The sequence below is a fragment of the Streptomyces sp. NPDC016845 genome (genome assembly GCF_044332585.1).
In the GTDB taxonomy this organism is placed as follows: Bacteria; Actinomycetota; Actinomycetes; order Streptomycetales; family Streptomycetaceae; genus Streptomyces.
In genome coordinates this window covers 395292-452962 of the sequence record NZ_JBIRPI010000005.1, presented here as the reverse complement: position 1 = coordinate 452962, position 57671 = coordinate 395292, and the positions used below count along the sequence as shown (strand labels likewise).

The following is a 57671-nucleotide window of genomic DNA, read 5'->3' as shown; positions in this document are numbered from 1 at the left end:
CCGTGCGCGACGCGGTGGAGGGGCAGGCGGCCTGAGCCAGTACGAGGGCTACGCACAACAGACGGCCCGAGCCTCCCCCCTCGTGGCTCGGACCGCCCCGGTTCTGCGCGCGAAGAACCGCGCTCACAAGGCTAGTTGACTCTCTGTCAGTGTCCAATCACCGTAGCGACAGAGACTCATCCGCATATTTATAGTTGAGCGCGTCCTCAAGGCCGGGAGGGAGGCGCGTAGCCATGGACCTCGCCTTGCTGCGCACCTTCGTCACGGTCCACCGCGCCGGTTCCTTCACCCGCGCTGCCGCCCTGCTCGGCCTCTCCCAGCCGGCGGTCACCTCGCAGATACGCACGCTGGAGCGGCAGTTGGGACGCCCGCTGTTCCTGCGCCAGGCGCGCGGCGTGACCCCCACGTCCATCGGCGACGAGCTGGCGCACAAGGCTGCCCCGCACCTCGACGCCCTCATGGAGATCACCGAGATCGGGCTCGACGAGGAGTCGGGCGTCCGCACGCTGCATGTCGCGGGCCCGCCCGAGTTCACCGCGGAGCGCGCCTTGCCCGCGCTCACGGCGCTGACCAGGGGCGACGGTCAGAGCATCGCCCTGCGCGCCTCATTCGGAACGGCCGAGGAGTCCGTGGAGGGGCTCGCCGCCGGACATCACGATCTGGCCATCACGACGGCGCGGCCACGCGGCGCTCTGCTCACGGCGACTCCGCTCTGTGACGAGGAGCACGTCCTGGTCGCCTCACCTCGCTGGGCCGCCCGGATCGGCTCCGGCACGCTGCACCGCGATGCGGCGCCTTCCCTCGAAAAGCTCCCCATGGTTGAGGTCCATGAGTCGCTGCCGCTGGTCGAGCGGTACTGGGCTGCCGTCTTCGACTCCCGCCCCGCCGCCTCCGGCACCGTCGTCGTACCCGATCTCCGCGCGGTCCTCGCGTGTGTGATCACCGGGGCCGGCCTCGCCGTCCTGCCGCGCTATCTGTGCGCCTCCGCCCTGGAGCACGGCGAGGTGGTGGCGCTGCTCGATCCGCCGGTGCCGCCGCTGCGCACCTACTTCCTCGTCGTACGCACCGGCACGCTCGCCTCGCCACACATCGCGCGGGCGCACGAATGGCTGCTGCGCGCTGCGGTCGACTGGTCCTGAGTCGTATCGACGCGATGCGGAATGTTTCACGTGGAACCGGCCGGGCCACATTTCTCCCATGACCGTCCGACCCGTGGTCAAGCGCACCGCACGCGCCGTCCTGCTGGATGGCGACGACCTCATCCTGATCAAGCGGACCAAGCCCGGCGTCGATCCGTACTGGGTGACCCCTGGCGGCGGCGTCGAACCGGAGGACACGACCGTCGTGGACGCCCTGCACCGCGAGGTGCACGAGGAGCTCGGCGCGAAGGTCACCGACGTGGTGCCGTGCTTCGTGGACACTGTCGAGCACATCGGCGAGGACGCCGCGACGACCGGCGTGAAGGTCCAGCACTTCTTCGTCTGCAGGCTGGAGTCGATGGACCTCTCCCAGCGCCACGGCCCCGAGATCGAGGAGCCGTGCGGCGAGTACGAGATCGTACGCATCCCGTTCACTCGCGTCGGCATCGCCTCGGTCCATCTGGTGCCGCTGTCCTTGCGTCACTACCTGGACGGCAACATCGAGGGCGTACGGGCGATGCACGCACCTGACCTGGGCTGATCTGCCGGTCGAGAAGGGCCGTACGCGGCTCAGTCCGCGCTCGCGACCAGTTCTTCCACCGAGTCGTGGCGGATGCGGTGGTGCGGGATGCCGAGCGCGCGCAGGGTGTCCACCCCTTTCCGGATCATGCCGGGCGGGCCGGAGAGATAGGCGTCGTACTCGTTCCACGGGCCGTATGCCCGCACGGCGTCCGGCAGTTGCAGATGGGCCCGCCGGTCGACGACCGGCCGGACGGCGAGCCACGGGTGACTCCGCTGGAGCTGCAGCATCGTGTCGATGTCGTACAAGTCGTGGTCGGTACGGGCGCCGTAGAACACCTCTACGGGCCGCCGTTCCCCGTGCTCGGCGACGTCCTCGACGAGCGCCTTGATCGGGGCTATGCCGGTGCCGCCGCCCAGGCAGAGCAGGCCGCTGTCGGTGCTGTGGTCGACGGTCATGGAGCCGGCGGGCGGGCCGAGCCGCAGCACGTCACCGGGGCGCGCACGGTGGACCAGGGCGTTGGAGACCCAGCCCGCCGGGACGGCCCTCACGTGGAACGGCAGCAGCCCGTCGGAACGGGGTGCCGACGCGAACGAATAGTTCCGCCAGATCCGTGGCCACCACGGCGTCTCGAGCGTCGTGTACTGACCGGCGAGAAAGGGGTACGGCTGGTCGGTCCTGACGGTGACGACCGCTATGTCGGAGGTGCGCAGCTCGTGCGCGACGACCTCGGCGAGCCACCATGCGGGCGCCTTCGCCTCGTCCTCGGCGGCCGCGTCGATCATGACCTGGGAGATCGTCGTGTACGTACGGACCCAGGCTGCCTCGGTCGCGGCGTCCCAGGTGGACGTGGCGTAACGGGCGAGCGCGGCGATGAGGCACTCGCCGACGGCCGGGTAGTGCTCGGCCCGCGTGCCGTACTTGCGGTGGCCTCGGCCCAGGTTCTTCAGGTACGGGACGAGGACGAGCTTGTTGTCGACGTGTTCCGCGGCGGTCAGCAACGCCTTGAGCAGGCGGTCCCGCTGGGTGTTCATCGCGACCGGGAAGAGCGGGCGCAGCTCCGGGTGGCGGACGAACAGCAGCGCGTAGAAGTACGAGGTGAGCCGGGAGGCGACGGGACCGACCTCGTCCATCGTGCGGCGCACGAGAACCGCGTCGGGCGATGCCCTCTCGACGAGCGCGCGAGGCGGCGGTGTCCGTTCCGCCGGGGTGGTGCCCGAAGCGAACCAGCCGTCCCCGCCGCCCGGACCGGAATCGGCCGGCGTAGTGGTCGGAGCGTCCATGCGGTGCCTCGCCTCGAACATCTCGGGTCGGTCTGCGTACGTCCGTCTCGCTGCACACTCCAGCACTGGCTCCACGCCGCTACGGAGAGGCCCACACCGCAGAGTGCCACTCCTTTCCCTCCCGTTGAAGGAAAACCGAAAAGTACGGGTCTTTGATCTTTCCGCCTGGTTGGGCTGGGACGGCTAGCGAATGCGCCATGTCGGCCACCGTGGACGGCTGGGGCTCGATACCGGGTGGCCGAAAGTATCGGGCCACTGCACTCAAAGCGGTGGACGCCACCGTGCTCCGTCCGACAGCCTGACCAGCGTGTCGACACCTTCCCTCCCCGACCTGCCCATTCGCCGTCTCACCCGGCGTGACGTGCGCGCCTGCGCCGATCTCTCCGAGGACCGGGGCTGGCCCCGCGAGGAACACAAATGGGGGCTGCTGCTCACCGCCGGTACCGGCTACGGCATCGACGCCCCCGACGGCGGCCTCCTCACCGCCTGCGTCGTGACCGAGTACGGACCACGCGAGCGGCCCGAACTCGCCGCGGTCGGCATGGTCCTGGTCGCCGAGCGGTACGCGCGCAGAGGTGTCGGCCGGCATCTGATGCGTCACGTCGTCGAGCAGGCGGGCACGACACCGCTGACGCTGCACGCGACACCGTACGGGCGCCCGCTCTACGAGGAGCTGGGCTTCAAGGTGACCGGACGGGCCGAAATGGTGCGCGGCCGCTTCGTCTCCGGTGGCCCCGCGCCGACCGTGGCCACGCGCGCGGCCACCGCGGCGGACCTGTCCGCGATCCTGCGCCTCGACGCCGAGGTGTTCGGGCCCGACCGCACGCACTTCCTCGCGCGTCTTCCGGCCTTCGCGGACCAGTTGCGCGTGGCCGAGGAGGGCGGCCGGCTCATCGGGTACGCGGCTGCATGGCCGAACATGGACACGCATGTCGTCGGACCGCTGATCGCCCATGACACCGAGACGGCGAAGGCCCTGGTCGCCGCCCTCGCTTCCGGCACCGACCGGCCGCTGCGGACCGACGTCGATGTCCGCCACGAGGAGCTGCTGGTCTGGCTCAAGGAGCGCGGTCTGGCGGGCCAGAGCCTGAACGCCGTGATGAACTACGGCGCCCCGGACCTGCCGGGCGACTGGACCCGCCGCTTCGCACCGCTGACGGTGGCGGCGGGCTGACCAGCGCTGCGATGTACCGGGGCGGTGAAGAGCCGGGTCACTGGTGGACCGGCTCGGCCTTCCGCTGTTCGGAAAGGGTGACGACCACGCTCGGCGCGGGGGAGCGGCGCTCCAGCGCGGCCGATACGACGGCCAGGACCAGGGCGCTCGCGGCGAGCACCGCTCCGACCCAGTTCGGGGCGGTGTAGCCGAGGCCCGCGGAGATGACCATGCCGCCGAGCCAGGCGGAGAGGGCGTTGCCGAGGTTGAAGGCGCCGATGTTGACGGCCGAGGCGAGCGTGGGGGCGTCGGACGCCTGGTCGAGAACGCGCTTCTGCAGCGGCGGCACGGTGGCAAAGCCGAGCGCGCCGATCAGCACGATGGTGACCGCGGCGAGGAACTTGCTGTGTGCGGTCACCGTGAAGAGGCCGAGCACGAGCGCGAGGGCGCCCAGCGAGACGTACAGCAAGGGCATCAGGGCGCGGTCGGCGAACTTGCCGCCGACGAGGTTGCCGCCGACCATGCCGAGTCCGAACAGGACGAGGAGCCAGGTCACCGATTCGTCGGCGAAGCCGGCCACGTGCGTCATCATCGGGGCGATGTAGGTGATGGCCGCGAAGACGCCGCCGAAGCCGAGCACGGTCATCGCCATGGCGAGCACGACCTGGACGTTCTTGAAGGCCGCCACCTCGTGGCGCAGCCGCACGCCCTCCGGCTTGGACAGATCCGGTACAAGTTTGGCGATGCCGACGAGCCCGACGACCCCGAGCGCGGCCACGATCGTGAACGTGACGCGCCAGCCGGCGGCCTGGCCGATGAAGGTGCCGAGCGGTACGCCGACGACATTGGCTACGGTCAGCCCGGTGAACATCATGGCGATCGCACCGGCCTTCTTCTGCGGGGCGACCAGCTCGGCTGCGACGACCGAACCGATGCCGAAGAAGGCACCGTGCGCGAGCGAGGCCACCACACGGCCGATCAGCATCACGGTGAAGACAGGTGCGACGGCGGAGAGCAGGTTGCCGACGATGAACAGGCCCATCAGCAGCATCAGCATGCGTTTGCGCGGGATGCGCGTGCCCAGGACCGTCATGAGCGGGGCGCCGAACATGACGCCGAGGGCGTAGCCGGTCACCAGGAATCCGGCCGTGGGGATGGAGACGCCGAAGTCACCGGCGACCTCGGGCAGCAGACCCATGATCACGAATTCGGTGGTCCCGATCCCGAAGGCCCCGATCGCAAGGGCGAGAAGCGCGAGAGGCATGGGAGTTGCCCTTCCAGGTAGTTGTGGGTGCGCTTTACAAGCCTCCACAATAGTTGCAGACGCTTCCTATTATCAAGCGCGGGCAATTTCACACATCGACTACCCTGGTACGCAGTCGCTCCGGGACGGAGGATCCACGAGCCATGACCGCGACAGACCCCGCACTCACCGCCCTCTCCCAGGGCTGGTGCGCCCTCTCCCTGCTGCACGGGAGGATCGAGGCCCACATCGAGCGCGCCCTGCAGGCCGAGCACGACCTGAGCGTGCGCGAGTACTCCCTGCTCGACGTCCTCAGCCGTCAGCACGACGGAGAGGGCGGCCACCTGCAGATGAAGCAGGTCGCCGACGCCGTCGTCCTCAGCCAGAGCGCCACCACGCGTCTCGTGACCCGCCTCGAGGACCGCGGTCTGCTGCTGCGCTATCTGTGCCCCACCGACCGGCGCGGCATCTACACCAACGTCTCCGAGGCGGGCCTGGCTCTCTTGCGAGAAGCCCGCCCCACGAACGAGACGGCCCTGCGCGAAGCCCTGGACGCCGCGGCCGAGAACCCCGAACTCGCCCCTCTGGTCCGGGCCGTCGAGGGGTTGCGCGTCGCAGCGTGAGCCCGGGCCGGGGGCGGCGGCGGCTTAGGCTGCCGTCATGGGAGATCTTGAAATAAGAGGGGCCACGGCGGATGACGTCCCGGCGATCGTCGCGATGCTGGCCGACGACCCGCTCGGCGCCCAGCGCGAGTCCCCCGAGGACCTCACGCCGTACCTCGCCGCCCACGCACGCCTGTCCGCCGACCCGAACCAGCACCTCGTCGTGGCCGCCCGCGGTGACCGGGTCGTCGGCACACTGCAGCTCACCGTGGTTCCGGGCCTCTCCCGCAAGGGAGCGACCCGGTCCATCATCGAGGGCGTACGTATCCACGCCGAGGAGCGCGGCAGCGGTCTGGGCACGCAGCTCATCGAGTGGGCCGTCGACGCCTCCCGGCGCGAGGGCTGCCAGCTCGTCCAGCTGACGTCCGACGCGACCCGCGCCGATGCTCACCGTTTCTATGAACGGCTCGGCTTCACCGCCTCACATGTGGGGTTCAAGCTGCAGCTGTGACCGGGTCGGCTCCCGGTGGGGTGCAAAGCAGGCGTGACCGGCCGCGGCCGGTGGCTGCAAGGGAGCTGCGACCGGCCGCGGCCGATGTGGTTTCACGTGAAACGGGCCACTGCTACGAGAACGCCTCTTCTCGTAGGGCTTCCCTGGATAACTGCGGCGGCCTTACTGAGGCAGCCCTCGCCACCCCTCCGGATCCGCCCCTCCGGGTACAGGCGCGTCGGCACCGTATGGCTCCCGAGTGAAGACGAACGACCCGAGATCCAGGTGGCTCACCGAACCGTCCTGCCGCCGCGCCGCCTGAAGCACCTCCCCCGCGTAGTAACCGTCGAGGCCTGTCCAGGTGCCGTCACCGTTGGTCCGGAACCGGGAACGCCGCCCCGCGCCGGCCGCCGGGCCCAGATCCACGCTGCCGTCGGCGGTCATACGCAGAGCCACCACCTGGGTCCCCCAGTACCAGGGCCCCGTCAGCTCCAGAACCGCCGGGTCGACCTCCGGCAGCGGCCGCCACGGTTCGGGGATTCGCGGCTCGGCCTCGGCGACGATGTTCAGCAGCTCGGCGGCCACGGTGGCGGCGGGCACGCCCGACGTGCAGTTGGCCAAGGTGACAGCGGTGAGACCGTCCTCCTCGCTCAGCCATAGTCCCGCAACGAACCCCGGCAGCGAGCCGGTGTGCCCGGCCAGCGTCCGGCCGCCCCCGTGGACCATCTGCATCCCGAGCCCATAGGACGCCCGCGAGTCGCCGGGCAACGTCGGCGCCGCCGGAGTCCGCATCTCCCGTACGGACTCCGCGCTCAGCACGCGGTCGTCACCTGTGGCAAGGAAGCCCGCGAAGGTGATCAGGTCGCGGGTGGTGGACCACAACTGACCGGCGGGCGCCATCAGTCCGAGATCCTCGCTCGGCTCCGGCATGAGCACATCGGCGTAGGGATGCACGGCCCAGCCTCCCGCGTGCGGTGCCTGCGCCTCGACGCCGGTACGGCTCAGCCCGAGCGGCTCGAGGATCTCCCCGCGCAGAGCCTCCGCCCACGGCACTCCGCGCACCGCCTCCACCAGCGAGCCGAGCAGCGTGTAGCCGGGGTTGGAGTAGTGGTGGCGACGCCCGACCGGATGCCGGAACGGCTGCTCCCCCAGAACATCGGCGAGGGTCGGGCGGAGTGTGGCGGACGACCTCTCCCACCATTCACCCGGTGTCTCCGCCGCCAACCCGCCCGTGTGCGCCAGGAGTTCGACGACCGTGACGTCGCCCGCCCCGGTTCCGGGGAGATGCTTCTCCAACGGGTCACCCAGGTCGAGCAGGCCCTCGTCGCGCAGACGCAGCACCAGCACAGCGGTGAAGGTCTTCGTGATCGAGCCGATCCGGTACTGCACGTTCTCGTCGGGACCGTGCCCGTTCACCGAGGTGCGTGAGCCGGTCCACACCAACTCACCGTCACGGCCGACGGCCGCACAGAGAGACGGCGCACGCCCGTCCTTCTGCGCGACAGCGATGCGGTGCAGGAGAGCGCGGCGGGTGGCGGGCAACAATGCCGAGGGTGTTGTCATACGTCCAGTCCACCGTGGGCGCGGCCCGGCGTCGAGTCGATTTCACCGGGGGCTGATCAAGCCTCCGGTACCTCCGCTGCCGCGGTCCGCCACCGGATCAGGTCTGGGCCATGTCCACGAAGCGCGAGTAGTGCCCCTGGAAGGCGACCGTGATCGTGGCGGTCGGACCGTTACGGTGCTTGCCGACGATGATGTCGGCCTCGCCCGCGCGGGGCGACTCCTTCTCGTACGCGTCCTCTCGGTGGAGCAGGATGACCATGTCGGCGTCCTGCTCGATGGAGCCGGACTCACGGAGGTCGGACACCATCGGCTTCTTGTCCGTGCGCTGCTCGGGACCACGGTTCAGCTGGGAGAGCGCGATGACGGGAACTTCGAGCTCCTTGGCCAGCAGCTTGAGGTTACGAGACATGTCCGACACCTCCTGCTGACGACTCTCGGAGCGCTTGGACCCGCCGGCCTGCATCAGCTGCAAGTAGTCGATGATCACGAGCTTGATGTCCTGGCGCTGCTTGAGGCGGCGGCACTTCGCGCGGATCTCCATCATCGACAGGTTCGGGGAGTCGTCGATGTAAAGGGGCGCGGCCGAGACCTCGGGCATACGGCGCGCGAGCCGCGTCCAGTCCTCGTCCGTCATCGTGCCGGAGCGCATGTGGTGCAAGGCCACGCGCGCCTCGGCCGACAGCAGACGCATCGCGATCTCGTTGCGCCCCATCTCGAGGGAGAAGATGACGCTGGGCAGGTTGTGCTTGATCGACGCGGCGCGCGCGAAGTCGAGCGCGAGCGTCGACTTACCCATGGCGGGCCGGGCCGCGATGACGATCATCTGTCCCGGGTGCAGGCCGTTGGTCAACGAGTCGAAGTCGGTGAACCCCGTCGGCACACCGGTCATCTCGCCGCTGCGCGAGCCGATCGCCTCGATCTCGTCGAGCGCGCTCTCCATGATGTCGCCGAGCGGGAGGTAGTCCTCGCTGGTGCGCTGCTCGGTGACGGCGTAGATCTCGGCCTGCGCCCTGTTGACGATCTCGTCGACGTCGTCGTCGGCGGCGTATCCCATCTGCGTGATCCGCGTACCCGCCTCGACAAGGCGGCGCAGCACGGCCCGCTCGTGGACGATCTCCGCGTAGTACTCCGCGTTCGCCGCCGTGGGGACGGTCTGGACGAGGGTGTGCAGATACGATGCGCCGCCGACCTTGTTGATCTCGCCGCGCTTGGTCAGCTCGGCGGCGATGGTGATCGGGTCGGCCGGCTCGCCCTTGGCGTAGACGTCGAGGATCGCCTGGAAGATCATCTCGTGCGCCGGCTTGTAGAAGTCGGCGCCCTTGAGGACCTCGACGACGTCGGCGATCGCATCCTTCGACAGGAGCATGCCACCGAGCACAGACTGCTCGGCGTCCAGGTCCTGGGGCGGTACGCGCTCGAAGGTGGCCGGACCGTCGTCCCAGGCGCTGCCTTCCCGGCCCCGCTCGTGCTCACCATCTCGTCCGCGACCACCCTGACGGCTCTGCCGGGAAGGGGGCAGACGATCACTGGGACCGCTGTCGGCCCACGGGTCGTCCAAGGGCTCGGAGATACTCACCGGGCCACCTCCTCCCGTCCGCCGAGCGGACCTCGCCGTGCCTCTCATTCCTACGGCACGACACTGACAAATACGGCGCCCGATTCCGGTTGTGACGCGAGGTTCTCGCGAGGTTTCCGGGGCCGCAGGACACGGTGGGCGCCGCCCTACGTTAGGCGGGTCGGCACCGTCAGCCAATCTGGTTATCCACAGGCGTTGTGGATGACGGGCCTCTACCTGTGGAGAACTTGGCAAAAGCTGTGCACGGCTCGGTGGACAGCCCTGTGAACAAGCCCTCAGACCTCTCCGCACATAGGCTCTGACCTGGGCTTACCGCGTCCACTGGCTGTGCAGAAGAAAAACTTCTCCAGTCGGCCCAAGTTCTCTCGGAGCGCCGTCCCACCGCCCATATGAGCGGGGCTCCGGTAAGGGTTCTTATGCCATTGCATCTCTTACCTGTGGAAGATTAGATTGGTGCCCATGACACAGGCTTCCGTGACACCCAAGGCTGCCCGGCGACGCCACGACCGAGAGATCGTGGCCCTGGCCGTTCCCGCCTTCGGCGCGCTCGTCGCAGAGCCTCTCTTCCTCATGGCCGACAGCGCGATCGTCGGCCATCTCGGCACGGCCCAACTGGCCGGGCTCGCTGTCGCCTCGGCCCTCCTCACGACCGCGGTCAGCGTCTTCGTCTTCCTCGCCTACGCGACCACGGCGGCCGTCGCACGCCGGGTCGGCGCCGGCGATCTGCGGGCAGCGATCCAGCAGGGCATGGACGGCATCTGGCTCGCTCTTCTCCTGGGCGCCGCCGTCATCGCCGTCGTGCTGCCCGCCGCCCCCGCCATCGTCGAGCTCTTCGGCGCCTCCGACACGGCCGCACCCTACGCCGTCACCTATCTCCGCATCTCGGCACTGGGCATCCCCGCCATGCTCGTGGTCCTCGCCGCCACCGGCGTCCTGCGCGGCCTCCAGAACGCGAAGACCCCGCTGTACGTCGCCGTAGCCGGCTTCGTCGCCAATGCCGTACTCAACCTCGGCCTGGTCTACGGCGCCGGCCTCGGCATCGCCGGCTCCGCCTGGGGAACCGTCATCGCCCAAGTCGGCATGGCCGCGGTCTACCTGGTCGTCGTCGTCCGGGGAGCCCGGCGCCACGGCGCATCGCTGCGGCCCGACGTGGCAGGCATCCGTGCCTGCGCCCAAGCCGGCGTCCCCCTGCTCGTCCGCACGCTCTCGCTGCGCGCGATCCTGATGATCGCCACCGCGGTCGCGGCTCGACTGGGCGACGCGGACGTCGCCGCGCACCAGATCATCCTGTCCCTGTGGAGTTTGCTCGCCTTCGCCCTCGACGCCATCGCCATCGCCGGACAGGCCATCATCGGCCGCTACCTCGGCGCCGACGACGCCCAAGGCGCACGCGACGTCTGCCGGCGCATGGTCCAGTGGGGCATCGCCGCCGGAGTCATCCTCGGCATGCTGGTCATCGCGACCCGCCCTCTGTACGTCCCTCTGTTCACCAGCGACCAAGTCGTCCAGGACGCGGCGCTGCTCGCGCTGATCGTGGTGGCCGTCTCCCAGCCGGTCTGCGGCATCGTCTACGTGCTCGACGGCGTGCTGATGGGCGCGGGCGACGGCCCGTACCTGGCCGGCGCCATGCTGATCACCCTGGCGATCTTCACTCCGGTGGCTCTGCTGGTACCGGTGCTCGGCGGCGGCCTCACCGCCGTATGGGGAACGATGGCGCTGATGATGGCAGTGCGCATGGTCACGCTGTGGCTGCGCTACCGCTCCGGCCACTGGGCCGTCACGGGCGCCACCCGCTGACGACGGACGTCTACGACGCCGTTTCACGTGAAACGGCGCGACGGCCCGACAAAGCGGCGGAGCTACCGAAGAACTACCGAACAGGGGCGGCGACAGCGAAGCGCTGGCCCGCACCGACAAACGTTTGGGGCCGCACCCCGAAGGGTGCGGCCCCAAACGCGCTTCAGCTCTGCTCAGGGCAGGGCTCAGGCAGCGACGACCTCGACGTTGACCTTGGCGGCAACTTCGGGGTGCAGACGTACGGACGTCTCGTGGGCGCCCAGCGTCTTGATCGGCGAGCCCAGCTCGACACGACGCTTGTCGATCTTCGGGCCACCGGCAGCCTCGATCGCCGAAGCGACGTCGGCCGGGGTGACGGAACCGAAGAGACGACCGGCGTCGCCGGAGCGGACGGCCAGACGCACGTTCACGCCCTCGAGCTTGGCCTTGATCTCGTTGGCCTGCTCGATCGTGGCGATCTCGTGGATCTTGCGCGCACGACGGATCTGCGCGACGTCCTTCTCGCCACCCTTGGTCCAGCGGATCGCGAAGTTCCGCGGGATCAGGTAGTTACGGGCGTACCCGTCCTTGACGTCGACGACCTCGCCGGCGGCACCGAGGCCAGAGACCTCGTGGGTAAGGATGATCTTCATGATTCGGTCACCCTTTCCTTATCGCGCGGTGGACGTGTAGGGCAGCAGCGCCATCTCACGGCTGTTCTTCACGGCCGTGGCGACGTCACGCTGGTGCTGCGTGCAGTTGCCGGTCACGCGGCGGGCACGGATCTTGCCGCGGTCGGAAATGAACTTCCGCAGCATGTTCGTGTCCTTGTAGTCCACGTACGTGACCTTGTCCTTGCAGAAAGCGCAGACCTTCTTCTTCGGCTTGCGCACAGGCGGCTTCGCCATGGTGTATCTCCTGTGTGATCAAGAAGTGGGAATACGGCCCACCCTCGGCCCGAGGGCCTAGAAGGGGGGCTCGTCCGAGTAGCCGCCGCCGGAGCCGCCGGAGCTTCCGCCCCAGCCGCCACCGCCGCCGCCCTGCTGCTGGCCGCCGCCGCCGGCAGGCGCACTGGTCGCCCAGGGGTCGTCGGCGGGAGCACCGCCGCTACCCTGCTGCTGACCGCCGCCGGAGCCACCGCCCCAGCCGCCGCCCTGCTGGCCGCCACCGCCGCCGCCGTAACCACCCTGGCCACCGCGACCACTGGTCTTGGTGACCTTGGCCGTGGCGCTGCGCAGGCTGGCGCCGACCTCATCGACGTCCAGCTCGTAGACCGTGCGCTTGACGCCCTCACGGTCCTCGTAGGACCGCTGCTTCAGCCGGCCCTGCACGATGACGCGCATGCCTCGCTGAAGCGACTCCGCGACGTTCTCCGCCGCCTGACGCCAGACCGAGCAGGTCAGGAACAGGCTTTCGCCGTCCTTCCACTCATTGGTCTGCCGGTCGAAGGTGCGGGGAGTGGACGCGACGCGGAACTTCGCGACCGCCGCACCGGAGGGGGTGAAGCGCAGCTCGGGATCGTCGACAAGATTGCCGACGACCGTGATGACGGTCTCGCCTGCCATGGGGTACCTCTCGGCGGGTTTGCTGCGGACTGCTTGCTGCTACTCGGATCCCAAGTACCGCTGAACTAGGAAGTTCAGTGGGTCTCGGGACGGAGGACCTTGGTCCGGAGGACCGACTCGTTCAGGTTCATCTGCCGGTCGAGCTCCTTGACGACCGCGGGCTCTGCCTGCAGGTCGATGACCGAGTAGATGCCCTCGGGCTTCTTCTTGATCTCGTACGAGAGACGACGACGGCCCCAGGTGTCGACCTTCTCGACCTTTCCGTTGGCCTCACGGACCACGGAGAGGAAGTTCTCGATCAGCGGGGAGACAGCACGCTCCTCGAGATCGGGGTCGAGGATGACCATCACCTCGTAGTGACGCATGTGGAACCCACCTCCTTTGGACTCAGCGGCCACGGTCGTTCCGTGGCAGGAGGGTTGTTATGCGTGAGCAACGGTATCGGCCGCCACTGACAATCGGTCTTCGCGAAGGACGAACGATCAGGTCAGCGGGTTCCAGCCCCTTGCCGGGGCATGAGCAGACACCGATGCAGACGGTACAGACTACCCGCACTCCGGCTTCCGGTTGAAATCCGGCAGCGAAGGCCCCCACTCTGGATACCTCGGGTGTGTCCGGCGCTACCATGCGCCGCCTTCCGCAGGAGGTGCCCTCATGGCACAAGCAATGCGCACCAACAGCGCCAACGCCGGCGGTCTCTTCGCCTCGGACGGGAAGTCCCATCCGGTTCCCGACACCCTGGTCGCGGTGACAGCGGTGCTCGGGCTCATCGCGGTCATCACGTCGATCTGGCACAACCTCCATCTCCTGAGCTCCTGGACCGGCCTCGTCGGGATCCTGACCGGGGCCTACGGTCAGTTCGTCTCGGAGACGACGCGCGAGCGCTTCGCCCTGATCCTCGGGCTCGGCGCCTCGGCCATCGGCTTCTTCATCGGCATGGCCCATGGCGGCCTCTTCGGCGGCGTCATCGGGTGAGGCCGGCACCGCCGCGAGGCTCGACCTGCCATGCAGCCAGTCGGGGCGCTCACGGGGCGCAGTAGGCTTCGGCGCGAGAGCCGGAGCCCCTGTACCCAGGGAGCCACACCAGCCCGAGGAGCGCCCCGAATGAGCCTGACCCTGAGGACCATCAGCCGAGAGCAGCATCTGGCTTATATCCAGAGCCTGCCCGCGGCTAGCCACATGCAGGTCCCGGCCTGGGCTGACGTCAAGGCCGAATGGCGCTCCGAGAGCATGGGCTGGTTCGACGAGCGCAACGGCGAGATGGTCGGCGCGGGCCTTGTGCTGTACCGCCAGCTCCCGAAGATCAAGCGGTATCTCGCCTACCTTCCCGAGGGTCCGGTCATCAACTGGTACGCGCCCAACCTCGACGACTGGCTGCGCCCGATGCTCGCGCACCTGAAGCAGCAGGGCGCCTTCTCGGTGAAGATGGGCCCGCCGGTCATCATCCGGCGCTGGGAGGCCGCTTCGATCAAGAAGGGCATCCAGGACCCGGACGTCAAGCGTCTGCGCGACATCGAGGCGGACTTCATCGAGCCCCGTGCTTTCGAGGTCGCCGACAAACTGCGCCGTATGGGCTGGCAGCAGGGCGAGGACGGCGGCGCCGGTTTCGGTGACGTCCAGCCGCGCTACGTCTTCCAGGTGCCGCTCGCGAACCGCTCTCTGGAAGAGGTCCACAAGAACTTCAACCAGTTGTGGCGCCGCAACATCAAGAAGGCCGAGAAGGCTGGTGTCGAGGTCGTCCAGGGCGGCTACCAGGACCTCGCCGAGTGGCAGCGCCTGTACGAGATCACGGCTGTGCGTGACCACTTCCGGCCGCGCCCGCTCTCGTACTTCCAGCGCATGTGGACGGCTCTCAACTCCGAGGACCCCAACCGCATGCGGCTGTACTTCGCGCGCCACAACGGAGTGAACCTCTCGGCGGCGACGATGCTCGTCGTCGGCGGGCACGTCTGGTACTCCTACGGCGCCTCCGACAACATCGGGCGCGAGGTCCGGCCCTCGAACGCGATGCAGTGGCGGATGCTGCGTGACGCCTACGCGCTCGGCGCCACCGTCTACGACCTGCGCGGCATCAGCGACTCGCTCGACGAGACCGACCACCTCTTCGGCCTGATCCAGTTCAAGGTCGGCACGGGCGGCGAGGCCGCCGAATACCTCGGCGAGTGGGACTTCCCGCTCAACAAGCTGCTGCACAAGGCGCTCGACATCTACATGTCGCGGCGCTGACCGTGGGCCGGGAACGGCGCCCTCAGCGGCCCGCCCCGGCGCACCCCGCTCCGCTTTCGCAGCGGACCCGGCACAATTCACGTAGCTCCAAAGTTCTTTCATACCTCTGATACACCGCAGCCACGAGAAAGGTTCCGGGACCGGGCCATGGCGCTCACGCTCTACGTCGACACCGCGCGCTGGCGGGCACATCACAAGCACGTGTTCGATCAGTTTCCGGGGCTCGTACCCGTCTGCAAGGGAAACGGTTACGGCTTCGGCCACGAACGGCTGGCGGAGGAGGCCACCCGCCTCGGCTCCGACATCCTCGCCGTCGGGACCACCTACGAAGCCGCTCGCATCAAGGACTGGTTCAGCGGTGACCTGCTGGTCCTGACCCCGTTCCGGCGCGGTGAAGAACCGGTTCCGCTGCCTGACCGCGCCATTCGCTCGGTCTCCTCCGTCGACGGCGTCCACGGCCTCGTCGGCGCCCGCGTCGTCATCGAGGTCATGTCCTCGATGAAGCGGCACGGTGTGACGGAGCAGGACCTGCCGCAGCTCGCCCACGCCATCCAGGACGTGCGCCTGGAGGGGTTCGCGATCCACCTCCCCCTGGACCGCACCGACGGCTCGGACGCCGTCGAGGAGGTCATCGGCTGGATGGACCGGCTGCGCGCGGCCCGGCTGCCGCTGCACACCATGTTCGTGAGCCACCTCAAGGCCGAGGAGCTGGCGCGTCTGCAGCAGCAGTTCCCGCAGACCCGTTTCCGCGCACGGATCGGCACGCGGCTGTGGCTGGGCGATCACGAAGCGACCGAGTACCGCGGCGCGGTCCTGGACGTCACGCGCGTCGCCAAGGGCGACCGGTTCGGCTACCGCCAGCAGAAGGCGGCCTCCGACGGCTGGCTCGTGGTCGTCGCGGGCGGCACGTCGCACGGGGTGGGTCTGGAGGCCCCGAAGGCGCTGCACGGCGTCATGCCGCGCGCCAAGGGCGTCGCCCGCGCCGGCCTGGCGACGGTCAACCGGAACCTCGCACCGTTCGTCTGGTCCGGCAAGCAGCGCTGGTTCGCCGAGCCGCCGCACATGCAGGTGTCGATCCTCTTCGTGCCCTCGGACGCCGCCGAGCCGAAGGTGGGCGAGGAGTTGGTGGCCCACCTCCGGCACACGACCACGCAGTTCGACCGGCTCGTGGACCGCTGAGTCCACCTCCGACACAGGCCGACGTGAAGGGGCCGGGCGCCCAGCAGGTGCCCGGCCCCTTCACGTTGGCCTCAATGCCTTTGTTCGCTCAGAGCGAACCACCCGGGTCCTTGCCCCAGTGCACCGGTGGCGGCAGCTCTCCGCCATAACCGGCGTGCTGCGGGGGATGGGTCGCGTAGCCGAACACGAAGACGTCCTCCGCGCCGTCGAGCACACCGCCCGAAGGGTCGTCCTCACCACCACGGCGCACCATGTCCCGCTCGGGCATCCAGATGTCGCGCACGATGACGGCGCACAGGTACAGCGTGCCCAGGAGGTGGGCGGCGATCGCCAGCTGATAGCCCTCCGTCGGCAAGCCCTGATGCTTGTCGCCGCTGGTCGTATAGGCGAGGTACAGCCAGATCCCGAGGAAGTACGCGACCTCGCACGCCTGCCAGATGAGGAAGTCGCGCCACTTGGGCCGCGCCAGAGCGGCGAGCGGGATCAGCCACAGTACGTACTGCGGCGAGTAGACCTTATTGGTGAGGATGAAGGCGGCGACGACGAGGAAAGCCAGCTGTGCGAAGCGCGGGCGGCGCGGCGCGGTCAGCGTGAGCCCCGCGACGCCGAGACACGCCAGCACCATCAGGGCGGTGGCCAGGGTGTTCACGACCTCGGTGTTGAGCGGCGTGTCCATGTGCTGGGAGATGATCAGCCAGAAGGAGCCGAAGTCGACGCCGCGTTCCTGGCTGAACGTGTAGAACTTCGACCAGCCCTCGGGCGCGAGCAGCATCACCGGAACGTTCACGACGAGCCAGGCCAGGACCGCGCCACCCGTCGCCACGCCGAACGCCCGCCACTTCCCGGCCCGCCAGCACAGCACGAGCAGCGGACCGAGCAGCAGGACGGGGTAGAGCTTGGCGGCGGTGGCGAGCCCGAGCAGCACCCCGAAGGCGAGGGAGCGCCCGCGGGACCACATCAGCATCGCGGCCGCTGTGAGCGCCACTGCGAAGAGATCCCAGTTGATGGTGGCGGTCAGCGCGAACGCGGGCGCCAGAGCGACCAGGAGCCCGTCCCAGGGCCGTCGGCGGTGGGTCCGGGTGACGCTGACGGCGATGAACGCGGCGCAGACCATCAACATCCCGGCATTGACCATCCAGTACACCTGCTCCTGGTGCTGGATGCTGCCGCTGCCGGGTGTCAGCCACGCGGCGACCTCCATGAAGACGCCGGTGAGGACCGGGTATTCGAGGTAGTCCATGTCTCCGGGCAGCTTGTCGAAGTACGGCACGAGTCCGTCGGCGAATCCGCGGCCCTGGTACAGGTGCGGGATGTCCGAGTAGCAGGCGTGCGTGTACTGGGAGCTCGCCCCGAAGAACCACGATCCGTCGTAGCACGGGAACTTCTGGATCATCCCGAGCGCGAACATGCCGAGCATCACCAACGCGATGACACGAACCGGTGACCACCACGAGCGGCCCAGGAGCGCCCGTACGCCGAGGGGGCCGCCGATGAACTCGCTGCCGGCCGCCGCGACCTCGTCCTCCCTGGTCGGCCGCACCATCTCCGGCTCAGGCTCAGGCCGGCTCATACGCGTCGTCTCTGCACTGGGCATGCCGCACATCCTGCCGTACGTGGCTGAGAACGTGACGAGGGCCGCCGCACCCGGCTCGGTGCGACGGCCCTCGTCAGTCGTGGAACACGCAGCGTTTCACGTGAAACACGCTGCGCAAGCGCGGAGGCTATTGCTCGGTATTACCTCCGATGAGGCCTCCGGTCTGGCCTCTGGTGGTTCCACTGTCTGTGCCTCCACCGTCGGTGGTCCCGCCGTTCGACGTCTGGCCCTCAGTCGTCCCGGCATCGGTCGTTCCACCGTCCGTGGTCCCACCGTCGTCGGTCCCACCGTCCGTCGTTCCGCCGTCCTTCCCGCACGTCCAGTCCGTCCACTTGTTGCAGGTCTCCGTGGGTGTCGGAGACGACGGGGCGGTCATGGACGGGCTCGGCGTCGTCTCGGTCGGCGTGGGGGTCGGCGTCGGCGTGGGTGTGGGGGTCGGCGTCGGGGTGGGGGTCGGCGTCGCACCGACGACCTTGCCGATGGGCTCGGGCTCCGGGAACGACTCGTTCGGCAGGCCCTTCATGGCCTGGGACATGTAGTCGTGCCAGATCTCCGACGGGAACGAGGCACCGTGGATCTTCGTCTGGCCGCCCGTCCCGTACATCTCCAGGAACTTGCGGTTCTTGGACTTCTCGTTGTCGTCCATCCGGTACATCGTGATCGCCGTGGACAGCTGCTTGGTGTAGCCCACGAACCAGGCGGACTTGTTGCCGTCGGTGGTACCGGTCTTGCCGGCCACGTCGCGGCCCGGCAGCTTGGCGTTGGTACCGGTGCCCTTGTCGACGACCGTCTTCAGGACGTCGGTCACGTTGTCGGCGACCTCTTGGTCGAAGGCGCGCTTGGGAGCCGTCTTGTGGGTGTAGACGGTCTCACCCTCGTGCTTCACGGACTTCACCGAGTACGGGTCGTTCTGCTGCCCTCTGGCCGCGAAGGTCCCGTAGGCACCCGCCATGCGGATCGCACTCGGGTTGGACGTACCCAGTGAGAACGACGGGTAGTTGGCGCTGGCGAAGCTGGTCTCCAGGATGCCCGCCTTCAGCGCGGCCTCCTTCACCTTGTTCAGCCCCACGTCCATGCCCAGCTGTACATAGGCCGAGTTCACGGACTCACGCATCGCCTCACGCAGGTCGATCTGGTAGCTCGGCGCGTTGTACGACTTCTTACCGTCGTTCGTCTGGTTCCACTGCTTGCCCTTCTCGTTCATCCAGACATCGCCGTTGTACTCCTGGATTTTCAGGCCGTTCTTGCCGCTGTAGAGGCTCTTCGGCGAGACGATGGTGCGCTCCGTCTCGTCCTGCTCCTCCGCCCCGTCCGGGTCCTTGACGCCGTACTGGAAGGCCGCGGCCAGGACGAACGGCTTGAACGTCGAACCGACCTGGGCACCGGTCACATCGGCGTTGTTGGTGAAGTGTTTGGTGGCGTCCGCACCGCCGTAGATGGCCTCGATGGCGCCGTCCTCGGGGCTCACGGAAGCACCGCCGAACTGCACGTACTTGTCGACGTACTCTCCGTTGACCTTGCGCTTCTCGTCGAGGTTCTCCTGGCGGACCTTCTTGACCGCGTCCTCGAGCTGATTCACCTTCTTGCGGTCGAAGGTCGTGTGGATCTCGTAACCGCCGAGCTGCATGGCGTTGGCGGTGATCTTCCCGTTGCTGTTGTTGATCACGTACGCCTTGGCGAGGTCGACGAGGTAGCCGATCTGGCCGCCGAGCTCGGCATTGGCGCGCGGATTCTGCAGCTTCGGGAACTCCGTGTACCCGTTGCGCTCGGAGGCGGACAGGTGGCCGTCCTTGACCTCCTCGTCCAGGATCCACTTCCAGCGGGCCGTGGCCCGCTCGGAGTTCTTCTCCTTGGTGGCGTTCACCGGGTCGATCTCAGGGGAACCGGCCGGGTCGTAGTACGTGGCGCCCTTGAGGACGGCGGCGAGGAAAGCGGTCTGGCTCGCGTCGAGCTTCGAGGCGTCCTTGGCGAAGTACGTACGGGCGGCGGCCTGGATGCCGTAGGCGCCACGGCCGTAGTACGCCGAGTTGAGGTACCCCGCCATCACGTCGTCCTTGTCGACCGTACGGCCGACCTTGATGGAGACGAGGAGTTCCTTCATCTTTCGGCTGACCGTCTGCGACTGGTCTTCCAGCATCGCGTTCTTCACGTACTGCTGGGTGATCGTCGAACCACCCTGGGTCTCGCCGCCCCTGGCCATGTTGAACACGGCGCGCGCGATACCCATCGGGTCGACGCCCTTGTCGGTCTCGAACGTCTTGTTCTCGGCCGACATGACGGCATAACGCATGGACTTGGGGATGTCCTCGTACTTGATGATCTGGCGGTTGGTCTCACCACCGGTGGCGACCATCTGCGTGCCGTCCGCCCAGTAGTAGACGTTGTTCTGCGCCGAGGCGGTGTCAGCCACCTTGGGCACGCCAACCATCGCGTACGCGATCCCCGCCACCAGCATCATGCTGCCCAGGAACCCGACGCCCGCCCCTGTCACGAGCCGCCAGGACGGCATCCAGCGGCGCCAGCCGTACTTGTTCGCACGCGGGTAGTCGATGAACCGCTTCTTCTCCGGACCGCGGCCTCTGCCGCGTCCGGGCCCGTTCGGTCCATCCGGGCCACCGCCACCGCGGCGCCCTCCTCCGCCGGCGCCACCGCGTCCGGCGCCGCCCTCGGCGGCCCTGCGCCGCCCACCACCACGCTGCGCGGCGCGGCGGGCCTCCGCCCGTCCTCCCCAGGGTGGGTCGTCGCCCTGGCTGCCGTACGAACCCGAGGAACTCGGGGGATCGTAGGAACCGGAAGGCGACGCGGTGCTGCCGCGCGGTGCCGCACGGCGGCCCGACGGTTCTCCTGACGCTCCGCGACGGGCCGCGGCGCGCCCGCCCTGCGGCTGCGGCGGTTTGCGACGGTGCTCGCTCATCGAACGATTACTCCTCGGGCAGGCGCGGCCTCGCGCGCCTGGAAACGGCGTCTGGTGTCCGGTCCCCCCGACGTACGGATGCGCCGCTCCCGGCACTCACCCGCACTGCACCCGGGACAACGACGCCCCCAGGCATCACATGGTTCCCGGTGGTCTGCATGGCGGACAGACTACGCACCGTCAAAACCCTCCGAGCGCCGAAGTTCATGCCAAAACAGGCAAGTTGCTCCTATGAATCAACGATGTGACGCCGTTCACCGTGATCCCTCTTGTCCCAGTCGTAGGGTCGTTCTATCGTGCTGATGTATCGAGTCGATACATCAGCACGACATAAAGAGTCGATACATGGGCCCGCGACAGTGAGGAGGCGACGATGAGCCGGCGCTCCGGCATCCTTGAGTTCGCCGTACTCGGACTGCTCCGCGAATCCCCGATGCACGGCTATGAGCTGCGCAAACGACTTAATACGTCGCTGGGGGTCTTCCGCGCCTTCAGCTACGGAACGCTGTACCCCTGCCTCAAGACGCTGGTCACGAACGGCTGGTTGATCGAGGAACCGGGTGCCGGTCCCGCCGACGCTCCCGCCGCACTCACGGGACGTCGCGCCAAGATCGTCTATCGGCTCACGGCGGAAGGTAAGGAGCACTTCGAAGACCTGCTCTCGCAGACCGGCCCCGACGCCTACGAGGACGAGCACTTCGCCGCGCGATTCGCCTTCTTCGGGCAGACGTCACGCGATGTGCGCATGCGCGTCCTCGAGGGCCGTCGAAGCCGTCTGGAGGAGCGTCTCGAGAAGATGCGCCTCTCCTTCGCCCGCACCCGGGAGCGCCTGGACGACTACACACTCGAGCTGCAGCGCCACGGCATGGAGTCCGTGGAGCGCGAAGTGCGCTGGCTGAACGAGCTCATCGAGAGCGAGCGCGCGGGCCGTGACCAGCGAAAGACCGGCCCGGGGGACGCAGCTCAGCAGGACACATCTGGAGAGACGGGCGGCCTGCCCCGGCACCGGGACAGCACCCGGCCGGATCCGTCCGACGACACCGCCACGTGAAGTCCGGTCAGGACTTCACCAGTACACACAGGGAGCAACCGGAATGGGTTCGGTTCGCGTAGCCATCGTCGGCGTGGGCAACTGCGCCGCCTCGCTGGTGCAGGGCGTCGAGTTCTACAAGGACGCTGACCCGGAGACCAAGGTCCCCGGCCTCATGCACGTCCAGTTCGGCGATTACCACGTCGGCGACGTCGAGTTCGTCGCCGCGTTCGACGTCGACGCGAAGAAGGTCGGCCTGGACCTCGCGGACGCCATCGGCGCCTCCGAGAACAACACCATCAAGATCTGTGACGTCCCGAACTCGGGCGTGCAGGTCCAGCGTGGCCACACGCTCGACGGTCTGGGCAAGTACTACCGCGAGACGATCGAGGAGTCCGCCGAGGCCCCGGTCGACGTCGTCCAGGTCCTCAAGGACAAGCAGGTCGACGTTCTCGTCTGCTACCTGCCCGTGGGTTCCGAGGACGCGGCGAAGTTCTACGCCCAGTGCGCCATCGACGCCAAGGTCGCCTTCGTCAACGCCCTCCCGGTCTTCATCGCCGGCACCAAGGAGTGGGCGGACAAGTTCACCGAGGCGGGCGTCCCGATCGTCGGCGACGACATCAAGTCGCAGGTCGGTGCCACCATCACGCACCGTGTGATGGCGAAGCTGTTCGAGGACCGCGGTGTCCGTCTCGAGCGCACCATGCAGCTCAATGTCGGCGGCAACATGGACTTCAAGAACATGCTTGAGCGCGACCGCCTCGAGTCGAAGAAGATTTCCAAGACGCAGGCCGTCACCTCGCAGATCCGCGACCGTGAGCTGGGCGAGAAGAACGTCCACATCGGCCCGTCCGACTACGTCGCGTGGCTCGACGACCGCAAGTGGGCGTACGTCCGTCTCGAGGGCCGCGCCTTCGGTGAGGTCCCGCTGAACCTCGAGTACAAGCTCGAGGTCTGGGACTCCCCGAACTCCGCGGGTGTCATCATCGACGCCGTGCGCGCCGCGAAGATCGCCAAGGACCGCGGCATCGGCGGCCCGATTCTCTCCGCGTCCTCGTACTTCATGAAGTCCCCGCCGGTGCAGTACTTCGACGACGAGGCCTTCGAGAACGTCGAGAAGTTCATCAAGGGGGAGGTCGAGCGCTGACCTTCCTCCCGCGGTGCTGTTTCACGTGAAACAGCACCTGCCTGAGGGCTTCTGGAGGCCCCTGGACCGCACTCATCGTGCATCCGGGGGCCTTCTCTATGTGAGGCTGTGCCCATGGCTGTCGTCCGTGACCTGCGCGTCCTGCTGCGCCTACGCGATTTCCGGCGTCTGCTCGCCGTGCGCCTGCTCTCCCAGGGCGCGGACGGTGTCTACCAGGTAGCGCTCGCCACCTACGTCGTCTTCTCCCCGGAGAATCAGACGACACCCACCGCCGTCGCCTCCGCGATGGCCGTCCTGCTGCTTCCGTACTCCCTCGTGGGCCCCTTCGCGGGCGTCCTCCTCGACCGCTGGCGCCGCCGTCAGGTCTTCTTCTACGGCAACCTTCTGCGGGTCCTTCTGGCCTCCGTGACAGCCGCACTCATGCTGAGCCACGCACCCGACTGGCTCTTCTATGCCTCAGCCCTCTGCGTCACCGCGGTCAACCGCTTCGTTCTGGCCGGGCTGTCGGCCGCGCTGCCTCGCGTCGTCGACGCCGACCGGCTCGTCATCGCCAACTCGCTGTCCCCAACGGCCGGCACTCTCGCCGCGACGCTCGGAGGCGGTCTGGCCTTCGCCGTCCGGCTCGTGGGCTCGGACTCGGACGCGGCAGTCGTCCTCCTCGGCGCGGCCCTCTACCTCTGCGCAGCGCTCGCCTCCCTCCGCATGGGCATACAGCTCCTCGGACCAGAGCGCGACCTGATACAGCCCCGGCTCGGGACCGCCCTGGCCGGGACCGCACGCGACCTCCTTGCGGGCGTACGCCATCTCGCGTCCCGGCGGCCCGCGGCGCGCGCTCTGGCGGCGATGACGGTGATGCGGTTCTGCTACGGCGCTCTGCTTGTCATGGTGCTCATGCTGTGCCGCTACGCCTGGTCGTCAACGGAATCCGAAGGGCTGGCCCTGCTGGGCCTCGCGATGGGCGTCTCTGGTGCGGGGTTCTTCGTGGCGGCGGTCATCACGCCCGCGGCGGCGGGACGGTTTGGGTCGGGCGGCTGGATCGTGGTCTGCGCCGGGGCGGCGTCTGTCCTGGAACTCGCTCTCGGGCTCCCCTTCGCACCGGTCCCCACCTTGGTGGCCGCCTTCGTGCTGGGGCTCACTACGCAGGGGGCGAAGATCGCCACCGACACGGTCGTGCAGTCCTCGGTGGACGACGGGTTCCGCGGCCGGATCTTCTCCGTCTACGACGTGCTCTTCAACATCTCCTTCGTCGGCGCGGCAGGCGTGGCGGCGCTGATGCTGCCCCCTGACGGCCGCTCCATCCCTCTGGTGGTGTTCATCGCGGCGCTCTACGGGACGATCGCGCTCGGCATGGCCCGGTCCCGTGCACGGGTGAAAGACACAGCCTGACTGAGCTCCTCAGCGCGTCAGAGTGGCGTTTCACGTGAAACACCGCCCCACATCGATCAACGCCTCGGGGCTCTGTTTCACGTGAAACAGAGCCCCGAGGCGTTGATCGTGTCTCAGTCCTGCGGTTGACCAGCCCACCACTCCTTCAGGGCCGCCGCTGCCGCGTCCTGCTCCATCGGGCCGTTCTCCAGTCGAAGCTCGAGCAGGAATTTGTACGCCTGGCCGATCACCGGGCCCGGTCGTACCTCCAGGATCTCCATGATCTGGTTGCCGTCAAGGTCCGGACGGATCGAGTCCAGCTCTTCCTGCTCCTGCAGCCGGGCGATGCGCTCCTCAAGACCGTCATAGGCGCGGGACAGGGCGTTCGCCTTGCGCTTGTTACGGGTCGTGCAGTCGGACCGGGTCAGCTTGTGCAGACGCTCCAGGAGCGGGCCTGCGTCCCGCACATAACGACGTACGGCGGAGTCCGTCCACTCGCCGGTGCCGTAGCCGTGGAAGCGCAGGTGCAGCTCTACGAGACGCGAAACGTCCTTCACGAGCTCGTTGGAGTACTTGAGCGCGGTCATGCGCTTCTTCGTCATCTTGGCGCCGACCACCTCGTGGTGGTGGAAGGAGACGCGGCCGTCCGACTCGAACCGGCGCGTGCGCGGCTTGCCGATGTCGTGCAGCAGGGCCGCGAGGCGCAGCGTCAGGTCGGGTCCGTCGGTCTCCAGCGCCATGGCCTGTTCGAGCACGATCAGCGAGTGGTCGTAGACGTCCTTGTGCCGGTGGTGCTCATCCCGCTCCAGGCGCAGGGCGGGCAGCTCGGGAAGGACGTAGTCGGCCAGGCCGGTGTCGACGAGCAGCGTGAGGCCCTTGCGCGGATGGGCCGACAGGAGAAGCTTGTTCAGCTCGTCCCGGACCCGCTCCGCCGAGACGATCTCGATCCGGCCGGCCATCGCCTTCATCGCGGCGATCACGTCGGGGTCCACCTCGAAGTCGAGCTGGGCGGCGAAGCGTGCGGCGCGCATCATGCGCAGTGGGTCGTCGGAGAATGAGTCCTCGGGTGTGCCGGGCGTCCGCAGGACGCGCGCCGCCAGGTCTTCGAGGCCTCCGTGCGGGTCGATGAAGTCCTTCTCCGGCAGCGCGACGGCCATCGCGTTCACGGTGAAGTCTCGGCGGACGAGATCTTCCTCGATGGAGTCGCCGTAGGACACCTCGGGCTTGCGCGAGGTGCGGTCGTACGCCTCCGAGCGGTAGGTGGTGACCTCCACCTGGAAGCTCTGCTCGACGTCACCAACGCGCGCGTTCTTCTGACAGCCGACGGTGCCGAAGGCGATACCGACCTCCCACACCGCGTCGGCCCACGGCCGGACGATCTTCAGTACGTCCTCGGGACGCGCGTCGGTGGTGAAGTCCAGGTCGTTGCCGAGCCGGCCGAGCAGCGCGTCCCGGACCGAACCGCCGACCAGGGCGAGAGAGAACCCGGCCTCCTGAAATCGGCGGGCAAGGTCGTCTGCGACGGGCGAGACCCGCAGCAGCTCGCTCACCGCGAGGCTCTGGACCTGGCTGAGGGCGCTGGGGTTGTCTTCATTGGCGTTCGGCACAACAGGACAGGGTACGTGGCTCACCGCGCCCGGACCGAACCGTTTCGCGGGGCCGCCGCAGGACCACCGGAGCGGCCCCCTACCCTGGCTCCACGATCTTGTGGAGCAGACCGTGGCACTCAGCCACAGGGCTCCTCGTTACCATGCGTGGACACATCTGCGACCACTGACGACGACGAGGGACGGACGAGCGCGTGGCCGAGGCGGCAGACTACCCAGGGATGAGTCCCTCACCTGCCCGCCGCCTGCTGCGGCGCACCGGCGCTCTGCTCGCCGCCGCACCGCTCCTGGCCGCGCTGCCACTCCTGCCCGGTGCCGCCCCCGCGTCCGCCCACGCGGCGACATCAGCGGCCGCGGCGGCGACCGGCACGAAGACGGTCGACGTGGCCGTGAACCAGCTCTCGCCCGTCGCACCGTCCGCACAGGACACCCTCACTGTTCGCGGCAAGGTCACCAACAACGGCAAGCAGACCGTCACCGACGCGCACGTGGGCCTGCGTGTCGGTAGCTCCTACGGCGGACGCTCGGCGATCGACGACGCAGCCAAGAGCGGCACCGGAGGAGCGCCCGACGGCACGGAGGTCGCGAGCAAGTACGCCCAGAAGTTCGCGAAGCTGGCGCCCGGCGCCACCCAGGACTTCACCCTGTCCGTACCGGTCAAGGAACTGCATCTCGGCGCCGATGGCGTCTACCAGATCAGCGCCGCCCTCATGGGCCAGACCGCCGCCGCCCCGTACCAGCAGACGCTCGGCATCCAGCGGACCTTCCTGCCCTGGCAGCCCGGCCGGGCCGACACCCGAACCAGGACCACCGTCCTGTGGCCCCTGATCTCCGACACCCACCTCACCGCCGAGACGGGCACGAGCGAGCAGCAGACGCCCGTCTTCAACGACGACAGCCTCGCGCGGCAGATCGGCCCGGGCGGCCGTCTCCAGCAGATGCTGGCGCTCGGCGACGATCTCGACGTCACCTGGGTGATCGACCCCGACCTGCTGGCCTCGGTCGACGCCATGACGGACACGTACACGATCAAGGGCTCCGACGGGAAGATCACACCTGGCAAGGACCAGGCGATCGCCAAGGAGTGGCTGCGCGACCTGCAGACGGCCGTCCAGGGCCAGAAGGTGGTCACGCTCCCGTTCGCCGATCCCGATCTGGCGTCCCTCGCGCACACCGGCACGAAGGTCTCCGGATCCCTCGGCCATCTCAAGGACGCCACGGACGCGGCCGTGTACACCGTGGACACGATCCTCCACGCGAAGGCCGACACGTCGTACGCATGGCCCGCCGAGGGCGCCGTCGACCCGGACATCGTCAAGGTCGCCACCTCCGCGGGCGCCAACAAGATCATCGCGCGCAGCGACACCTTCCAGGAGACGGGCGACCTGACGTACACGCCGTCCGCGGCGCGCCCCATCGGCGGCGGCGCGACGGCCGTCGTCGCCGACGCCCGGCTGTCGACCGCCTTCCAGGGCGACATGTCACGCGCCGAGAACTCCACGCTCGCCGTCCAGGAGTTCCTCGCCCAGAGCCTCATGCTGACCCGGCAGACGGACAAGCAGCGCAATGTCGTGGTGGCCCCTCAGCGGATGCCCACCTCGAGCCAGGCCCACGCCATGGCCCAGGCGCTGCACGCGCTGCAGGACGGCACCTGGTCCCAGCCGCAGAGCCTGGTGGCCGCGACCAGTGCGAAGCCGGACCCGGGCGCGACCACCCGCGTCCCCTCGGCTCGGTCCTATCCTTCGCCCCTGCGCAAGCAGGAACTGTCGCGAGCGGCGTTCGAGCAGATCCAGAGCACTCAGGACGACCTCGAGAACTTCAAGGTCGTCCTCACCGACCGGTCCCGGGTGGTCACGCCGTTCGGCCGCTCGATGGACCGGGAGATGTCCACATCGTGGCGGGGCAGGGCCAAGGTCTCCGGGTCCTTCCGCAACGGCGTCTCGACGTACCTCTCCGACAGCACCAACCAAGTGGCGCTGATCGAGAAGTCCCGGGTACGGCTTTCGGGGCGCAGCGCGACCATCCCGGTGTCCGTGCAGAACAATTTGTGGCAGGACGTCGACCACCTGGTGCTGCGCCTCACCTCGGCCAACGGCACGCGCCTGCGGATCGGCGACGGCGTCTCCGAGGACAAGGCGGTCAAGATCGCCAGCGGGCACAGCCAGTCCGTGAAGTTCACCACGACGGCGAAGGCCACGGGACCCATCACGGTCTACGCCCAGCTGTACACCGAGGACAACCAGCCCTACGGCGCCAGAATGGACTTCAAGGTGGACGCCACCGAGATCACGCCCACCGTGATGCTCGTCATCGGCGGCGGCGTCCTGCTCCTCGTCCTGGCCGGGTTCCGGATGTATACCCAGCGCAAGCGCACTGCCGCCGCCCAACTGGAAGAGGGTGCGCCGCAGGATGAGACCGCCGAAACCGCCGAGCCGGCGCGGGACGAGGCGGAGGACGAGTCGGCTCCCGGTGCGCGGGCGGATGTACCGCAGCAGCCGAGTGACCCGACGTCTGACACCACTTCGGAAAGCGCGGCCCCGTCGGGCACGGGTGAGAGAGTGGACCGTTGAGCGATGTCGTGGCCGGTGGGCCCGGGACGATGAGGTGGGGTAACCATGAACGCGCCGTACGACGGTGACCGTGGTCAGGGCTCGGGCGGCTCTGCTTCGGGCGATGGCCACCCGTACGATCCCCACGGGTCCGGCGGCCAGGTGCCGCCGCCCCAGCCCGCCCCCGACGCCTACGGGCAGGACAACTATCCACAGGACGCGTACCTCCAGGACGCGTACGGTCAGGACCCGTACCGGGCGCACGACCTGTCCGCCCAGGACCCGGTGACCGAGGCGCTGTACGACCGCTCCGCGCACCCGCCGCCGCCCCCGGGCAGCTACCAGGCGCCGCAGCCCCTGTACGCGCCACCGCCCACGAACCAGTACCAGCCCGACCCGCGCGTCTGGGCACAGACGCCCGCGCCGGAGCCGGAGGGCCCCTCCCAGTACCTGCCGTACGGCGACGACGCACGGACGACCCAGTTCGTCGGTGTCGACGACCTCGTGACGCAGGCCGGCGAGGAGCGCCACGAGCCGGACGCCTTCGCTCATCTCTTCCGTGACCAGCAGCCCGGCTACCGCGGCGGTCACGCCCGGGCCGAGCAGCCGGTCGACGACCCGACCACGTTCCTCGGGCAGGCACCGCTCCAGGCCGCTCCACCGCCGGCCGCTCCCGCGCCCGCTGCCGCCTCGAAGAAGGCGGGCCGTGCGGCGAGCCTGATGAAGTCGAGCGCGGTGATGGCAGCGGGCACGCTCGTATCCCGCCTCACCGGCTTCGTCCGCACCATGGTCATCACCGCGGCGCTGGGCGCCGGGCTCCTCGGCGACACCTGGACCGTCGCCTACACCCTGCCGACGATGATCTACATCCTGACCGTCGGCGGCGGCCTGAACTCCGTCTTCGTGCCTCAGCTCGTCCGTGCCATGAAGGAGGACGACGACGGCGGCGAGGCGTACGCCAACCGCCTGCTCACCCTCGTGATCATGGCCCTCGCGGTGATCGTGGCGGTCGTCGTCCTCGCCGCGCCGCTGCTGATCAACCTGATGTCGAGCACGGTCTCGGACAATCCCGCCGCGGACAGCGTCGGTGTCACCTTCGCCCGCTACTGCCTGCCCACGATCTTCTTCATGGGTGTGCATGTGGTCATGGGCCAGATCCTGAACGCCCGCGGGAAATTCGGCGCGATGATGTGGACCCCGGTCCTCAACAACATCGTCATGATCTTCACGTTCGGCATGTTCATCTGGGTCTACGGCACCGCGTCCGAGTCCCACATGGGTGTCACCACCATCCCGCCGGACGGGGTCCGTCTCCTCGGCATCGGCACCCTCCTCGGCCTGGCCGTGCAGGCCCTCGCGATGATCCCGTACCTGCGCGAGACCGGTTTCCGCTTCCGTCTCCGCTTCGACTGGAAGGGCCACGGCCTCGGCAAGGCCGTCAAGCTCGCCAAGTGGACCGTGCTTTTCGTCCTGGCCAACCAGGCGGGCGTCATCGTCGTCACCCAGCTGGCCACCGCCGCGGGCGAGGCGTCGAACGCGGCGGGCAGCGGCATCATGGGCTACTCCAACGCCCAGCTGATCTGGGGCATGCCGCAGGCGATCATCACCGTCTCGGTCATGGCCGCGATGCTGCCGCGCATCTCGCGCGCCGCCCACGACGGCGACCCGGGCGCGGTCCGCGACGACATCTCCTCGGGCCTGCGCACCTCGGCCGTGGCGATCGTCCCGGTGGCCTTCATGTTCGTCGCGCTCGGCGTCCCGATGTGCACGCTGCTCTTCGGCTCCAGCGGCATTGGCGCGGCGAAGTCGATGGGCTACATCCTGATGGCGTTCGGCCTCGGCCTCATCCCGTTCTCCGTGCAGTACGTGGTGCTGCGCGGCTTCTACGCGTACGAGGACACCCGGACGCCCTTCTACAACACGGTCATCGTCGCCGCGGTCAACGCCGCCGCGTCGGCCCTGTGCTACGTGATCCTGCCCGCCCGCTGGGCGGTCGTCGGCATGGCCTTCTCGTACGGTCTCGCGTACGCGATCGGCGTCGGGGTCGCCTGGCGGCGGCTGCGCAAGCGGCTCGGCGGCGACCTGGACGGCGCGAACGTCGTGCGGACGTACGCCCGCCTCTGCCTGGCCGCCGTGCCCGCCGCGATCATCGGCGGTGGCATCGGGTACGCGCTCACCATGGTGCTCGGCCATGGCGCGCTCGGATCGATCGCGGCGCTGGTCATCGGCGGTGCGGCCCTGCTCGGCGCCTTCTACGTGGCCGCTCGGAAGATGCGGATCGAGGAGCTCAATTCGATGGTCGGTATGGTCCGTGGACGCCTCGGCCGCTGAGAGGACCGGGATCGCGCACAACCTTCGGCGACCACCGTGTGTCGTGCATAGCGTCGGACTGTGGGCACAATTGGCTTGGGCGTCGGAGTGAGTGCAACGAATGGGGAGGCAGGAGCGACGGTGGCGGAACGGAGCACGGCTGCCGTCGACGTGGCCGACAACGGCGGGAACGAACCGCTGGCCGCCAGTGCGGACAAGGCGGACGAGGCCACGGCCGACGGGGTGGCCGACATCGCGGAGCGAGACACCACGGCACATGAGGAGCCCGCGGACACCGCGGAGACGGGGACCCACGTGAGCCCTCGCACGTCCTCACCGCCCGAGCTGCACAGCGGCCACAAGCTCGCCAGACGCTACCGGCTCGAGGAATGCGTCACTCGTCTGGACGGTTTCAGCAGCTGGCGTGCGGTGGACGAGAAACTCCGCCGCGCTGTCGGCGTGCACCTGCTGCCCGCCGACCACCCGCGAGCGCGCTCGGTACTCGCCGCGGCCCGCTCGTCGGCGCTGCTCGGCGACCCTCGCTTCGTCCAGGTCCTGGACGCGGTCGAGGAGAACGACCTCGTCTACGTCGTCCACGAATGGCTGCCCGACGCCACCGAGCTCACGGCGCTGCTCGCGGTCGGCTCCCTGGAGGCGCACGACGCCTACCAGATGGTCAGCCAGATCTCCTACGCCATGGCCGCGGCTCACCGCGAGGGCCTCGCCCATCTGCGGCTCACGCCCAGCGCCGTACTGCGCACCTCCACGGGACAGTGGCGCATCCGCGGCCTCGCCGTGAACGCCGCACTGCGCGGCATCACCTCCGACACCCCGCAGCGCACGGACACCGAGGCGATCGGCGCCCTCCTGTACGCCGCCCTGACCCAGCGCTGGCCGTACGAGAACGACGCGTACGGCCTGTCCGGACTGCCCAAGGGCGTCGGCCTCATCGCCCCCGACCAGGTACGGGCCGGCGTCCACCGCGGCCTCGCCGAGCTCGCCATGCGCGCGCTCGCCAACGACGGAGCGACGGCGTCCCGCCAGGAACCGCCGTGCACCACGCCGGAGGACCTGGTCAAGGCGATCGGCGAGATGCCCAAGATCCGACCGCCGGAGCCCGCGTTCACCGCGCCGCCCGAATATCAGCGGACGACGTACCAGCAGGGCCCGTTCGGGCGCCCCGCCGGCCCCGGCGTCACACAGCCCGTACCGGCCCCGCCGCTCCCACTGCAGAGCCGCACCGGCAAGGCCCTCAAGTGGGCCGTCTCGGCGCTGCTCATCGCCGCCCTGGGGCTGGGCAGCTGGCAGCTGGCGGATGCCCTCATGGACCGCAACAAGCCGGAGACTCCCGACACCACGCACACCACGGAGAACGGCGGCAGCAAGAGCGACAAGAAGCCCGTCAAGCCGATCACCATCTCTGACGCCAAGGAGTACGTCGCCGAGGGCGACGCGCAGGCGCCGGAGGCCGTCGCGCAGACCTACGACGACGACAGCTCCACCTTCTGGCGAACCAAATCGTTCATCGACGGTCCCGAGATCGTCATAAAGCCGGGCGTCGGCATCGTCTACGACCTCGGCTCGGCCAAGGACGTGTCCGCGGCCTCGATAGGGCTTCGCTACACCGGCGACCACACGACGGTCTCGCTGTACGCGGCGGACTCGCTCTCCCCGGCCTCGGTGGACGGGCTGAAGCGGATCGGCTCCAAGACGCAGACCACGAGCACATCCGCCAGCATCAAGACGGACAAGCCTGTCAACACGCGCTATGTGCTGCTCTGGCTGACCGCACTGCCCCAGGCGGGCAAGGATGGGTACAGCAACGCCGGATACAAGCAGGGCATCACGGACGTGAAGTTCACCGGCTGACGACACGGGACGCGCAGGGGGAGGAGGTTCCACGTGGATGACGCCCACGGCGGAACAAGCGACAAGGATCTCCTCTCCCGCCACGTGGCCGGTGACCCCGACGCCTTCGGCGAGATCGTGCGCCGTCACCGGGACCGGCTCTGGGCCGTGGCCCTGCGGACGCTGGGCGACCGGGAGGAAGCCGCCGACGCCGTTCAGGACGCGCTGGTCTCCGCCTACCGCGCCGCGCACACGTTTCGCGGCCAGTCGGCCGTGACGACCTGGCTGCACCGCATCACCGTCAACGCCTGCCTGGACCGGGCCCGCAAGACGGCCTCCCGCAAGACCTCGCCCGTGGACGACACCGAGCGCCTCGACCAGCTCCTGGAGCCGCACGAGTCCGCCGCCGCCCCTGCCGAGCGCAACGACCTCCACCGTGAGCTCCTGACCGCTCTGCGATCGCTGCCGGCCGACCAGCGGGCCGCCCTCGTCCTCGTCGACATGCAGGGCTACCCGGTGGCCGAGGCCGCCCGGATACTCGACGTCCCCGTCGGTACCGTCAAGAGTCGCTGCGCTCGCGGCAGAGCCAGACTGCTCCCCCTCCTGACCCACCTCCGTGCGGACGGCGACGGTCGGGCGGGTGACAAGAATCCACCTCCCGCGAGGAACCGGACGCGGGGGACATCCGTCCCACCGGCAGCAGGGCCTCGGGACGAGGCAGGACCACATGATTCGGCTGCGGTGAAGGGCGGAGGTGGGCGAGGGTGACATCCACGACCGATACGACCGATACGGCGGAACACCCGGAGGTTGCCGAGATCTCCGACCTCGCCGAAGGGCTGCTGCCTGCTTCCCGCACCGCCGATCTCCGACGGCACCTTGATGGCTGCGTGCTCTGTGCCGACGTCTACGCCTCTCTGGAAGAGATCCGCGGCCTCCTCGGTGCGCCGCTGCCTGGCCCGTCCCGTATGCCCGACGACGTGGCCGGACGCATCGACGCGGCGCTGGCCGCTGAAGCGCTCCTGGACAGCCTCAACCCCGAGCTTCAGCCCGAGGCCGCTGACGCGGACGCTGCGACGGAGACGGAGACGGAGACGGTCGAAGAGGCACACGACACGACCGACGATCCCGTTTCACGTGAAACATCGACCGCGTCCGCATCCCGTTCCACGAACCGGCCGTCCGGACACGCCCGTGCCGCCGCTGGGCCGGGGCGCAAGCCCCGCACAAGGCGACGGCGCACAGGCGCCGCTCTCAGCGCGGTCCTGACCGTCGCCGCGCTCGGCGTAGGCGCGCTCCTGCTGCAGAACGGGGACGGGACGCCGACAGCGAAGGAGAGTGGCCCCGCCAACACCTTCGCGGACGGCTCACTGGATGCGAAGGTCTCGGAGCTGCTCGGCACGAGCAGCAAAAGCACCGAGCCCCTTGCCACGAAGGCACCCTCTTTCGGAACGCAAGAGAGCAGCCCCCAGTCGCCGAAGTCCCTTCCGATGCCGAAGCGGGCCGCCACGGTCCCGGCGTGCGTGCAACTCGGAACCCACCGCAATGAGGACCCGCTGGCTGTGGACAAGGGCACGTACGAAGGAAAGAGCGCCTACCTCGTCGTGCTGCCCCACAAGACCGATCCGGCGCATCGTGTCACGGCGTTCATCGTCGACTCCTCGTGTCTGAAGGATGCTTCGCCCGAGGGCGAGCTGCTGTACACCCACGACTACGACCGCGGCTGACGGGCACCTGAACGCAACCCCCACGTGCGCCCGGACACGTCGGGAATGCATGCCCCGTAGGATCCGTTGGGTGGGGTGAGAGTCCTGAGAAGAGGCTCCCCCGGCAGTACGCAGTAGTCCCGCAGAGACGAGGAAACAAGCCGTGAGCGACGTCCGTAACGTGATCATCATCGGCTCCGGGCCCGCCGGCTACACGGCGGCGCTCTACACCGCGCGCGCGTCGCTGAAGCCACTCGTGTTCGAGGGCGCGGTCACCGCCGGTGGCGCGCTGATGAACACGACCGAGGTGGAGAACTTCCCCGGCTTCCAGGACGGCATCATGGGCCCCGAGCTCATGGACAACATGCGCGGCCAGGCCGAGCGCTTCGGCGCCGAGCTCGTGCCCGACGATGTCGTGGCCGTCGACCTGACCGGCGAGATCAAGACCGTGACGGACACCGCGGGTACCGTGCACCGCGCGAAGGCCGTCATCGTCACCACCGGATCCCAGCACCGCAAGCTCGGCCTGCCCAACGAGGACGCGCTGTCCGGCCGCGGTGTCTCCTGGTGCGCCACCTGCGACGGCTTCTTCTTCAAGGACCAGGACATCGCCGTGATCGGCGGCGGTGACACCGCGATGGAGGAGGCCACCTTCCTCTCGCGCTTCGCCAAGTCCGTGACGATCGTCCACCGTCGCGACACCCTGCGCGCCTCCAAGGCGATGCAGGAGCGCGCCTTCTCGGACCCGAAGATCAAGTTCGTCTGGGACAGTGAGGTCGCCGAGATCAAGGGTGACCCGAAGCTCGCCGGCCTGACGCTGCGCAACCTGAAGACGGGTGAGACGTCGGAGCTGCCCGTGACCGGTCTGTTCATCGCCATCGGTCACGACCCGCGCACGGAGCTCTTCAAGGGCCAGCTCGACCTGGACGACGAGGGCTACCTGCGAGTGCAGGCCCCGTCGACGCGGACCAACTTGACCGGTGTCTTCGGCGCCGGTGACGTCGTGGACCACACCTACCGCCAGGCGATCACGGCAGCCGGCACCGGCTGCTCCGCCGCTCTCGACGCCGAGCGCTTCCTCGCCGCGCTCTCCGACGGCGAGGCCCCCGAGCCCGAGAAGACGCCGACCAGCGTCTGATCCCGTACTTCCACCCCCGCAACCCCAAGGAAAATGAGGAGCCCGCTGTGGCCGGCAACCTGAAGAACGTGACGGACGCTTCCTTCGACGAGGACGTCCTGAAGAGCAACAAGCCCGTGCTGGTCGACTTCTGGGCGGCGTGGTGCGGTCCGTGCCGCCAGATCGCGCCCTCGCTCGAGGCCATCGCCTCTGAGTACGGCGACAAGATCGAGGTCGTCAAGCTCAACATCGACGAGAACCCGGCCGTGGCCGCCAAGTACGGCGTCATGTCGATCCCGACCCTGAACGTCTACCAGGGTGGCGAGGTCGCCAAGACCATCGTCGGTGCCAAGCCGAAGGCTGCCATCGTGCGCGACCTTGAGGACTTCATCGGCGAGTAGTCCCACCGACGCTGTTTCACGTGAAACAGAAAGGGCCAACCCAGCCGGGTTGGCCCTTCGTCATGCCCGGAGCCGTCACAACGGCCGCAGGGCCGGCTCCTTCTGCACCGCGCCCAAGAGCCGGTCGAGCGCCATCTCCACATCCTCTTTCCAGGAGAGCGTCGTCCGCAGATCCAGGCGCAGCCTCGGGTACGAGGGATGCGGCCGGACCGTCTTGAAGCCCACAGCCAGCAGGTGGTCGGCAGGCAGCAGACAGGCGGTCTCCTTACCCTGAGCGTCGCCGAACGCCTCGATCGCCTTGAAGCCGCGCCGCAGCAAGTCCTTGGCGACGGTCTGCACAATGACGCGGCCCAGCCCCTGACCCCGGTACCCCGGCGTGATCCAGGCCGTCATCAGCTGGACGGCATCAGGGGAGACAGGACTCGTGGGAAACGCAGTGGAACGGGGAACGTACGCGGGCGGCGCATAGAGCACGTAACCGACCGGGACGTCATCGACGTAGACGACGCGGCCGCAGGATCCCCACTCCAGGAGGACGCCGGAGATCCAGGATTCCTTCTCCAGCTCCGGTGTACCGGCTCTTACCGCGGCCTCGCCGCTGACTGGGTCCAGCTCCCAGAAGACACACGACCGGCAACGCTTGGGAAGGTCCGGAAGGTTGTCCAGCGTGAGCGGTACGAGCCGACGCCCCATGAAGGCTGATCCTCGCTTCCTTCGCCCGCGGCGACACGGGCGGCTGTCAGAGCGCCCCGCTCCCTGAGCAGACTGCCGACGAACCCGCCGACCGCGCCCAGTCCGAGACCTGCGGTCATCAGTCCGGTGCGACTCACCGATCGCATGACCCCGCCTCCCCTGTGAGGTACTGCCAGGTGAATGCGCTCTTCCCGGTCGCATCGTAACCACGATGCGATTCCATCGATACCGTAAGAAAGCAAAGAGCGGGCCGTGTTCCGGTACACACCGGACACAGCCCGCTTTTCGCCTGTGCTCATGCCAGGACGGTCAGTCCTGTTCTTCGCTCTCGCTTCCCTCAGGGAAATCGTTCTGCTCGGAGAGTCCGTTTTGGAGGACCGGACCCTCACCCGGGGCGAGCGTGCCGAGAATGCGCTCCAGATCATCCATCGATGCGAACTCGACGACGATCTTTCCCTTCTTCTGCCCGAGGTCGACCTTCACCCGCGTCTCGAAGCGGTCCGACAGCCTCGTGGCGAGGACATTCAGAGCCGGAGAGACACGAGCACCGGCCCTCGGCCCCTTCGACCGCGCCGTGCTGGTGGGCCGTGAACCCATCAGAGTCACGATCTCCTCGACGGCGCGCACGGAGAGCCCTTCGGCCACGATGCGGTGGGCGAGCCGGTCCTGCTCCTCCGAGTCATCGACCGAGAGCAGCGCCCGGGCGTGACCGGCGGACAGGACACCCGCCGCGACCCGCCGCTGTACTGCCGGTGACAGCTTCAGCAGACGGAGCGTGTTGGACACCTGCGGGCGGGACCGGCCGATACGGTCGGCCAACTGGTCGTGCGTGCAGTTGAAGTCCTTGAGCAACTGGTCGTAGGCAGCGGCCTCTTCCAGCGGGTTCAACTGGGCACGGTGCAGGTTCTCCAGGAGCGCGTCGAGAAGGAGCTTCTCGTCGTCCGTGGCCCGCACGATCGCGGGGATGCGCTCGAGCTCCGCCTCACGGCACGCGCGCCAGCGGCGCTCACCCATGATGAGCTCGTAGCGCCCCGGCCCTGCCTGCCGTACGACGACGGGCTGGAGCAGGCCGACTTCCTTGATGGACGTGATGAGCTCGGCGAGGGCATCCTCATCGAACACATCGCGCGGCTGCCTCGGGTTGGGCGTGATGGCATCGAGCGGCAGCTCCGCGAAGTAGGCACCTGCGGGCGCCTCCATAGTGTCGGCCGCGCTCGAGCCCACCTCTTCGGTTTCACGTGAAACCTGCGCCGGTGGCAACGATGCCACCTTGGCCGCCGCCACCCCTCGCTCCGTCGTCAGCACGGGCATCGAGGTGGGAGAAGCTGACGCTCCTCCTGCCGGGCCCGTAGGCGCCGGCCTTTCCGGGGCTGGGGCAGCCGGGATCAGTGCGCCGAGACCACGGCCCAGTCCCCTCCGTCGATCGCTCACTGAATACCCTCCGGCGTGCTGTGCTGGTCAAGTGGAGTGCCCGCGTGGGCACGCTGGGCGTCGTAGTGGATCCCGACCCCGCGCAGCGCCATCTCACGCGCCGCTTCGAGGTAGGAGAGCGCACCGCTCGACCCTGGATCGTAGGTCAGCACCGTCTGCCCGTAGCTCGGCGCCTCCGAAATACGGACCGAGCGCGGAATGCTCGTCCGCAGCACCTCGTCGCCGAAGTGGTTCCGGACCTCGTCGGCGACCTGCGAGGCCAGCCGGGTCCGTCCGTCGTACATGGTCAGCAGGATCGTCGAGACGTGCAGCGTGGGGTTGAGGTGGCCGCGCACGAGATCCACGTTCCGCAGCAGCTGGCCGAGCCCCTCAAGCGCGTAGTACTCGCACTGGATCGGGATAAGAACCTCGGCACCGGCAACCAGGGCGTTGACCGTAAGAAGGCCGAGCGACGGCGGGCAGTCGATGAGGATGTAGTCCAGCGGCTGCTCATACGCCTGGATGGCTCGCTGCAGCCGGCTCTCGCGCGCGACCAGCGAGACCAGTTCGATCTCCGCACCAGCGAGGTCAATGGTGGCCGGCGCACAGAAGAGACCCTCGACGTCCCCGACGGGCTGGACCACTTCCGAGAGCGGTCTGCTTTCGACCAGCACGTCGTAGATGGAGGGCACATCGGCGTGGTGATCGATACCCAGAGCCGTGGAGGCGTTGCCCTGCGGATCCAGGTCGACGACCAGGACGCGTGCACCATGCAGCGCGAGCGACGCCGCAAGGTTGACCGTCGTCGTGGTCTTACCAACCCCGCCCTTCTGATTGGCCACCACCATGACGCGGGTCTGCTCCGGACGCGGCAGGCCTTCGCCTGCGCGACCGAGGGCTTCTACTGCCAGTTGGGCAGCGCGACCGATGGGGGTGTCGTCCATCGGGGGCGGTGTTTCACGTGAAACATCCTCCCCCGTCGACTCGGTGCGGGGACCGGGGACCGGATCGGTCATCGGTCCCGCGATGTTGGCGTCGGACCGCAAGGATTCACTCTCCTCGACTTCAGGCTCGCAATGAACAGAGCCTCCCATGCCGTCGGGGTCGAGAACCAGCGAGGCCCGGTCTTCTGTGGATGAATCCCCTTCTGTGGACAGCTCCGTGCCCGAATCGAGGGACCCAAGAGGTCTACGGTCGCGGGGAGCGGCCGCTGTGCGGCCGCGACTGATAATGCCATGCAGCAGGGAGCGACGTTTCACGTGAAACACGATGCACCGCAGCCCGGTGCAGTCCCGCGCGACACCCCGGTATGCGTAGGTTTGGCAGCTTGTGTGGAGTACTGCTGGTCCTCAGGGCAGATCAGCAATAGTCGGCGTCTGCGGGTCAGCGCCTGCGTCGCGCCCGGCCCGTTCGGGCAGCCTTGGCACGCTTGGCGGCGAACCGTACGCCGCCCGGGCTCTCACCGACCTCCACACGCACCACTGTGGAGAGCGGGTCGACCGCTCCCTCGCCGACGTGCAGCACGGAGGTCTCCACCGCACCGAGCTTGCTCAGCGCCGAGCCCGCGTTCTTGAGCTCCACCTCCGCCGTGTCGCCCTTGAGGGCCAACATCTCGCCGTACGGACGGAGTAGGGGGACACCCCATGCGGCCAACCGGTCCAGCGGAGCCACGGCGCGCGCCGTAACGACATGGACCGGCGTCAGCTTCCCGAGGACTTCTTCCGCACGCCCGCGCACCACCGTCACATGGTCAAGCCCGAGCAGCTCGACGACCTCGGTAAGGAACGTCGTACGCCGCAGCAGTGGCTCGAGGAGCGTGATCTTGAGGTCGGGGCGGACCAGCGCCAGCGGGATGCCGGGCAGCCCGGCGCCCGAGCCGACGTCGCATACGGTGACGCCCTCAGGGACCACTTCGGAGAGCACCGCGCAGTTGAGAATGTGCCGCTCCCACAGGCGTGGCACCTCGCGGGGTCCGATGAGACCGCGCTGCACCCCCGCGTCGGCGAGCAGCTCCGCGTAGCGGACGGCGTCCGCGAAGCGATCGCCGAATACCGCCCGCGCCTGCTCCGGAGCCGGGGGGAGTTCTGCTGCCTCCGTCACGAGGACCGTCCTTCCGTACCGCACTAGCGCACTGGGTGGCTGACTAACAGGCTGACAAAGATCGGCCCCGCCTGCGAACAGACGGGGCCGGAAAGCGACGTGCCGATCAGGCGGGAAGTACGACGACGAAGCGCTGCGGCTCCTCGCCCTCGGACTCGCTGCGCAGGCCGGCGGCCTTGACCGCGTCGTGCACGACCTTGCGCTCGAACGGCGTCATCGGCTGCATCTTGACCGGCTCGCCGGTGTTCTTCACGTCGGCCGCGGCCTTGGCGCCCTGTTCGGTGAGCTCTGCGCGCTTCTTGGCGCGGTAGCCACCGATGTCGAGCATGAGCCTGCTGCGGTCACCCGTCTCACGGTGCACGGCCAGACGCGTCAGCTCCTGAAGGGCCTCGAGGACCTCTCCGTCGCGGCCGACCAGCTTCTGCAGATCGCGGCCGCCCGCGTCACTGACGATGGACACGGCGGCGCGGTCGGCCTCGACGTCCATGTCGATGTCACCGTCGAGGTCGGCGATGTCCAGCAGACCCTCGAGGTAATCCGCAGCGATCTCGCCTTCCTGCTCAAGGCGGGTCAGGGTGTCGCCACCCTCAGCAGCGGCGGAGATGGTGCCTTCCGTCACGGGATGGGCTCCTTTGTACGTCGAGGACTGTCGAGGACTTACGTCGAGGATCACTTCTTGGACGAGGACTTGGAACGCGGCGGCTGACCCTTGCGCTGGCCGGACTTGGCCTTGCTGCGGCCGTTCGTCTCGGCGGGCGTGGAACCGCCGGCGGGCTTGGCGCCGGACGGCTTGGCCTGCGGAACGGCATCCTGCGGCTCGTCCTTCTTCTCCAGCGAGGTCTTCGCCGGAGAGGCGGGCTTGGCCGGGCTGCCCGTGGGGCCGGTCTGGCGCTGCGACTTGGATTGCCGCTTCGGCTGCTGCCGCTTCGGGGCGGCAGCCGTGCCATCCTCGTCCAGGACTTCAGTGGCGGCGGAACTCTTCACCACAGTGCCGTCGGCCTGCGCGGCGAGACCGGCCTTGCTCAGGCCGTTGATGAACTTCCGCTCCTGCTCGTTGCGGTCGCGGCCCTTGGCGACGATCCCCTTGACGATGTTGCGCTCACGCTTGGTGCGCGTCGCACTGTGCGAGACGACGTGCTTCTGCAGGCCCTCGAGCATCTTGCCCTGCGCCTTGCTGCCCGGCGTGGGGTTCCGGCTGATCACATACATCTGCTGGCCCATGGTCCACACGTTGGTGGTCAGCCAGTAGACGAGGACACCGACGGGGAAGTTGATACCCATGAACAGGAAGATCAGGGGGAAGACGTACATCAGCATCTTCTGCTGCTGCATGAACGGCGTCTTCACCGTGAGGTCGACGTTCCGGGTCATCAGCTGACGCTGCGTGTAGAACTGCGACGCCGACATCAGCACGATCATGATCGCGGTGACCACGCGGACGTCGGTCAGGGAGGCGCCCATCTTGGCCAGCTCGCTGGCGCTGTCCGTGAACTTGGCGGCCAGCGGGGCGCCGAAGATGTGGGCCTTCTGCGCGCTGTCCAGGAGCGACTGGTCGATGACGCCGATCTTCTTGTTGTCGGCGATACCGGAGAGCGTGTGGTAGAGCGCGAAGAAGAACGGCGACTGCACGAGGATGGGGAGGCACGAGGAGAGCGGGTTGGTGCCCGTCTCCTTGTACAGCTTCATCATCTCTTCGGACTGACGCTGCTTGTCGTTCTTGTAGCGCTCCTGGATCGCCTTCATCTGCGGCTGGAGCAGCTGCATGTTCCGGGTCGCCTTGATCTGCTTCACGAAGAGCGGGATCAGACAGATCCGGATCAGTACCACCAGGGACACGATCGACAGACCCCAGGCCCATCCAGTGTCAGGGCCGAAGATGGCCCCGAAGACCTTGTGGAACTGGACGATGACCCAGGACACCGGGGTCGTGAGAAACGCGAAGACACCAGAAATCGCGTTGACGATATCGGAAATCATGTCCCTGATCAGGCTCCTTGGGCATGGGGCGAAGTCGCTGCGGACGGGTTGTCCTGGGCGGAGGGGTCCTCGCCCTGGGCGACGGGGGCCGCTTTCTTGTCCCCGCGCAAGGCGTTACGGAGCATCTCGTGCCAGCGCGGACGCTTGCGTGGTGGAACGTGGTCGACGCCGCCGGGCGACCATGGGTTGCACCGAAGGATGCGCCAGGCGGTAAGGGCTGTTCCCTTGATCGCACCGTGCCGGTCGATGGCCGTGAAGCCGTAGTGGGAACACGACGGGTAGTACTTGCACACGGGACCGAGCAGCGGACTGATGGTCCACTGGTAGATCTTGATCAGTGCAAGCAGCGGGTACTTCATCGCGCGCCCCCTCCCAGCAGCCGCTGAAGGGCGGCGTCCAGGTCTCGGGCCAGCTGTGCGTGGGTGGCGTCACCCGCTCCGGGCAACGCGCGTACGACTACCAGGCTACCTGGGGGCAACAAGGCCACTCGGTCCCGCATGAGGTGGCGGAGTCTGCGCTTGACCGCGTTCCGTACGACGGCTCCACCCACGGCTTTGCTCACGACGAAACCCGCACGCGATGGGGAAACGCTCTCCCCAAGCGCGTGCGGGTCCGTTGAACCGCTGCGTAGATGGACGACGAGTAGCGGGCGGCCGGCCCGGCGTCCTCGGCGTACCGCGGTCGCGAAGTCCTCGCGCCGCCTCAGCCGATACTCGGTAGGCAGCACGTCATGACCTGATTACGAGATCAGGCGGACAGGCTGGCGCGACCCTTGCCACGGCGGTTGGCGAGGATCGCACGACCGGCGCGGGTCCGCATGCGAAGGCGGAAACCGTGGGTCTTGGCGCGACGACGGTTGTTCGGCTGGAAGGTGCGCTTGCTCACTCGGGGGCTCCAGAAAATCGTGTGGTGGCGGGACATCGCCTGGCTGTCACCGTGCGCCCACGAGTAGCTCGCAATACGCCCGAGTGCACCGCTATACGACCCACCGAAGAACGGAGGGCCGCCATCTTGCCCATCGGAGGCAGGCGGCAGCAGCCATCGACAACTCGACCTGGTTACGGTACGCGCGGCTACGCCATCCGGTCAAACCGGCCCCACGCGGGAGACACTGTCCACAGGCTGGGGACAACAACTTGAACCGCAGCGGTCGCGCTGACTACCGTGGCTGAACTCCGATTCGTTCCCTTCTCACCACCCCACCCGATTTTCTTCCCGACCCGTCCCAGGAATCACACGTTCGTGGGACCAGCGAGAGAGCGTGCCCTGTGGCTGACGTACCTGCCGATCTTGCCGCAGTGTGGCCACAAGTGCTGGAGAAACTCCTCGGGGAAGGCCGCGGGCAGGGCGTCGAGACAAAGGACGAACACTGGATCCGGCGCTGCCAGCCGCTCGCGCTGGTCGCCGACACCGCGCTTCTCGCCGTGCCCAACGAATTCGCCAAGGGCGTACTCGAGGGCCGCCTCGCCCCGGTCGTCAGCGAAACGCTGAGCCGTGAGTGCGGGCGCCCCATCCGCATCGCGATCACGGTCGACGACTCCGTCGGCGAGACCCCCGCGCCCCCCGCCCCACCGGTTCAGCAGCATCGCTACGAGGACGCCGAGCCCCCGGCCTCGGGCCAGCCGCGTGATACGTATGACGGCCGCGACTCCTACGACGGCTACGAGCGGCGCGGACCGGAGGAGCACGGCCAGCGCGGCGACCAGCAGCCCTCGCGCCCCGACCAGCTGCCCACCGCACGTCCGGCCTACCCGGACTACCAGCGCCCCGAGCCGGGCGCCTGGCCGCGCCCCCAGCAGGACGAGTACAGCTGGCAGCAGCCCCGCCTCGGCTTCCCGGACCGGGACCCGTACGCGTCGCCGCCGCAGCCCCAGCACGACTACCGGCAGCAGGAGCGCTCGCCCTACGAGCAGCAGCCGTACGAGGGTGAGCGCGGCCGGTACGGCCAGCAGCCGGACCGCTCGCCGTACGAGCAGAAGCAGGGGGAGCGCTCCTCTTATGAAGAGCGGTCCTCCTACGACGAGCGGTCCCCTTATGAGGAGCGGCCTCCCTATGACGAGCGTTCTTCTTATGAGGAGCGCGGTTCCTACGACTCCCCGCGCGAGCGCCAGCAACGGCGCGATCCGGGGGAGCTGTCGATGGGCGGCCGCCACGGCCAGGACGGCGGCCCGTCAGGGCCCGGCCCCGGTGGACGCGGTGTCCCCAGCGGCGCTCCAGGGCCGCTGGCCGCGCAGCCTGCGCCCGCGACCGGCCCCGGTGAGCCGACCGCCCGCCTGAACCCCAAGTACCTCTTCGACACCTTCGTCATCGGTGCCTCGAACCGGTTCGCGCACGCGGCCGCGGTAGCTGTCGCCGAAGCGCCGGCGAAGGCCTACAACCCCCTCTTCATCTACGGGGAGTCGGGGCTCGGCAAGACGCACCTCTTGCACGCCATCGGGCACTACGCCCGCAGTCTCTACCCCGGCACGCGCGTGCGCTATGTGAGCTCCGAGGAGTTCACCAACGAGTTCATCAACTCCATCCGTGACGGCAAGGGCGACAGCTTCCGCAAGCGCTACCGCGAGATGGACATCCTGCTCGTCGACGACATTCAGTTCCTCGCGGACAAGGAGTCGACGCAGGAGGAGTTCTTCCACACCTTCAACACGCTCCACAACGCCAACAAGCAGATCGTGCTCTCCAGCGACCGGCCGCCCAAGCAGCTGGTCACGCTCGAGGACCGGCTGCGCAACCGGTTCGAGTGGGGTCTGATCACGGACGTCCAGCCGCCCGAGCTGGAGACCCGTATCGCGATCCTCCGTAAGAAGGCGGTGCAGGAGCAGCTCAACGCCCCGCCGGAGGTCCTCGAGTTCATCGCGTCCCGCATCTCGCGCAACATCCGCGAGCTGGAAGGGGCGTTGATCCGGGTCACGGCCTTCGCGTCGCTCAATCGACAGCCTGTGGACCTGGGCCTCACCGAGATCGTCCTCAAGGACCTGATCCCCGGCGGCGAGGACGCGTCCCCCGAGATCACCGCGACGGCCATCATGGCGGCTACGGCCGACTACTTCGGGCTAACGGTGGAGGACCTCTGCGGATCCTCCCGCAGTCGCGTCCTGGTGACGGCCCGCCAGATCGCCATGTACCTCTGTCGCGAGCTGACGGACCTCTCCCTGCCGAAGATCGGCGCCCAGTTCGGCGGCCGCGACCACACCACCGTGATGCACGCCGACCGCAAGATCCGCGCCCTCATGGCCGAGCGGCGCTCCATCTACAACCAGGTCACCGAGCTCACGAACCGCATCAAGAACGGCTGACAGCAGGCCTGTTACAGCCCTCCAGGGCGCTTCGGGACCCCTCCCGGAGCGCCCTTCTTCATGCGCGTACGCCTGCGCGATCGCTGCTGCGTACGACTCCGGGCGCCGCCGGTGTTCGATTACTTGGCACGTTACGGCCGTTCTCCACAGATGTGCCGGATTTTTTCGCTCCACAGCCTGGGGACCGGGAAGTTGTCCAGACCGTGTCCACAGCGCACGGTAGTGAAATCGCATCGGGCCAGGTCAGGGGGGTGTGGATTGGTGGACAAAAGATCTCCACAGGCTGTGGACAGAACTTTCCTCCACAGCCTGTGCACTACGTTGTCCACCGGCGACCCACAGGATCTCAGCTGTTGTGCACAGCGGAGGGAAGCTTCTCCACATCGCTGTCCACTGTTCGGCAACGCGACGCGCTCCATCACCGGGGCGAGTGAAAGCCGTCACATCGAGGGGGTGGGTTGGGCTGTGGGGAACGGGGGTAAAGCTGGGGACGGCCCTGGGGAGAAGTGGCCCTCGCCTGTGCATCGGGTGTGCAGAACTTTTCGCCGTCCACAGACAGGACCGGTTGTCCACCGCCCCGGCCCACAGGCCCCGTGGACAAAAAACCGCCTCTGACCTGCGAATACGGGGTTATCCACGGTTTCCACAGGCCCTACTACTACTCCCAACTAGAGAGAGCTGGGAATCCGTTTCGAAGTGGGGGCTGTGCACAACTTGCTCTCGGCGGCCCGACTGCCGCTCGGCACGACTTGACCCCGACAGGCACCGACTGTCAGTGCGGTGCGTCAGACTGGTCCCCGGCGTTCTCCCCATCGGTGGGCAGAGCGACACCACGTCTGACGACGAGACCGATGACCAACGCAGGGCGAGAGCAGCCAGCAACAGCAGGAGGCGGCTTACGGTGAAGATCCGGGTGGAACGCGACGTACTCGCGGAGGCAGTGGCCTGGGCGGCGCGCAGCCTCCCGGCACGACCGCCTGCGCCTGTCCTCGCTGGCCTTCTCCTGAAGGCCGAGGAAGGCGCACTCAGCCTGTCGAGCTTCGACTACGAGGTATCGGCACGCGTCTCTGTGGACGCGGAGATCGACGAAGAGGGCACGGTGCTCGTCTCCGGCCGCCTCCTCGCCGACATCTGCCGCGCCCTCCCCAACCGTCCGGTGGAGATCTCCACAGACGGTGTACGAGCGACCGTGGTCTGCGGCTCCTCGCGATTCACACTCCACACCCTCCCTGTGGAGGAGTACCCGGCGCTGCCGCAGATGCCGACCGCCACGGGCACCGTCCCCGGTGAGGTCTTCGCCTCGGCCGCCCAGCAGGTGGCCATCGCCGCCGGACGTGACGACACCCTGCCCGTCCTCACCGGTGTGCGCATCGAGATCGAGGGCGACACGGTGACGCTGGCCTCCACCGACCGCTACCGCTTCGCGGTCCGCGAGTTCCTGTGGAAGCCGGAGGACCCCGAGGCGTCCGCGGTGGCCCTGGTGCCCGCCAAGACGCTGCTGGACACCGCCAAGGCGCTCACGAGCGGCGACACGGTCACCCTGGCGCTCTCCGGCTCCGGTGCGGGCGAGGGCCTCATCGGCTTCGAGGGCGCGGGCCGCCGCACCACCACCCGTCTCCTCGAGGGCGACCTGCCGAAGTACCGAACTCTGTTCCCGACGGAGTTCAACTCCGTGGCCGTCATCGAGACCGCCCCCTTCGTGGAGGCAGTCAAGCGCGTGGCCCTGGTCGCCGAGCGCAACACCCCGGTGCGGCTCAGCTTCGAGCAGGGCGTGCTCATCCTGGAGGCCGGTTCCAGCGACGACGCACAGGCTGTGGAAAGGGTCGACGCCCAGCTGGAGGGCGACGACATCTCGATCGCCTTCAACCCGACGTTCCTGCTCGACGGCCTGAGCGCGATCGATTCCCCGGTCGCCCAGCTGTCGTTCACGACGTCCACCAAGCCCGCGCTGCTCAGCGGCAAGCCGGCTGTGGACGCCGAGGCGGACGACGCGTACAAGTACCTGATCATGCCGGTGCGACTGTCGGGCTGAGTCTTTGAAGGGCAGGGCGCTCGGGCGTTCCCGACCGGGTGTCCGCCCCTTTGAGCGCGTCTGAGCCCCCTGTGGGGCGCCCGCCGCCCGAAAGGCATGGGTGGCGCCCCCAGGTTTAGGCTCGGACGCAGGTACGCACGCACGGCGACGTGCTGGCTCGTGCCTCCTCAAGCCCTGTCGCAACGTAAGGAACCACTGATGGAGCTCGGTCTCGTCGGCCTCGGCAAGATGGGCGGCAACATGCGCGAGCGCATCCGCCGCGCAGGCCACACCGTCATCGGCTACGACCGCAATCCGGACCTCGCGGATGTCCACAGCCTTGAAGAGCTTGTGGGCAGCCTCAAGGGCCCGCGGGTGGTGTGGGTGATGGTTCCCGCCGGTGCGGCGACCCAGTCCACCGTCGACGAGCTGAAGGAACTGCTCTCCGAGGGCGACATCGTCGTCGACGGAGGGAACTCGCGCTGGACGGACGACCAGAAGCACGCGGCCGAGCTGGGCGTGAAGGGCATCGGCTTCGTCGACTGCGGCGTCTCCGGCGGCGTCTGGGGCCTGGAGAACGGCTACGCGCTGATGTACGGCGGCACCGAGGAGAACATCGCCAAGGTCCAGCCGATCTTCGACGCCCTCAAGCCGGAGGGCGACTTCGGCTCCGTCCACGCCGGCAAGGTCGGCGCGGGCCACTTCTCCAAGATGGTCCACAACGGCATCGAGTACGCCATGATGCAGGCCTACGCCGAGGGCTGGGAGCTCCTGGAGGCCGCCGACTCGGTGACCGACGTCCGCGAGGTCTTCCGCTCCTGGCAGGAGGGCACGGTCATCCGCTCCTGGCTGCTCGACCTGGCGGTCAACGCCCTCGACGAGGACGAGCACCTGGACAAGCTGCGCGGATTCGCACAGGACTCCGGTGAAGGCCGGTGGACCGTGGAAGCCGCCATCGACCACGCCGTTCCGCTGCCGGCGATCACCGCGTCGCTCTTCGCGCGCTTCGCCTCGCGGCAGGACGACTCGCCGCAGATGAAGATGATCGCGGCGCTGCGCAACCAGTTCGGCGGCCATGCCGTCGAAAAGGCCTGATCCAGAGACGTACAGGCCTGATCCACAGGCGAGAAGAACTGATCCACAGCTGTGCACGGCTGACCCGCAGCCGGGCCACGGCACTATGCGAACCACCGGGGGAGGTCGGCCCACGACCATGCACGTCACGCATCTGTCGCTGGCCGACTTCCGCTCGTACCCCCGGGCCGAGGTCGCCCTCGACCCGGGCGTCACCGCGTTCGTGGGCCCGAACGGGCAGGGCAAGACGAACCTCGTCGAGGCCGTCGGCTACCTCGCCACCCTGGGCAGCCACCGCGTCTCCTCCGACGCTCCGCTCGTCAGGATGGGCGCCGAGCGCGCCGTCATCCGGGCCCAGGTGCGCCAGGGCGAGCGCCAGCAGCTCATCGAGCTCGAACTGAATCCCGGCAAGGCCAACCGCGCCCGCATCAACAGGTCCTCGCAGGTCAAGCCGCGTGACGTGCTCGGCATCGTACGGACCGTGCTGTTCGCCCCCGAGGATCTCGCCCTGGTCAAGGGCGACCCCGGAGAGCGCCGTCGCTTCCTCGACGAGCTGATCACCGCCCGCTCGCCGCGCATGGCCGGCGTGCGCTCCGACTACGACCGCGTCCTCAAGCAGCGCAATACGCTCCTGAAGTCCGCGGCGCTCGCCCGGCGCCACGGCGGCCGGTCCATGGACCTGTCCACGCTCGACGTGTGGGACCAGCACCTCGCGCGCGTGGGCGCGGAACTCCTCGCCCAGCGGCTCGATCTCATCGCGACGCTGCAGCCGCTTGCCGACAAGGCGTACGAGCAGCTGGCACCCGGCGGCGGCCCGGTCGCCCTCGATTACAAGCCGTCCTCGCCCCAGATTGCCGGGCACGCGCGCGAGGAGCTCTACGAGCAGCTCCTCGCCGCCCTGGAGGAGGCGCGCAAGCAGGAGATCGAGCGCGGCGTCACCCTGGTCGGCCCGCACCGCGACGAGCTGCTCCTGAAGCTCGGCCAGCTGCCCGCCAAGGGGTACGCGAGCCACGGCGAGTCCTGGTCGTACGCGCTGGCGCTGCGCCTGGCCTCGTACGACCTTCTGAAGGCCGAGGGGAACGAGCCGGTGCTCGTCCTCGACGACGTCTTCGCGGAGCTGGACGCGCGCCGCAGAGAGCGTCTGGCGGAGCTCGTGGCGCCCGGCGAGCAGGTCCTGGTGACGGCGGCGGTCGACGACGACGTACCGGGTGTGCTCACCGGCACGCGCTACGCCGTCGCCGAGGGGACGGTGGAGCGATTGTGAGCGATGGCACATTCGATGGGGACGCGGGCGCCGACAAGCCGCAGAAGCCGGCGCCGGAGCCGTCCGGGGTGGACCTCGCCCGCGTCGCCCTGCGCGCCGCGAAAGAGGCCGCACGCGCGCGTGGCGCCGCGGCGCAGCAGAAGAAGCAGGTCCGGCGAGGCGGCGGACTGCGCTCGGGCGCCCGCGCGGACGGACGGGATCCGATGGGGCTCGGGCCCGCCATCAACCGGCTGATCACGGAGCGCGGCTGGGAGACCCCGGCAGCGGTCGGCGGCGTCATGGGCCGCTGGCCGCAGATCGTCGGCGAGGAGCTGGCCAGGCACTGTGTGCCGCAGAAGTACGACGAGGACGAGCGCGTCCTGGTGGTGCAGTGCGATTCGACGGCCTGGGCGACGCAGGTGCGCATGCTGGCCGTACAGCTGGTCAAACGGCTGAACGAGGACCTCGGGCACGGCACCGTACGCCGCATCGACATCAGGAATCCCGGTGGTGGCCCGCGCCGCTACGGCCCCTTGCGCGCCCCTGGAAGCACCGGTCACGACGACACCTTCGGGTGACCGTGAGGGCTCGGTAGCTGGGGGTTGACACCCCGAAGCGCTGAGTGCCGCTGTGAGCCTCCTGGAGCCCCGTTCCGCATATGGGGAGTCGGCCGAGACCGGTTGAGGGCGGCACATGCGGACTCAGGTACCGCCAAACCCCCATCACTGTCGGCGCTACCGGTAGACTGGAAGCTAATCCCGCCCCACTTGTGGGACGCACCGAGCAACGCTGACAGGGCTTACCGAACCAACACGCCGCAGCCGCACCGGCCACCAACCGGGAGCTTGGCTTGTGCTGTGCCAGAAAGGGCGCTTCGTGGCCGATTCCGGCAACCCCAACGAGAACATCCCGTCCACCGACGCAGACGCGCGCGCGCACGTAGGGGCCACAGAGGCTTCCTACGACGCGAGCGCGATCACCGTCCTCGAAGGGCTGGACGCGGTCCGCAAGCGACCCGGCATGTACATCGGCTCGACCGGTGAGCGTGGCCTGCACCACATGGTGCAGGAGGTTGTGGACAACTCCGTCGACGAGGCCCTGGCCGGCCACGCGGACACCATCGACGTGACGATCCTGCCCGACGGCGGGGTCCGCGTCATCGACAACGGCCGCGGCATCCCCGTCGGCATCATCCCTTCGGAGGGCAAGCCGGCCGTCGAGGTCGTGCTGACCGTCCTGCACGCGGGCGGCAAGTTCGGCGGTGGCGGCTACGCCGTCTCCGGTGGTCTGCACGGCGTCGGCGTCTCCGTCGTCAACGCGCTGTCCACCAAGGTCTCGGTCGAGATCCGGACCGAGGGACACCGCTGGACGCAGGACTACAAGGCGGGCGTGCCGACCGCGCCGCTCGCCAAGCACGAGGCCACCGAGGAGACCGGTACCTCGGTCACCTTCTGGGCCGACGGCGACATCTTCGAGACCACCGAGTACTCCTTCGAGACGCTGTCGCGGCGCTTCCAGGAGATGGCCTTCCTCAACAAGGGCCTGACCATCAAGCTCACGGACGAGCGCGACTCGGCCAAGGCGGTCGTGGGCGCAGACTCCGCCGACGCCACGGACGAGGACGAAGCGCGTTCGGTGACGTACCACTACGAAGGCGGCATTGTCGACTTCGTGAAGTACCTCAACTCCCGCAAGGGCGAGGTCGTCCACCCCACCGTGATCGACATCGAGGCCGAGGACAAGGAGAGGATGCTCTCCGTCGAGGTCGCGATGCAGTGGAACACCAGCTACAGCGAGGGCGTCTACTCCTTCGCGAACACCATCCACACCCACGAGGGCGGTACGCACGAGGAAGGTTTCCGCGCCGCGCTGACCGGTCTCATCAACCGGTACGCGCGCGACAAGAAGATCCTGCGCGAGAAGGACGACAACCTCACGGGTGACGACATCCGCGAGGGTCTGACCGCGATCCTCTCGGTCAAGCTGGGCGAACCGCAGTTCGAGGGCCAGACCAAGACCAAGCTGGGCAACACCGAGGCGAAGACGTTCGTCCAGAAGGTCGTGCACGAGCACCTGACGGACTGGCTCGACCGCAACCCGGTCGAGGCGTCGGACATCATCCGCAAGTCCATCCAGGCGGCCACCGCGCGCGTGGCGGCCCGTAAGGCGCGCGACCTGACCCGCCGCAAGGGTCTGCTCGAGTCCGCGTCCCTGCCGGGCAAGCTCTCCGACTGCCAGTCGAACGACCCCATCAAGTGCGAGATCTTCATCGTCGAGGGTGACTCCGCCGGCGGCTCGGCCAAGTCCGGCCGCAACCCGCAGTACCAGGCGATCCTCCCGATCCGGGGCAAGATCCTCAACGTCGAGAAGGCGCGGATCGACAAGATCCTGCAGAACCAGGAGATCCAGGCGCTGATCTCCGCGTTCGGCACCGGCGTCCACGAGGACTTCGACATCGAGAAGCTCCGCTATCACAAGATCATCCTGATGGCGGACGCCGACGTCGACGGCCAGCACATCAACACCTTGCTGCTGACCTTCCTCTTCCGCTTCATGCGGCCCCTGGTCGAGGCCGGCCACGTGTTCCTCTCCCGGCCGCCCCTGTACAAGATCAAGTGGGGCCGCGAGGACTTCGAGTACGCCTACTCGGACCGCGAGCGCGACGCCCTCATCGAGATCGGCCGCCAGGCGGGCAAGCGCATCCGGGACGACTCGGTCCAGCGCTTCAAGGGTCTCGGTGAGATGAACGCCGAGGAGCTGCGCATCACCACGATGGACCAGGAGCACCGCGTGCTCGGCCAGGTCACCCTGGACGACGCCGCCCAGGCCGACGACCTGTTCTCGGTCCTCATGGGTGAGGACGTCGAGGCACGCCGCTCGTTCATCCAGCGCAACGCCAAGGACGTCCGCTTCCTCGACATCTGAGTCGGTCTCAGCTGACCGCCACAGAAAGGATTGTCACCAGCAATGGCCGACGAGAACACCCCGACCACCCCTGAAGAGGGCGAGATCGCCCTTCGTGTCGAGCCCGTCGGGCTCGAGACGGAGATGCAGCGCTCCTACCTCGACTACGCGATGTCCGTCATCGTGTCCCGCGCGCTGCCCGACGTACGGGACGGTCTCAAGCCCGTCCACCGCCGCGTCCTGTACGCCATGTACGACGGCGGCTACCGGCCCGAGAAGGGCTTCTACAAGTGCGCCCGCGTCGTCGGCGACGTCATGGGCAACTACCACCCGCACGGCGACTCCTCGATCTACGACGCCCTGGTCCGCCTGGCGCAGCCGTGGTCGATGCGCATGCCGCTGGTGGACTCCAACGGCAACTTCGGTTCTCCGGGCAACGACCCGGCGGCCGCCATGCGGTACACCGAGTGCAAGATGGCGCCGCTGTCCATGGAGATGGTCCGCGACATCGACGAGGAGACCGTCGACTTCACGGACAACTACGACGGCCGCTCCCAGGAGCCGACCGTTCTGCCGGCCCGCTTCCCGAACCTGCTGATCAACGGCTCGGCGGGCATCGCGGTCGGCATGGCGACCAACATCCCGCCGCACAACCTGCGCGAGGTGGCGGCCGGCGCCCAGTGGTGCCTGGAGAACCCGGAGGCCTCGCACGAGGAGCTCCTGGAAGCCCTCATCGAGCGCATCAAGGGCCCCGACTTCCCGACCGGCGCCCTCGTGGTGGGCCGCAAGGGCATCGAGGAGGCGTACCGCACCGGCCGCGGCTCCATCACGATGCGCGCGGTCGTCGAGGTCGAGGAGATCCAGAACCGCCAGTGCCTGGTGGTCACGGAGCTTCCGTACCAGGTCAACCCGGACAACCTCGCCCAGAAGATCGCAGACCTCGTCAAGGACGGGAGGGTCGGCGGCATCGCGGACGTCCGCGACGAGACGAGCTCCCGCACCGGTCAGCGCCTGGTCATCGTCCTGAAGCGGGACGCGGTCGCCAAGGTGGTCCTGAACAATCTGTACAAGCACACCGATCTGCAGACGAACTTCGGTGCCAACATGCTGGCGCTGGTCGACGGGGTGCCGCGCACGCTCTCCCTCGACGCGTTCATCCGCCACTGGGTCGCCCACCAGGTCGAGGTCATCGTCCGGCGCACCAAGTTCCGGCTGCGCAAGGCCGAGGAGCGCGCGCACATCCTGCGCGGCCTCCTGAAGGCCCTGGACGCCATCGACGAGGTCATTGCCCTCATCCGGCGCAGCGACACCGTGGACATCGCGCGAGAGGGCCTCATGGGCCTTCTGGAGATCGATGAGATCCAGGCCAACGCGATCCTCGAGATGCAGCTGCGCCGACTGGCCGCCCTGGAGCGCCAGAAGATCGTCGCCGAGCACGACGAACTGCAGCAGAAGATCAACGAGTACAACGCGATCCTGGCCTCGCCCGAGCGGCAGCGGCAGATCATCAGTGAGGAACTGCAGGCGATCGTCGACAAGTTCGGCGAGGACCGGCGCTCCGCACTCGTGCCCTTCGACGGTGACATGTCCATCGAGGACCTCATCGCCGAGGAGGACATCGTCGTCACCATCACGCGCGGTGGCTACGTCAAGCGCACCAAGACGGTCGACTACCGCTCCCAGAAGCGTGGCGGCAAGGGCGTGCGCGGCACGAAGCTCAAGGAAGACGACATCGTCGACCACTTCTTCGTGTCCACCACGCACCACTGGCTCCTGTTCTTCACCAACAAGGGCCGCGTCTACCGCGCCAAGGCGTACGAGCTGCCCGACGCCGGCCGCGACGCGCGCGGACAGCACGTGGCGAACCTGCTCGCCTTCCAGCCCGACGAGGCGATCGCCGAGATCCTCGCGATCCGCGACTACGACGCGGCGCCGTACCTGGTCCTCGCGACCAAGGCGGGCCTGGTGAAGAAGACGTCGCTCAAGGACTACGACTCGCCCCGCTCCGGCGGCGTCATCGCGATCAACCTGCGCGAGACGGCGGACGGTTCGGACGACGAGCTGATCGGCGCCGAGCTGGTCTCGGCCGAGGACGATCTGCTGCTCATCAGCAAGAAGGCGCAGTCGATCCGGTTCACCGCGACGGACGAAGCACTGCGTCCCATGGGCCGTGCCACTTCGGGCGTCAAGGGAATGAGTTTCCGCGAGAGCGACGAACTGCTCTCGATGAATGTCGTCCGGCCAGGTACGTTCGTCTTCACCGCCACCGACGGCGGCTACGCCAAGCGGACCGCGGTCGACGAGTACCGTGTCCAGGGCCGTGGCGGTCTCGGCATCAAGGCTGCCAAGATCGTGGAGGACCGTGGTTCGCTCGTCGGCGCGCTGGTGGTCGAGGAGACGGACGAGATCCTCGCCATCACGCTCTCCGGCGGTGTGATTCGTACGCGCGTCAACGAGGTCAGGGAGACAGGCCGTGACACCATGGGCGTCCAACTGATCAATCTCGGTAAGCGCGATGCCGTCGTCGGCATCGCTCGTAACGCCGAGGCCGGTCGTGAGGCCGAGGAGGTCGACGGTGACGTCGCTGACGCGGACGACACCGTGACCGACGCAACGGCCCAGGACGACACGGCCGTCGTAACGGACGAGGGCGAGCAGTCCTCGGCCGAGTAGCGCGAGGAGAGAGTCATCGTGAGCGGAGCCACGGGCGCAGGCTCTACCGGCACATCGACCGGTACGGAAACCGAGGGCGGCCGTGGCTCCGCTCATGACTCGAAAGACTCGCACGAGTCTCATGGATCCCAGGGGGGAACTGTGACGGACACCCGAGGTCCGCAGGCCCAGCAGTACGCGGACGGTGGCGGCGCTCTGCCCGGGGAAAGGCAGCAGCCGCAGCAGGCGGCTCAGCCGTACCACCCGCCGCAGGCGTACCAGAACGCGCCGGCCGAAGCGGTGCGCAGGCCGCGCACCGGCGCCCGCACCACGCCACGCACGCGTAAGGCGCGCTTGCGCGTCGCCAAGGCGGACCCGTGGTCGGTGATGAAGGTCAGCTTCCTGCTGTCCATCGCGCTCGGCATCTGCACGATCATCGCGGCCGCCGTGCTGTGGATGGTCATGGACGCCATGGGCGTCTTCTCCACGGTCGGCGGCACGATCTCCGAGGCCACGGGCTCCAACGAGTCCAACGGCTTCGATCTCCAGTCGTTCCTCTCGCTGCCGCGCGTGCTGATGTTCACGACGGTCATCGCGGTCATCGACGTCGTCCTGGCGACGGCGCTCGCGACGCTCGGCGCGTTCATCTACAACCTCTCCGCGGGCTTCGTCGGCGGTATCGAGCTCACGCTGGCCGAGGACGAGTAGGCGCTTTCGCGGGTCGTCAGCGGGGCTTCAGCGAGGCTTCAGCGGGTCGATGAGAGCCGCTGGTGGGCGGGCCAGGACTATCGATTTTGGGACTGGCCCCCAGGTGCGCTAATCTTCAGAGGTCAGCGCGCGGGACACACACCGCAAAGCGCGGCGGGGCTATAGCTCAGTTGGTTAGAGCGCATCCCTGATAAGGATGAGGCCACAGGTTCAAATCCTGTTAGCCCCACAGAGAAGGACCCTCAGTCGATATCGGCTGGGGGTTCTTTTGCATGGTGGGCGGGCGGCGGTATGCGCGTCCGGGCATGGCGAAAGGGCCCGCTCAGCCGGTGGGGATGGCTGGGGCCTCGTGCGTCCGCGTTCTTCGTCTTTGTTTTTGTCTTTGTTGTTGTTTCGCTGTTCTGCATGGTTGGCGTGGGCGGCGTAGGAGATGCCGCCCGCCGGTGGTGTCACGGTCCTGTGGCGGGCCGTGGTCACGTAGGGGCTCGTACGCCCCTGTTGTGCGGTCTTGATGCCCTGCTGTGCCTTTTGGGGCCTTGGGGGCCTTGGGGGCCTTGCGGGCTTTTGGGCTGCCCGTTGGGCTCTTGCTGCTGAAGGCTGTGGCGCTGTGGCGCTGTCTTGCCAGGTAAGGCTGTGGTGCTTCGTTTGGATCTGGTGTGGCTGTGTTGCCAGGGCGTCGGACAGTGGTCCGACCGCTGCTACGACGTGAGCGCTTCGGCGGACAGTCCCGCGTCTGTGTCGGACTGCTCGCTGTCGGCCGGCGGGCGGTGACGGCAACTCGGCGAGGAACCGTGGGCCTCCGCCCGGATGCGCTGCTTCATCGTCGGTGGCAGGGACCTCTTGAGGCTCCAGAAGGGGCGGGCCGAGGCGGTCGCGGGCACGGTCGCCGCCGTACTGCTGGCTTTCTCAGCCTGCTGTACGGGAGCGGCCGCGGCGGCCGGGGAGACGAGTCCGAGCGCCGAGAAGAGCGCGATGAAGGCAGAGATGACGACGGTCCACAGCGTCATGACCCGGTTCTTGGTCATGATCCCTCACTTTCGGGTTGGGCGATTTGCGTACTTTCCTCATGATGTGTATGCGGAGTCGAAAGTGCGGGACCGACGCTCGTGGCGCGTCGATCGTCAGATGAACATCACACGGACGGACGTAAGAGGCCCGAAAACGCCGCTGATGCGAGAAATTTTGCGTTTTGTGTGGAGGTGTGGGTGATTCGCGGAGCGGAGCCATCCGGTTCTACTGCACGTTTCCGGGCGGGAGTTGAGGTGCAACCAGGTCACCGATCGGTATCGGCCGGTGTGTATAGTCGGGCGCCAGAAGTCCCCTACGTCAAGGAAAGACGAGGTCGCGCGGTGAAGAAGCTTCTCCTGGTCGCACTGGCCGCCATCGGCGGGCTCCTCGTGTACCGCCAGATCCAGGCGGATCGCGCCGAGCAGGATCTGTGGACGGAGGCGACTGACTCCGTGCCCACGGGTTCGTGAGTATCGACAACAGTCTCTTCGCAGGCCCCGGTCGCATCAGCGGCCGGGGTTTTGTGCTGCCCGGACCCGTATGCCTCGCCTTGCGCGCAAAGAGGGGCGACGGTAACCACGTACGCGACGTCCTTCACGTAGGTGACGGCACTTCGTACAGCAGCGAATAGCTGGCGCGATTCCGGCGCACGGCGGACAGTACGCGCCCCGGAACGGCAGGATGGCCCCTCA

General features: G+C 68.2%; 50 protein-coding genes and 1 tRNA gene (1 of these 51 only partly in view). 30 read left to right on the top strand and 21 right to left on the bottom strand.

Annotated elements, in window-relative coordinates; genetic code table 11:
- From ACH4RC_RS17940 to ACH4RC_RS17930, 3 genes are all read left to right on the top strand, one after another.
- Positions 1-35, top strand: partial view of a low molecular weight protein-tyrosine-phosphatase gene (locus ACH4RC_RS17940; RefSeq protein ID WP_398201491.1) — the 3' portion only. The gene continues 457 nt to the left of window position 1, outside the view; only the last 35 of its 492 coding nucleotides appear in the window; its start codon lies beyond the left edge, outside the window; its stop codon occupies positions 33-35.
- Between the two features lie 198 nt (positions 36-233).
- On the top strand, positions 234-1139 hold the full coding sequence (locus ACH4RC_RS17935; RefSeq protein ID WP_398201488.1) for a LysR family transcriptional regulator: 906 nt from the start codon (positions 234-236) through the stop codon (positions 1137-1139).
- A gap of 58 nt (positions 1140-1197) precedes the next feature.
- Positions 1198-1680: an NUDIX domain-containing protein gene (locus ACH4RC_RS17930; protein ID WP_398201486.1), complete on the top strand. Its 483-nt coding sequence runs from the start codon at positions 1198-1200 to the stop codon at positions 1678-1680.
- Between the two features lie 29 nt (positions 1681-1709).
- Here the strand turns inward: ACH4RC_RS17930 and ACH4RC_RS17925 are convergent, their stop codons facing one another.
- Positions 1710-3017, bottom strand: coding sequence for a globin domain-containing protein (locus ACH4RC_RS17925; protein ID WP_398201484.1), 1308 nt, complete (start codon positions 3015-3017; stop codon positions 1710-1712).
- 232 nt (positions 3018-3249) lie between these two features.
- Between ACH4RC_RS17925 and ACH4RC_RS17920 the strand changes: the two genes are divergently transcribed.
- Positions 3250-4116 carry a GNAT family N-acetyltransferase gene (locus ACH4RC_RS17920; RefSeq protein WP_398201481.1) on the top strand — a complete coding sequence of 289 codons (867 nt, stop codon included), beginning with the start codon at positions 3250-3252 and terminating at the stop codon, positions 4114-4116.
- Positions 4117-4153: 37 nt separating this feature from the next.
- Here ACH4RC_RS17920 and ACH4RC_RS17915 read toward each other — a convergent pair whose 3' ends face one another.
- Positions 4154-5359, bottom strand: a complete 1206-nt coding sequence (locus ACH4RC_RS17915) for an MFS transporter (protein ID WP_398201478.1) — start codon at positions 5357-5359, stop codon at positions 4154-4156.
- Positions 5360-5502: 143 nt separating this feature from the next.
- Between ACH4RC_RS17915 and ACH4RC_RS17910 the strand changes: the two genes are divergently transcribed.
- Complete coding sequence (locus ACH4RC_RS17910; protein WP_398201475.1) at positions 5503-5961, top strand: MarR family winged helix-turn-helix transcriptional regulator; 459 nt, start codon at positions 5503-5505, stop codon at positions 5959-5961.
- 37 nt (positions 5962-5998) lie between these two features.
- Entirely contained in the window at positions 5999-6451 is a 453-nt protein-coding gene (locus tag ACH4RC_RS17905) for a GNAT family N-acetyltransferase (RefSeq protein WP_398201472.1), read from the top strand.
- Positions 6452-6613: 162 nt separating this feature from the next.
- Here ACH4RC_RS17905 and ACH4RC_RS17900 read toward each other — a convergent pair whose 3' ends face one another.
- Together ACH4RC_RS17900 and dnaB are read right to left on the bottom strand one after the other, a co-directional pair.
- Positions 6614-7993 (bottom strand): serine hydrolase domain-containing protein, encoded by a 1380-nt coding sequence (locus tag ACH4RC_RS17900; RefSeq protein WP_398201469.1) that lies wholly within the window; start codon positions 7991-7993, stop codon positions 6614-6616.
- A 97-nt stretch (positions 7994-8090) separates the two neighbouring features.
- The gene (dnaB, locus tag ACH4RC_RS17895) at positions 8091-9569 is read right to left on the bottom strand and encodes a replicative DNA helicase (RefSeq protein ID WP_398201466.1); all 1479 of its coding nucleotides are present in this window, start codon (positions 9567-9569) and stop codon (positions 8091-8093) included.
- A 459-nt stretch (positions 9570-10028) separates the two neighbouring features.
- On the opposite strand from dnaB, the gene ACH4RC_RS17890 reads away from it, so the two are divergent.
- Positions 10029-11366, top strand: coding sequence for an MATE family efflux transporter (locus tag ACH4RC_RS17890; protein WP_398201463.1), 1338 nt, complete (start codon positions 10029-10031; stop codon positions 11364-11366).
- A 185-nt stretch (positions 11367-11551) separates the two neighbouring features.
- Here ACH4RC_RS17890 and rplI read toward each other — a convergent pair whose 3' ends face one another.
- The 4 genes from rplI to rpsF form a co-directional block, all read right to left on the bottom strand.
- On the bottom strand, positions 11552-11998 hold the full coding sequence (rplI, locus tag ACH4RC_RS17885; RefSeq protein WP_324774709.1) for a 50S ribosomal protein L9: 447 nt from the start codon (positions 11996-11998) through the stop codon (positions 11552-11554).
- 18 nt (positions 11999-12016) lie between these two features.
- Positions 12017-12253 (bottom strand): 30S ribosomal protein S18, encoded by a 237-nt coding sequence (gene rpsR, locus ACH4RC_RS17880; RefSeq protein ID WP_003949403.1) that lies wholly within the window; start codon positions 12251-12253, stop codon positions 12017-12019.
- A gap of 57 nt (positions 12254-12310) precedes the next feature.
- On the bottom strand, positions 12311-12910 hold the full coding sequence (locus tag ACH4RC_RS17875) for a single-stranded DNA-binding protein (RefSeq protein WP_398201459.1): 600 nt from the start codon (positions 12908-12910) through the stop codon (positions 12311-12313).
- Between the two features lie 74 nt (positions 12911-12984).
- Positions 12985-13275, bottom strand: a complete 291-nt coding sequence (gene rpsF / locus ACH4RC_RS17870) for a 30S ribosomal protein S6 (protein ID WP_052578287.1) — start codon at positions 13273-13275, stop codon at positions 12985-12987.
- Between the two features lie 289 nt (positions 13276-13564).
- On the opposite strand from rpsF, the gene ACH4RC_RS17865 reads away from it, so the two are divergent.
- From ACH4RC_RS17865 to ACH4RC_RS17855, 3 genes are all read left to right on the top strand, one after another.
- Positions 13565-13885, top strand: coding sequence for a hypothetical protein (locus ACH4RC_RS17865; RefSeq protein ID WP_398201455.1), 321 nt, complete (start codon positions 13565-13567; stop codon positions 13883-13885).
- Between the two features lie 129 nt (positions 13886-14014).
- Positions 14015-15136 carry a peptidoglycan bridge formation glycyltransferase FemX gene (femX, locus tag ACH4RC_RS17860; protein WP_398201452.1) on the top strand — a complete coding sequence of 374 codons (1122 nt, stop codon included), beginning with the start codon at positions 14015-14017 and terminating at the stop codon, positions 15134-15136.
- Between the two features lie 147 nt (positions 15137-15283).
- The gene (locus ACH4RC_RS17855) at positions 15284-16315 is read left to right on the top strand and encodes an alanine racemase (RefSeq protein ID WP_398201449.1); all 1032 of its coding nucleotides are present in this window, start codon (positions 15284-15286) and stop codon (positions 16313-16315) included.
- Between the two features lie 88 nt (positions 16316-16403).
- On the opposite strand, the gene ACH4RC_RS17850 is transcribed toward ACH4RC_RS17855, so the two are convergent.
- The gene (locus tag ACH4RC_RS17850; RefSeq protein WP_398201447.1) at positions 16404-17918 is read right to left on the bottom strand and encodes a glycosyltransferase family 87 protein; all 1515 of its coding nucleotides are present in this window, start codon (positions 17916-17918) and stop codon (positions 16404-16406) included.
- A gap of 118 nt (positions 17919-18036) precedes the next feature.
- Positions 18037-20823, bottom strand: a complete 2787-nt coding sequence (locus ACH4RC_RS17845) for a transglycosylase domain-containing protein (RefSeq protein ID WP_398201444.1) — start codon at positions 20821-20823, stop codon at positions 18037-18039.
- Between the two features lie 373 nt (positions 20824-21196).
- Between ACH4RC_RS17845 and ACH4RC_RS17840 the strand changes: the two genes are divergently transcribed.
- The 3 genes from ACH4RC_RS17840 (at position 21197) to ACH4RC_RS17830 (ending at position 24386) form a co-directional block, all read left to right on the top strand.
- Entirely contained in the window at positions 21197-21874 is a 678-nt protein-coding gene (locus ACH4RC_RS17840) for a helix-turn-helix transcriptional regulator (RefSeq protein WP_398201442.1), read from the top strand.
- Between the two features lie 43 nt (positions 21875-21917).
- Positions 21918-23000 carry an inositol-3-phosphate synthase gene (locus ACH4RC_RS17835; RefSeq protein WP_398201439.1) on the top strand — a complete coding sequence of 361 codons (1083 nt, stop codon included), beginning with the start codon at positions 21918-21920 and terminating at the stop codon, positions 22998-23000.
- A gap of 114 nt (positions 23001-23114) precedes the next feature.
- Positions 23115-24386, top strand: coding sequence for an MFS transporter (locus ACH4RC_RS17830; RefSeq protein WP_398201436.1), 1272 nt, complete (start codon positions 23115-23117; stop codon positions 24384-24386).
- A 113-nt stretch (positions 24387-24499) separates the two neighbouring features.
- Here the strand turns inward: ACH4RC_RS17830 and ACH4RC_RS17825 are convergent, their stop codons facing one another.
- Positions 24500-25972: a CCA tRNA nucleotidyltransferase gene (locus ACH4RC_RS17825; RefSeq protein WP_398201433.1), complete on the bottom strand. Its 1473-nt coding sequence runs from the start codon at positions 25970-25972 to the stop codon at positions 24500-24502.
- 221 nt (positions 25973-26193) lie between these two features.
- On the opposite strand from ACH4RC_RS17825, the gene ACH4RC_RS17820 reads away from it, so the two are divergent.
- The 7 genes from ACH4RC_RS17820 (at position 26194) to trxA (ending at position 35903) form a co-directional block, all read left to right on the top strand.
- Positions 26194-28542 carry a DUF6049 family protein gene (locus ACH4RC_RS17820; RefSeq protein WP_398201431.1) on the top strand — a complete coding sequence of 783 codons (2349 nt, stop codon included), beginning with the start codon at positions 26194-26196 and terminating at the stop codon, positions 28540-28542.
- Between the two features lie 45 nt (positions 28543-28587).
- A complete protein-coding gene (murJ, locus tag ACH4RC_RS17815; RefSeq protein ID WP_398201428.1) occupies positions 28588-30852 on the top strand; it encodes a murein biosynthesis integral membrane protein MurJ in 2265 nt (754 codons plus the stop codon).
- A gap of 120 nt (positions 30853-30972) precedes the next feature.
- Positions 30973-32700 carry a serine/threonine protein kinase gene (locus tag ACH4RC_RS17810; protein WP_398201426.1) on the top strand — a complete coding sequence of 576 codons (1728 nt, stop codon included), beginning with the start codon at positions 30973-30975 and terminating at the stop codon, positions 32698-32700.
- A 33-nt stretch (positions 32701-32733) separates the two neighbouring features.
- Positions 32734-33447, top strand: coding sequence for an RNA polymerase sigma factor SigM (gene sigM / locus ACH4RC_RS17805; protein WP_398201423.1), 714 nt, complete (start codon positions 32734-32736; stop codon positions 33445-33447).
- Entirely contained in the window at positions 33444-34406 is a 963-nt protein-coding gene (locus ACH4RC_RS17800) for an anti-sigma factor family protein (RefSeq protein ID WP_398201420.1), read from the top strand. Before sigM ends, ACH4RC_RS17800 begins: the two co-directional genes overlap by 4 nt.
- Before the next feature lie 142 nt (positions 34407-34548).
- Positions 34549-35523 (top strand): thioredoxin-disulfide reductase, encoded by a 975-nt coding sequence (gene trxB, locus ACH4RC_RS17795; RefSeq protein ID WP_398201417.1) that lies wholly within the window; start codon positions 34549-34551, stop codon positions 35521-35523.
- Between the two features lie 47 nt (positions 35524-35570).
- A complete protein-coding gene (gene trxA / locus ACH4RC_RS17790; protein ID WP_398201414.1) occupies positions 35571-35903 on the top strand; it encodes a thioredoxin in 333 nt (110 codons plus the stop codon).
- A gap of 75 nt (positions 35904-35978) precedes the next feature.
- Here trxA and ACH4RC_RS17785 read toward each other — a convergent pair whose 3' ends face one another.
- The 9 genes from ACH4RC_RS17785 to rpmH form a co-directional block, all read right to left on the bottom strand.
- Positions 35979-36596, bottom strand: a complete 618-nt coding sequence (locus ACH4RC_RS17785; RefSeq protein WP_398201412.1) for a GNAT family N-acetyltransferase — start codon at positions 36594-36596, stop codon at positions 35979-35981.
- A 309-nt stretch (positions 36597-36905) separates the two neighbouring features.
- Positions 36906-38027, bottom strand: a complete 1122-nt coding sequence (locus ACH4RC_RS17780) for a ParB/RepB/Spo0J family partition protein (protein ID WP_398201409.1) — start codon at positions 38025-38027, stop codon at positions 36906-36908.
- Positions 38024-39100 (bottom strand): ParA family protein, encoded by a 1077-nt coding sequence (locus tag ACH4RC_RS17775; protein WP_398201608.1) that lies wholly within the window; start codon positions 39098-39100, stop codon positions 38024-38026. Before ACH4RC_RS17775 ends, ACH4RC_RS17780 begins: the two co-directional genes overlap by 4 nt.
- A 289-nt stretch (positions 39101-39389) precedes the next feature.
- Positions 39390-40106 carry a 16S rRNA (guanine(527)-N(7))-methyltransferase RsmG gene (rsmG, locus tag ACH4RC_RS17770; protein ID WP_398201407.1) on the bottom strand — a complete coding sequence of 239 codons (717 nt, stop codon included), beginning with the start codon at positions 40104-40106 and terminating at the stop codon, positions 39390-39392.
- A 106-nt stretch (positions 40107-40212) separates the two neighbouring features.
- Complete coding sequence (locus ACH4RC_RS17765) at positions 40213-40725, bottom strand: protein jag (RefSeq protein WP_398201404.1); 513 nt, start codon at positions 40723-40725, stop codon at positions 40213-40215.
- Between the two features lie 50 nt (positions 40726-40775).
- On the bottom strand, positions 40776-42083 hold the full coding sequence (gene yidC, locus ACH4RC_RS17760; RefSeq protein WP_398201402.1) for a membrane protein insertase YidC: 1308 nt from the start codon (positions 42081-42083) through the stop codon (positions 40776-40778).
- An 8-nt stretch (positions 42084-42091) separates the two neighbouring features.
- Entirely contained in the window at positions 42092-42442 is a 351-nt protein-coding gene (gene yidD, locus ACH4RC_RS17755) for a membrane protein insertion efficiency factor YidD (RefSeq protein ID WP_398201399.1), read from the bottom strand.
- A complete protein-coding gene (gene rnpA / locus ACH4RC_RS17750; RefSeq protein ID WP_398201396.1) occupies positions 42439-42810 on the bottom strand; it encodes a ribonuclease P protein component in 372 nt (123 codons plus the stop codon). Before rnpA ends, yidD begins: the two co-directional genes overlap by 4 nt.
- A gap of 20 nt (positions 42811-42830) precedes the next feature.
- Positions 42831-42968 carry a 50S ribosomal protein L34 gene (gene rpmH / locus ACH4RC_RS17745; protein WP_006381191.1) on the bottom strand — a complete coding sequence of 46 codons (138 nt, stop codon included), beginning with the start codon at positions 42966-42968 and terminating at the stop codon, positions 42831-42833.
- Positions 42969-43351: 383 nt separating this feature from the next.
- On the opposite strand from rpmH, the gene dnaA reads away from it, so the two are divergent.
- The 9 genes from dnaA to ACH4RC_RS17700 all read left to right on the top strand — a co-directional run bounded on the left by dnaA (position 43352) and on the right by ACH4RC_RS17700 (position 56200).
- On the top strand, positions 43352-45379 hold the full coding sequence (gene dnaA / locus ACH4RC_RS17740; protein WP_398201392.1) for a chromosomal replication initiator protein DnaA: 2028 nt from the start codon (positions 43352-43354) through the stop codon (positions 45377-45379).
- 901 nt (positions 45380-46280) lie between these two features.
- Complete coding sequence (gene dnaN, locus ACH4RC_RS17735; protein ID WP_394432344.1) at positions 46281-47411, top strand: DNA polymerase III subunit beta; 1131 nt, start codon at positions 46281-46283, stop codon at positions 47409-47411.
- A gap of 198 nt (positions 47412-47609) precedes the next feature.
- On the top strand, positions 47610-48485 hold the full coding sequence (gene gnd / locus ACH4RC_RS17730) for a phosphogluconate dehydrogenase (NAD(+)-dependent, decarboxylating) (RefSeq protein ID WP_398201389.1): 876 nt from the start codon (positions 47610-47612) through the stop codon (positions 48483-48485).
- Positions 48486-48603: 118 nt separating this feature from the next.
- Positions 48604-49728 (top strand): DNA replication/repair protein RecF, encoded by a 1125-nt coding sequence (gene recF, locus ACH4RC_RS17725; protein WP_398201386.1) that lies wholly within the window; start codon positions 48604-48606, stop codon positions 49726-49728.
- On the top strand, positions 49725-50285 hold the full coding sequence (locus ACH4RC_RS17720) for a DUF721 domain-containing protein (RefSeq protein WP_398201383.1): 561 nt from the start codon (positions 49725-49727) through the stop codon (positions 50283-50285). Before recF ends, ACH4RC_RS17720 begins: the two co-directional genes overlap by 4 nt.
- 274 nt (positions 50286-50559) lie before the next feature.
- Complete coding sequence (gyrB, locus tag ACH4RC_RS17715; protein ID WP_398201380.1) at positions 50560-52632, top strand: DNA topoisomerase (ATP-hydrolyzing) subunit B; 2073 nt, start codon at positions 50560-50562, stop codon at positions 52630-52632.
- A 42-nt stretch (positions 52633-52674) separates the two neighbouring features.
- Positions 52675-55284 carry a DNA gyrase subunit A gene (gene gyrA / locus ACH4RC_RS17710; RefSeq protein ID WP_398201377.1) on the top strand — a complete coding sequence of 870 codons (2610 nt, stop codon included), beginning with the start codon at positions 52675-52677 and terminating at the stop codon, positions 55282-55284.
- Positions 55285-55302: 18 nt separating this feature from the next.
- The gene (locus ACH4RC_RS17705) at positions 55303-55971 is read left to right on the top strand and encodes a DUF3566 domain-containing protein (RefSeq protein WP_398201374.1); all 669 of its coding nucleotides are present in this window, start codon (positions 55303-55305) and stop codon (positions 55969-55971) included.
- Positions 55972-56126: 155 nt separating this feature from the next.
- Positions 56127-56200, top strand: a tRNA-Ile gene (locus ACH4RC_RS17700).
- Positions 56201-56669: 469 nt separating this feature from the next.
- Here the strand turns inward: ACH4RC_RS17700 and ACH4RC_RS17695 are convergent.
- Positions 56670-56996 (bottom strand): DUF6344 domain-containing protein, encoded by a 327-nt coding sequence (locus ACH4RC_RS17695; protein ID WP_398201371.1) that lies wholly within the window; start codon positions 56994-56996, stop codon positions 56670-56672.
- A 324-nt stretch (positions 56997-57320) separates the two neighbouring features.
- Here ACH4RC_RS17695 and ACH4RC_RS17690 point away from each other — a divergent pair, with 324 nt between their 5' ends.
- Entirely contained in the window at positions 57321-57449 is a 129-nt protein-coding gene (locus ACH4RC_RS17690) for a DLW-39 family protein (RefSeq protein WP_003999697.1), read from the top strand.
- The last annotated feature ends 222 nt before the right edge of the window (positions 57450-57671 follow it).

Bases quoted from the DNA above. Each gene is read 5' to 3' on its own strand.
- ACH4RC_RS17900 (WP_398201469.1), bottom strand. From the start codon at position 7,993: ATGACAACACCCTCGGCATTGTTGCCCGCCACCCGCCGCGCTCTCCTG.
- yidC (WP_398201402.1), bottom strand. From the start codon at position 42,083: ATGATTTCCGATATCGTCAACGCGATTTCTGGTGTCTTCGCGTTTCTC.
- ACH4RC_RS17695 (WP_398201371.1), bottom strand. From the start codon at position 56,996: ATGACCAAGAACCGGGTCATGACGCTGTGGACCGTCGTCATCTCTGCC.
- ACH4RC_RS17840 (WP_398201442.1), top strand. From the start codon at position 21,197: ATGAGCCGGCGCTCCGGCATCCTTGAGTTCGCCGTACTCGGACTGCTC.
- ACH4RC_RS17775 (WP_398201608.1), bottom strand. From the start codon at position 39,100: ATGGGAGGCTCTGTTCATTGCGAGCCTGAAGTCGAGGAGAGTGAATCC.
- rplI (WP_324774709.1), bottom strand. From the start codon at position 11,998: ATGAAGATCATCCTTACCCACGAGGTCTCTGGCCTCGGTGCCGCCGGC.
- ACH4RC_RS17830 (WP_398201436.1), top strand. From the start codon at position 23,115: ATGGCTGTCGTCCGTGACCTGCGCGTCCTGCTGCGCCTACGCGATTTC.
- ACH4RC_RS17850 (WP_398201447.1), bottom strand. From the start codon at position 17,918: ATGTGCGGCATGCCCAGTGCAGAGACGACGCGTATGAGCCGGCCTGAG.
- gyrA (WP_398201377.1), top strand. From the start codon at position 52,675: ATGGCCGACGAGAACACCCCGACCACCCCTGAAGAGGGCGAGATCGCC.
- ACH4RC_RS17890 (WP_398201463.1), top strand. From the start codon at position 10,029: ATGACACAGGCTTCCGTGACACCCAAGGCTGCCCGGCGACGCCACGAC.
- ACH4RC_RS17865 (WP_398201455.1), top strand. From the start codon at position 13,565: ATGGCACAAGCAATGCGCACCAACAGCGCCAACGCCGGCGGTCTCTTC.
- ACH4RC_RS17905 (WP_398201472.1), top strand. From the start codon at position 5,999: ATGGGAGATCTTGAAATAAGAGGGGCCACGGCGGATGACGTCCCGGCG.
- ACH4RC_RS17915 (WP_398201478.1), bottom strand. From the start codon at position 5,359: ATGCCTCTCGCGCTTCTCGCCCTTGCGATCGGGGCCTTCGGGATCGGG.
- rpsF (WP_052578287.1), bottom strand. From the start codon at position 13,275: ATGCGTCACTACGAGGTGATGGTCATCCTCGACCCCGATCTCGAGGAG.
- murJ (WP_398201428.1), top strand. From the start codon at position 28,588: ATGAACGCGCCGTACGACGGTGACCGTGGTCAGGGCTCGGGCGGCTCT.
- ACH4RC_RS17910 (WP_398201475.1), top strand. From the start codon at position 5,503: ATGACCGCGACAGACCCCGCACTCACCGCCCTCTCCCAGGGCTGGTGC.
- recF (WP_398201386.1), top strand. From the start codon at position 48,604: ATGCACGTCACGCATCTGTCGCTGGCCGACTTCCGCTCGTACCCCCGG.
- ACH4RC_RS17935 (WP_398201488.1), top strand. From the start codon at position 234: ATGGACCTCGCCTTGCTGCGCACCTTCGTCACGGTCCACCGCGCCGGT.
- ACH4RC_RS17820 (WP_398201431.1), top strand. From the start codon at position 26,194: ATGAGTCCCTCACCTGCCCGCCGCCTGCTGCGGCGCACCGGCGCTCTG.
- rpsR (WP_003949403.1), bottom strand. From the start codon at position 12,253: ATGGCGAAGCCGCCTGTGCGCAAGCCGAAGAAGAAGGTCTGCGCTTTC.
- ACH4RC_RS17875 (WP_398201459.1), bottom strand. From the start codon at position 12,910: ATGGCAGGCGAGACCGTCATCACGGTCGTCGGCAATCTTGTCGACGAT.
- ACH4RC_RS17785 (WP_398201412.1), bottom strand. From the start codon at position 36,596: ATGGGGCGTCGGCTCGTACCGCTCACGCTGGACAACCTTCCGGACCTT.
- ACH4RC_RS17930 (WP_398201486.1), top strand. From the start codon at position 1,198: ATGACCGTCCGACCCGTGGTCAAGCGCACCGCACGCGCCGTCCTGCTG.
- ACH4RC_RS17835 (WP_398201439.1), top strand. From the start codon at position 21,918: ATGGGTTCGGTTCGCGTAGCCATCGTCGGCGTGGGCAACTGCGCCGCC.
- femX (WP_398201452.1), top strand. From the start codon at position 14,015: ATGAGCCTGACCCTGAGGACCATCAGCCGAGAGCAGCATCTGGCTTAT.
- ACH4RC_RS17855 (WP_398201449.1), top strand. From the start codon at position 15,284: ATGGCGCTCACGCTCTACGTCGACACCGCGCGCTGGCGGGCACATCAC.
- gnd (WP_398201389.1), top strand. From the start codon at position 47,610: ATGGAGCTCGGTCTCGTCGGCCTCGGCAAGATGGGCGGCAACATGCGC.
- yidD (WP_398201399.1), bottom strand. From the start codon at position 42,442: ATGAAGTACCCGCTGCTTGCACTGATCAAGATCTACCAGTGGACCATC.
- ACH4RC_RS17845 (WP_398201444.1), bottom strand. From the start codon at position 20,823: ATGAGCGAGCACCGTCGCAAACCGCCGCAGCCGCAGGGCGGGCGCGCC.